Here is a 54,995-nt window from a genome sequence, read left to right as displayed (position 1 = left end):
GGCGGCGGCCACGCCCACGAGGGCGGCGAGCGCACCCGGGAGCAGGTCGTCGGAATGCTTGTGGCCAGGCTTGGCCTCGGGCGACAGGCGGGCTGTACCGTTGCCGGCGGCGTCCTTGCTGCGCTTGAAGAGTTTCACTGAACGTCTCCTAGGCGAATCGTCGTCCTGATTCTGGCCTGTCAGTGGCTGCCGGTGTGACCGAAGCCGCCGGCGCCGCGCTCGCTCTCATGGAATTCGTCGACCAGTTCAAAGTGCGCCTGGACCACGGGCACCAGAACCAGTTGGGCGATACGTTCGCCAATGGCGATGCGGAAGGCGGTCTGGCCGCGGTTCCAGCAGGACACCATCAGCTCGCCCTGGTAGTCGGAGTCGATCAGGCCCACCAGGTTGCCCAGTACCACGCCGTGCTTATGGCCGAGGCCCGAGCGCGGCAGGATCAGCGCGGCCAGTCCCGGGTCGGCGATGTAGATCGACAGGCCGGTGGGGATGAGGATGGTCTGGCCCGGCTCGAGGACGACTTCTTCCTTGAGCATGGCGCGCAGGTCGAGGCCGGCGGAGCCCGGCGTGGCGTATTGCGGCAGGGGGAATTCGCTGCCGATGCGGGAGTCGAGGATCTTGGCTTGCAGTGAGTGCATGGAGTCTCAGGCCTGGTTCAGGCGGTCGGCGATGAAGGCGATCAGCTGGCGGGCGATCTTGCCCTTGCTGGTCTGGGCGAAGTTGCTCTGGCCCAGGTCGCGGTCGATGACGGTGATGGCGTTTTCCTCGCTGTTGAAGCCGATGCTGGGGTTGGCCACGTCATTGGCGACGATCAGGTCGAGGTTCTTGTCCTTGAGCTTGCGCGAGGCGTACTCGAGCAGGTTTTCGGTCTCGGCGGCGAAGCCCACGCTGAAGGGGCGATCGGCACGGCCGGCGAGCGTCGCGAGGATATCGGGGTTGCGTACCAGCTGCAGCAGCAGGCCTTCGCCGCTGGTCGGGTCCTTCTTCATTTTGTGCTGCGCCACCACTTCCGGGCGGTAGTCGGCGACGGCCGCGGCGGCGATCAGCAGGTCGCAGGGCATGGCCGCTTCGCAGGCGGCCAGCATGTCGCGGGCGCTGACCACGTCGATGCGGTTGACGCGGTCCGGGGTGGGCAGGTGGACCGGGCCGGTGATCAGGGTCACCTTGGCGCCGGCTTCAACCGCGGCTTCGGCGAGGGCAAAGCCCATCTTTCCGGAGCTGTGGTTGGTGATGTAGCGCACCGGGTCGATGTTTTCCTGGGTCGGGCCGGCGGTGATCAGCACGTGGCGGCCGGTCAGGGCGCGGTGCTCGAAGCAGTCGGCAGCGAGCTGGGCCAGTTGCTCGGCCTCCAGCATGCGGCCGAGGCCGACGTCGCCGCAGGCCTGGCTGCCGGCCGCCGGGCCGAACAGGCGCAGGCCGCGCTTGGCGAGGAGTTCCAGGTTGGCCTGGGTGGCCGGGTCGCGCCACATGGCCTGGTTCATCGCGGGTGCCAGGGCGACAGGGGCGTCGGTGGCCAGCACCAGGGTGGTCAGCAGGTCGTCCGCCACACCCTGCGCCAGCCGCGCCATCAGGTCGGCGGTCGCCGGAGCGATCAGCACCAGGTCGGCCCAGCGGGCCAGTTCGATATGGCCCATGGCCGCTTCGGCGGCGGGATCGAGCAGGTCGAGGTGGACGGGGTGCCCGGACAGGGCCTGGAGGGTCAGGGGCGTGATGAACTCGCGGCCACCCTGGGTCATTACCACACGGACTTCCGCACCCTGGTCGCGCAGGCGGCGAACCAGTTCAGCGCTCTTGTAGGCGGCAATGCCGCCGCCCACGCCCAGGAGGATGCGTTTCCGATAGAGCCGCTGCATAGGCCTGCCTTTTATGAAGTGGAAGATGCGCTGCGGCGAAGGCGCCTCCCCAGGCCGATCGCCGCGCAAAAAAGGTGGGTTAAGATAGCACAGCGACTGCACTGGAACAGCGGCGCGGCTCAACCATGGAGGTGTCATGAGCATCCGCAATTGGCCTGCGGCGGAACGTCCGCGGGAGAAGCTTCTCGAACAGGGTGCGGCGGCCCTTTCCGACGCCGAACTCCTTGCCATTTTCCTGCGCACCGGGGTAGCTGGCCGCAGCGCCGTCGACCTTGCCCGCCACCTGCTCAACGACTTCGGCAGCCTGCGTGCCTTGCTTGAGGCGGAGTTGCACGACTTCAGTCAGCATCTCGGCCTCGGTCCGGCCAAATTCGCCCAGTTGCAGGCGGTGCTGGAAATGGCCCGTCGTCACCTTGCCGAAGGATTGCGCCGGGACTCCGCGATGGAGAGCCCGCAGGCGGTGCGCGATTTTCTCAAGGCACAACTGCGTCATTCCCATCATGAGCAGTTCGCATGCCTCTTCCTCGATGCCAAGCACCGGGTGCTGGCCTTCGAAGTGCTGTTCCACGGCACCATCGACGGAGCCAGCGTCTACCCGCGCCAGGTGGTCAAGCGCGCCCTGGCGCACAATGCGGCCGCGCTCATCCTCAGCCACAACCACCCGTCAGGCATCGCCGAGCCCAGCGAGGCCGATCGCCAGCTGACCCACCGCCTCAAGGAGGCGCTCGCGCTGATCGACGTGCGCGTGCTGGATCACTTCATCGTCGGCGATGGCGAGCCCTTGTCGATGGCGGAGCGGGGCTGGATCTAATCCAGCCTCACCTTGGAAAAGTCCTGGCGGCCGAAGGGGTTCACCTGGTAACCCTCGACATTGGCGCGGGTCAGGGCGAAGGCGGTGGGATGGGCCAGCGGTAGCCAGAGCGCCTGCTCGCGGATGATCCGCTGGGCCTTTTCATAGAAGCTGGTGCGTTCGGCCAGGTCGGCGTGGGTCTTGCCGTCGGCGATCAGCTTGTCCAGTTCGGCGTTGCAGTAGCGGGCGAAGTTGAGCCCGGACTGGACCGAGGCGCAGGAGAACTGCGGGGTGAGGAAGTTGTCCGGATCGCCATTGTCGCCGGCCCAGCCCATGAACAGCAGGTCGTGCTCGCCGGCCTTGGCACGGCGGATCAGTTCGCCCCACTCGATCACGCGGATTTCGGCCTGGATGCCTACCTTGGCGAGGTCGGCCTGCAGCAGCTGGGCGCCGAGGCTTGGATTGGGGTTGAGCAGGCTGCCGGACGGACGGGTCCAGATGGTGGTCTTGAAGCCGTCCTTCAGGCCGGCCTCGGCAAGCAGGGCTTTCGCCTTTGACAGGTCGTGGGGGTATGCCGGCAGATCCTTGGCATAGCTCCAGGTGTTCGGCGGATAAGGGCCATTGGCCGCGCTGGCGCTGCCTTCGAATACGGCCTTGATATAGCTCGGCTTGTCGAAGGCGAGATTGATCGCCTGGCGCACTTCGGGCTTGTCCAGCGGAGGGTGCTGGCTGTTGATGCCGACGAAGGCCGTCATGAAGGCCGAGGTCTGGACCGTCTTGATGTTCTTGTCGCCGGCAACGGATTGCACATCCAGTGGCTTGGGCGACAGCGCGATCTGGCATTCGCCGCGACGGAGCTTCTGCAGGCGCACGTTCGCATCCGGGGTGATGGCGAAGACCAGGCCGTCGACACCAGGCTTGCCGTCGAAATAGTCCGGGTTGGCGGCGTAACGCACGGCAGCGTCCTTCTGGAAGCGGCGGAAGACGAAGGGGCCGGTGCCGATGGGCTGGGCGTTGAGCATTGAAGGTGTGCCCGCCTTCATCAACTGGTCGGCGTATTCGGCTGAATAGATGGAGGCGAAGCCCATGCTGAGGGTGGCGAGGAAGGTGGCGTCCGGCTTGTTGAGGACGAAGCGCACCTGGTGGTCGTCCACCTTGTCGATGCTCTTGATCAGGCTCGGCAGCTGCATGGACTGTGCGTGGGGGAAACCGCTCTGGGCCACCTTGTGCCAGGGGTTGGCCGGGTCGAGCATGCGCTGGAAGCTGAACAGCACGTCGTCGGCGGTCAGCGGGCGGCTCGGCTTGAAGTAGTCGGTGGTATGGAAGGTCACGCCCTGGCGCAACTGGAAGCTGTAGGTCAGGCCGTCGGCGGAGACGTCCCAGCGCTCGGCCAGGCTTGGGACCAGCTTGCTGTTTTGCGCGTCGAACTCCACCAGGCGGTTCATCAGCACGTCGGCCGAGGCGTTGGTGGTGGTCAGTGAATTGTACTGCACCACGTCGAACCCTTCGGGGCTGGCCTCGGTGCAGACGCTCAAGGTGGCGGCCTGGGTGAGCAGCGGGGCGAACAGCAGCGGGAGGGCGGCGAGGCGCATGGCAAGCTCCTTTGCGGTGGGAAAGGCTCGTTGCGAGCCAAAGGCCTTACCCTAGACCAAGCCCGGCCGGCGGACAATGCGTAGTGGGCGACGAGCGGTCGCGCGGCCCGGATCCCCTTGGCGTGGCGGTGCGGGCATAATTGCGCCTTCCCCGGGCCTGTGGGTAAATCGCTACGTCCCTTGCTGCACTAGGGGCTTTCTGATATAAAGCAGCGCTCTTTTCTGGGGGCCCGGTCTTTCGCAGTCAAATTGCGGCCGGTAAGACCCTGACGAGACGGGCGCTCAAGCGCCCACAAAGTGAGAGTTCAAGCGGCCAACCCATGCCGGGTTGGGCATGTGGTTTAGAGGGCTGAGGCATGTCGAGAGTCTGTCAAGTAACCGGTAAGGGTCCGGCTACTGGGAACAACATTTCCCACGCAAACAACAAAACCCGTCGTCGTTTCCTGCCGAACCTGCAGCACCATCGCTTCTGGGTCGAGTCCGAGAAGCGCTTCGTGCGTCTGCGCGTTTCCGCCAAGGGCATGCGTATCATCGACAAGCGCGGCATTGACGTAGTTCTGTCCGAACTGCGCGCCCGCGGCGAAAAGGTTTAAGGAGTCAATCATGCGTGAACTGATCCGTCTGGTGTCCAGTGCCGGTACCGGCCATTTCTACACCACCGACAAGAACAAGCGCACCACTCCCGACAAGATCGAAATCAAGAAATTCGATCCGGTTGTGCGTAAGCACGTGATCTACAAGGAAGCCAAGATCAAGTAATTGATCCGGCCCTTGTCGAAGAAGCCCGCTCTGTGCGGGCTTTTTCATGCCTGCGATTTGCTGCCGGCCGATGGGGCGGGCGATGGGCTTGGCTTGCCGATTCGTTGTGGGGCGAATTCAGTTGAGCTTGGTAAACCGCGTCCTGGGGGCGTGGTCATGAGTCATCGGCTCTGCCTGTGACGATTCGAATGCTCAGGCTGGCAGGATGAGGCCGATCGGGTAGGGTGCGCCGTGCGCACAGGCGCTTTGGCAAGGTGCCGAAACGGGTCCTGTAGTCGGCGCGTACAGCGCACCCTGCGGTCAAGACGGGCCTAAAGAGGTCGGCGTTGTGCGCGATAGTGGATTCGCCCCCTTCCAGAGGGCTATCGCAAGTCCACGCTCTACGAACGTGGATATTTACTCGCCAAGGGCGACGGCGCCGACCCAGCGAGGGGCGGGAGGGCAGGCCGGTGGCCTGCTCGGCGATTGAAATCGCCCTCACCCGAGAAGACAGCCCTTTGTTCCCGCCCATAAAAAAGCCCGCCAGTGGCGGGCTGAAGGGTGACAAGCATGGGAGAGAACGAGAACGGGCTCAGCGAGCGGCCTGTTCGAAAATCACGTAGACCTTGCGGCACGGCTCCAGCACTTCCCAGGTGCCGGAGAAGCCGGCCGGGATGACGAAGCGGTCGCCCACGCGCACGGTCTTGGCATTGCCGTCGGCGTCGCGGATCACCGACACGCCCTGGAGAATCTCGCAGTACTCGTGCTCGGTGTAGCTCACCGTCCAGTGGCCCACCGCGCCTTCCCAGATGCCCACGTTGAACTGGCCGCAGGGGCTGCCGTAGTGGTTGCGTACGCTCTGCTCGGGATCGCCCTTGAGGATCTTCTCGGGCGCTGGGCGGTAGTGTTCCGGGGTGGTGGTGGCCTGGGCGAAGTCGACGATCTGCTGGATGTTCATGGTGCGGTCCCTGTTCAGGCGGCCTTGCGGATGGAGTCGGCGAGCTTGCCGACGAGAATGTCGATCTGGTCCTTCTCCACGATCAGCGGCGGCGACATGGCGATGGTGTCGCCGGTAACGCGCACCATCACGCCGTCATGGAAGCACTGTTCGAAGACCTGGAAGCCGCGTTTGCCCACGCCTTCGGCGCTTGGTGCAAGCTGTACGCCGCCGACCAGGCCCACTGCGCGGATGTCGATCACGTTAGGCAGGTCCTTCAGGCTGAGCAGGGCATCCTGCCAGTAGCCTTCAAGTTCGATGGTGCGCTCGAACAGTCGCTCGCCCTGGTAGATGTCCAGGGTCGCCAGTGCGGCGGCGCAGGCCACCGGATGGCCTGAATAGGTATAGCCGTGGAAGAACTCGATGGCGCTTTCCGGGCCCTGCATGAAGGCCTGGTAGATCTCTTCGGCGACGAACACCGCGCCCATCGGAATGGCGCCGTTGGTCAAGCCCTTGGCGCAGGTGATGATGTCCGGGGTGACGCCCCAGCGCTGGGCGGCGAAGGCCTGGCCGACGCGGCCGAAGCCGGTGATGACCTCGTCGAAGATCAGCAGGATGCCGTGCTTGCGGGTGATATCGCGCAGGCGCTGCAGGTAGCCCACCGGCGGCAGGATCACGCCCGCCGAGCCGGACATCGGTTCGACGATCACGGCGGCGATGTTCTCGGCGCCGTGCAGGGTCACCAGGCGTTCCAGTTCATCGGCCTTCTCGATGCCGAATTCCGGCAGGCCACGGCTGAACGCGTTGCGCTGGATGTCCAGGGTGTGGGGCAGGTGATCGACGTTCGGCAGCAGGGCAGGGAAGGCCTTGCGATTGTTGACCATGCCGCCTACCGAAATACCGCCGAAGCCTACACCGTGGTAGCCCAGTTCGCGGCCGATCAGGCGGGTGCGGGTGCCCTGGCCGATGGCGCGCTGGTAGGCGAGGGCGATCTTCAGCGCGGTGTCCGCCGACTCTGAACCGGAATTGGTGAAGAACACCTTGTTCAGGCCTTTGGGGGCGATGTCGGCCAGGCGCTCGGCCAGCTCGAAGGGCAGCGGGTGGCCCATCTGGAAGGTCGGTGCGAAATCCAGCTTGGCGATCTGTTTGCTCACAGCCTCGGTGATTTCCCGGCGACCGTGACCGGCGTTGCAGCACCAGAGGCCGGCGGTGCCGTCCAGGACCTGGCGCCCGTCGGCGCTGGTGAAGTACATGCCTTCGGCACTTTCCAGCAGGCGCGGATTGGTCTTGAACTGGCGGTTGGCGGTGAAGGGCATCCAGAAGTCGTCGAGACTGTTGGATATTCTGCCCGGTTTTGGCGCAAAGGCATTTGTCATTGTGAGCACCGGAAAAGGCAAGGTGAGGTGTTGTAGTGATTTTGGCGGAGTCTATGTTTAATATAACGAACATGACAAGGGCGTTTGGCCGGCAACTGTAAAATATATTGAAAAGGCTATCCTCTCTGGTTTAGGGTTGCGAGGATGGCCAAATGTAGGTCGGCCTTGCAGAATTTTTGACAGTGCATGCCTGAGCTGGCGGCACTCTTCTAATAAGAGGAAAGCTCCGATGACCACCCTGACCCGTGCAGACTGGGAACAACGCGCCAAGTCCGTGCAGATCGAGACCCGCGCCTTCATTCATGGCGAATACACCAACGCCGTTTCCGGCGAGACGTTCGATTGCATCAGCCCGGTCGATGGTCGTCTGCTGGGCAAGGTCGCCAGCTGTGACCAGGCCGATGCCGAACTGGCCGTGAAAGATGCCCGCGCTGTGTTCGAGTCTGGTGTGTGGTCGCGCCTGGCGCCGGTCAAGCGCAAGGAAGTGATGATCCGCTTCGCCAACCTGATCGACGCCCATGCCGAGGAACTGGCCCTGCTGGAAACCCTGGACATGGGCAAGCCGATCGGTGACTCCCTCAGTGTCGACGTACCGAGCGCGTCCCGTGCCATCCGCTGGAGCGGCGAGGCGATCGACAAGATCTACGACGAAGTGGCCGCCACCCCGCACAACGAACTGGGCCTGGTGACCCGCGAGCCGGTGGGCGTGGTCGCGGCCATCGTGCCGTGGAACTTCCCGCTGCTGATGACCTGCTGGAAGCTCGGCCCGGCGCTGGCTACCGGTAACTCCATCGTCCTCAAGCCTTCCGAAAAGTCGCCGCTGACCGGTATTCGTATCGCCCAGCTGGCCATCGAGGCCGGCATTCCGGCTGGCGTGTTCAACGTGCTGCCGGGCTTCGGCCACACCGTGGGCAAGGCCCTGGCCCTGCACATGGACGTCGACACCCTGGTGTTCACCGGCTCCACCAAGATCGCCAAGCAACTGATGATCTACGCCGGCGAATCCAACATGAAGCGCGTTTGGCTGGAAGCCGGCGGCAAGAGCCCGAACATCGTCTTCGCCGACGCGCCAGACCTGCAGGCAGCCGCCGAAGCCGCGGCTGGCGCCATCGCCTTCAACCAGGGCGAAGTCTGCACCGCCGGTTCGCGCCTGCTGGTCGAGCGCTCCATCAAGGACAAGTTCGTCCCCATGGTGGTCGAGGCGATCAAGACCTGGAAACCGGGCAACCCGCTGGACCCGGCGACCAACGTCGGCGCCCTGGTGGACACCACCCAGATGAACAACGTGCTGTCCTACATCCAGGCCGGCCATGACGACGGCGCCAAGCTGGTGGCCGGCGGCAAGCGCGTGATGGAAGAAACCGGCGGCACCTACGTCGAGCCGACCATCTTCGACGGCGTGGACAACGCCATGCGCATCGCCAAGGAAGAAATCTTCGGCCCGGTCCTGTCGGTCATCGCCTTCGACAGCGAAGAGGAAGCCATCGCCATCGCCAACGACACCATCTACGGCCTGGCTGCGGCGGTGTGGACCAACAACCTGTCCCGCGCCCACCTGGTCGGCAAGGCCCTGCGCGCCGGCAGCGTCTGGATCAACCAGTACGACGGCGGCGACATGACCGCACCTTTCGGCGGCTTCAAGCAGTCCGGCAACGGCCGCGACAAGTCGCTGCATGCCTTCGACAAGTACACCGAGCTGAAGTCCACCTGGATCAAGCTCTGATACGCCATTGAGGTCCGCCCCTCGCGGTTCGAGGGGCCGGCTCTACGAGCCACGCCTGCGGCCGGGTTTCCAGTGATGGAGCCCGGCCTTTTTTGCTTTGCGCCACATGGAAAGGGAGGACATTGGCAATGCGTTGGGGAACCTACTTCGCGGTTTGCGGCGCGGTCATCAGCATCGGCCTCGCCCTGGGCGTGACTATGCCGCTGGTGTCGCTGCGGCTGGAAAGTTGGGGCCACGGCAGTTTCGCCATCGGCGTGATGGCGGCGACCCCGGCAGTCGGTGTGTTGCTCGGCGCGGTGATTGCCGGGCGACTGGCTGCGCGCTTCGGTACTACCACCCTGATGCAGATGTGCCTGCTGGTGGGGGCCGTGTCGGTGGCATCGCTGGCGCTGGTGCAGTCCTACCCGGTCTGGCTGGTGCTGCGGCTGTTGATCGGCGTCGCCTTGACGGTGGTGTTCATCCTCGGCGAAAGCTGGATCAACCAGCTGGCGGTGGACGAATGGCGCGGACGCCTGGTGGCCCTCTACGGCACCGGCTACGCCCTGAGCCAGTTGTCCGGCCCGCTGCTGCTGACGGCGATCGGCACTGGCAATGACCTCGGTTTCTGGACTGGCACCGGGCTGCTGATCGGCGGTTCGCTGCTGCTGCTCGGCCGCACCGGCGCTCCCAGCGTTGACGCCCACAGCGCCTCGGGGCGTGGGCTCTGGTCATTCTGCGCCCGCTTGCCGACCATCGCCTGGGCGGTGGTACTGTTCGCCGCTTTCGAGGCGATGATGCTGACCCTGCTGCCGATCTACGGTCTGCGTCAGGGCTTCACCCAGGAAGTGGCGCTGCTGATGGCCAGCGTGGTGGTGGTGGGTGATGCCGCCCTGCAACTGCCCATCGGCTGGCTGGCCGACCGCATGTCGCGGCGCACCTTGTTCCGTGCATGCGGCTTGGCGCTGTTGTTGAGCAGCCTGGGCATTCCGCTGCTGCTGCACACGCCGCTGATCTGGCCGGTATGGGTGCTGTTCGGCGCCAGTGCTGGCGGGCTGTTCACCCTGGCGCTGATCCTTATCGGCGAGCGCTATCGGGATGACGAACTGGTGCGGGCCAACGCCCATGTCGCCCAGCTCTGGGGAATCGGCTGCCTGGTGGGGCCGCTGGTGACCGGCGCGGCGAGCCAGTGGATCAGCGGCCACGCCTTGCCGCTGATGATGGCCCTCGGTGCTGCTGGATTCGTCTGGCTGGCCTGGAGTCGAGAGCTGTTCGATGACGGCGTCGAGGTCGTCGCCGACTGAGCAGAATAGGGCCGCCAAGCGGTCCTTTTCGCGATCGGCTCCCCATGTGCGGGATCAGGCGATCCCCACCGCTTCCTTCATCCGGTACCAGAGCATGCCCAGGGCCAGCAGTGGCGAGCGCAGGTGGCGGCCGCCGGGGAATGTGATGTGCGGCACCTTGGAGAAAACGTCGAAGCCGTGGCTCTGCTCGCCACAGATGGCTTCGGCCAGGAGCTTGCCGGCCAGGTGGGTGGCGTTCAGCCCGTGGCCGGAGTAGGCCTGGGCGAAGTAGACGTTGGGCTGGTCCGCCAGCTTGCCGATCTGCGGCAGGCGGTTGGCGCCGATGCCGATCATGCCGCCCCACTGGTAGTCGATGCGCACGTCCTCCAGTTGCGGGAAGACCTTGAGCATCTTCGGCTGCATATAGGCGCCGATATCCGCCGGATCGCGTCCGGAATAGTGGCAAGCGCCGCCGAACAGCAGGCGGTTGTCCGCGGAGAGACGGTAGTAATCCAGGGCGACGCGCTGGTCGCACACCGCCATGTTCTGCGGCAGCAGCTCACGGGCCAGTTCAGCGGGCAGCGGTTCGGTGGCGATGACGTAGCTGCCGGCGGGCAGCACCTTGCCGCCGAGGGTCGTGTTGAGATTGTTCATGTAGGCATTGCAGCCCAGCACCAGGGTCTTGGCGCGGACCACGCCGTTGGCGGTACGCACTTTCACGTCGGCGCCGTACTCGATGCGGGTGACGGCAGAGTGCTCGAACAGGCGTACGCCAAGGGATTGCGCCGCAACGGCTTCGCCCAGGGCGAGGTTGAGCGGATGCAGGTGGCCGGAACCCATGTCGACCAGACCGCCGACGTAGCTATCCGAACCCACCACGCTGCGCATTTCGCCAGGCTGCACCAGGCGCAACTCGTGGCGGTAGCCAAGGCCCTTGAGCTCCTCCATGTCCTTGGCGAAACCAGCGAAATCGCCGGGCTTGTTGGCCAGGTCGCAGTAGCCCCAGGTCAGGTCGCAGTCGATGGCGAACTCTTCCACCCGGCGGCGGACGATCTCCACCGCTTCCAGCCCCATCAGCTTGAGGGAGCGCACGCCTTCGGCGCCGATCACCGGCTCGAACTGCTCGACACCGTGGCCGACGCCGCGAATCAGCTGCCCGCCATTGCGCCCGCTGGCGCCCCAGCCAATCTGCCGGGCCTCCAGCAGCACCACCGAGCGGCCGCGCCGGGCCAGTTCGATCGCCGTGTTCAGCCCGGAGAATCCGCCACCGACAATGCACACGTCGGCCAGCTCCTCTCCCGCCAGGGGCGGGCACTCCACGCGACGGTTGGCGGTCGCAGCGTAATAGGAGGGGGCGTGCTGTTCGGTGTGCACCGGGATGCGAACGCGGGCGTTCATGTGCGAAATCCTGATTTTATTGTTTGGAAAATTTGACGCCCGGGCAGAATAAGGCGAACCCCCCGACCATGCCAAGGGGTTCGGAACGCGCGTAACGAATCATTCGGGAATAGGCAGATTCAGCGATTCCTTCACCTCTTCCATGACGATGTAGGACTTGGATTCACGCACGTGGGGCAGCTTCAGCAGGATGTCGCCGAGCAGCTTGCGATAGGAGGCCATTTCGTTGATCCGTGCCTTCACCAGGTAGTCGAAGTCGCCCGACACCAGGTGGCACTCCAGCACGTGGGGCAGCTTGAGCACGGCGCGGCGGAAGTCTTCGAAGGTGTCGCCGGACTTGTAGTCCAGGCTGATCTCGACGAACACCAGCAGGCTCGCCTTGAGGTGCTGAGGATTCAGCCGTGCGTTGTAGCCGAGGATGATGCCCTCGCGCTCCAGGCGGCGGACCCGCTCGGTGCAGGGCGTGGTGGAAAGTCCTACACGTTCGCCTAGCTCGGTGAAGGAGATGCGGCCGTCTTCCTGCAGGATTCGTAAAATATTCCGGTCTATCTTGTCGAGTTCACGACGGGATTGATGCTGGGTACGCATGGTGGATGCCCCTCCGCTGAAGCGCATTTTGCCGAGAATTATCGCCAAATATAGCTGGCTATATAGTGAATATCACTGGGGTGGCCTCCCTATACTGCGCGCCAATGACGCTCAAAATAACAAACGCAGCGAATCCCCCGCTGCGAATGGAGACAGACATGCGAGTGATGGTCCTTGGCAGTGGTGTGATCGGTACGACTAGCGCCTATTACCTGGCCCAGGCGGGGTTCGAGGTGGTCGTGGTCGACCGCCAGAACGCCGTGGCCATGGAAACCAGCTTCGCCAACGCTGGTCAGGTTTCCCCCGGTTATGCGTCGCCCTGGGCGGCGCCTGGCGTGCCGCTGAAGGCCGTCAAATGGATGCTGCAGCAGCACGCGCCGCTGGCCATCCGCACCACCAGCGACATCGACCAGTACCTGTGGATGACGCAGATGCTGCGCAACTGCACCGCCGCCCGCTATGCGGTGAACAAGGAGCGCATGGTGCGTCTGTCCGAGTACAGTCGCGACTGCCTCGACGAACTCCGCGCTGAAACCGGCATCAGCTATGAAGGCCGTGCGCTCGGTACTACCCAGCTGTTCCGCACCCAGGCCCAGGTAGACGCCGCGGCCAAGGACATCGCCGTGCTCGAAGCGTCCGGCGTGCCCTACGAATTGCTCGACCGCGACGGCATCGCCCGCGTCGAACCCGCCCTGGCCAACGTCAAGCACAAGCTGGCCGGTGCCCTGCGCCTGCCCAACGACCAGACCGGCGACTGCCAGATGTTCACCACCCGCCTCGCCGAGATGGCCGAGAAGCTGGGTGTGGAGTTCCGCTTCGGCCAGAACATCGAGCGCCTGGACTTCGCCGGTGACCGCATCAACGGCGTGTGGATCGACGGCAAGCTGGAAACCGCAGACCGCTATGTGCTGGCGCTGGGCAGCTACACCCCGCAAATGCTCAAGCCTCTCGGCATCAAGGCGCCGGTCTATCCGCTCAAGGGCTATTCGCTGACCGTGCCGATCACCAATCCGGCCATGGCTCCGACCTCGACCATTCTCGACGAGACCTACAAGGTCGCCATCACTCGTTTCGACAAGCGCATCCGCGTGGGCGGCATGGCCGAGATCACCGGCTTCAACCTGGACCTGAATCCGGCTCGCCGCGACACCCTGGAAATGATCACAGCCGACCTCTACCCGGAAGGTGGCGACCTGTCCCAGGCCAGCTTCTGGACCGGCCTGCGCCCGGCGACCCCGGACGGCACCCCGATCGTGGGCGCCACCCCGTTCCGCAACCTGTTCCTCAACACCGGACACGGTACCCTTGGCTGGACCATGGCCTGCGGCTCCGGCCGCCTGCTGGCAGACCTGATGGCGCGCAAGCGTCCGCAGATCAGCGCCGAAGGCCTGGATATCTTCCGTTACGGCAATTCCAAGGAGACCCCGGACAATGTCAATCCAGCGCCTGCGCACTGAAACCCGCTACAGCGAAATCGTCATCCACAACGGCACGGTCTACCTGGCCGGCCAGCTTGATGAGAAGCACAGCGCGGGCGTCGGCCAGCAGACCCGTGAAACCCTGGCCGCCATCGACGCGATGCTGGCCGAGGCGGGCACCGACAAGAGCCGCATCCTGTCGGTGACCATCTACCTGAAGGACATGGAGGCGGACTATGCCGCGATGAACGCGGTGTGGGATGCCTGGGTGCCGAAGGGCGCCGCTCCGGCCCGTGCCTGCGTCGAGGCCAAGCTGTACTCGCCCGATGTGCTGGTGGAGATGACGGTCGTCGCTGCACTTCCGTAGTTTTCTTGCTCAGCCCGGCGTTCGCGCCGGGTTTTTTCCATCCGATCAATTAGAAGAAGCCCTCGCCATGCGTCCCGCCCGTGCCCTGATCGATCTCGAAGCCCTGCGCCACAACTACCGCCTCGCCCGGGAAGTCACGGGCGCCAAGGCTCTCGCCGTGGTCAAGGCCGATGCCTACGGCCATGGCGCGGTGCGCTGCGCCCAGGCGCTGGAGTCCGAGACCAACGGTTTTGCCGTGGCCTGCATCGAGGAAGCCCTGCAGTTGCGCGCGGCGGGTATTCGCAAGCCGATCCTGCTGCTGGAAGGCTTCTTCGAGGCCGACGAACTGGAGCTGATCCAGGAGCACGATTTCTGGACCGTGGTGCATTCCGGCTGGCAGCTGGAGGCCATCGAAACCGCTTCCCTTCGCAAGCCGCTGACCGTCTGGCTCAAGCTGGACTCGGGCATGCACCGCGTTGGCCTGCACCCGGCCGAATACCGGGACGCCTGGCAGTGCCTGCAGGCGAGTGGCAAGGTCGAGAAGATCGTCCTGATGAGCCACTTCGCCCGTGCCGACGAACTGGACTGCGCCAGCAGCGCCGAGCAGGTCGCCGTCTTCGAGCAGGCCCGCGCCGGCCTCGAAGCCGAGATCAGCCTGCGCAACTCGCCGGCGGTGCTGGGCTGGCCGCAGGTGCCGAGCGACTGGGTGCGTCCCGGCATCATGCTCTACGGCGCCACCCCCTTCGAACAGGCGCATTCCCTGGCCGAGAAGCTGAAGCCGGTGATGACGCTGGAATCGAAAATCATCAGTGTGCGCGAACTGCCTGCCGGCCAGCCGGTCGGCTACGGCGCGAAGTTCGTCACCGAGCGCCCGACCCGCGTCGGCGTGGTCGCCATGGGCTACGCCGATGGCTACCCGCGCCATGCTCCCACCGGCACCCCGGTGAGCATCGACGGGCAGCCGAGCCGATTGGTCGGCCGGGTATCGATGGACATGCTCACGGTCGATCTCACTGACCTGCCCAACGCGGGCCTCGGCAGCCGCGTGGAACTGTGGGGCAAGGAGGTCCTCGCCAGTGAGGTGGCGATCCACGCCGGCACCATTCCGTACCAGATCTTCTGCAACCTGCGCCGGGTGCCACTCGTCTACGTCTGATTTCTGAAGAAGGGGTCAAGTGATCATGAAATCGATCATTTGACCGACGTTTGCCGCAAGATTACAGCTTTTCCAAGGCTCGCCTTGGGGTGTGGAAAGTTTGCGCAGTATTGACGGCCCGAGTGTTGTAAATACTGAACGCTGTTGCCATGATACGGCGACCGTGACCACCCCTGATCCCCAAGGAGGATCCCGCCATTGGACGTCGGTGTTCGACTGCAAGCCATCCGTAAGCTGAAAGGCCTGTCCCAGCGTGAGCTCGCCAAGCGCGCGGGTGTCACCAACAGCACGATTTCCATGATCGAGAAGAACAGTGTCAGCCCCTCCATCAGTTCGCTGAAGAAGGTGCTGGGGGGTATTCCCATGTCGCTGGTTGAATTCTTCTCCCTCGATCTTGAGCAGGAAAACCAGGTCCAGGTGGTTTATCGGGCTTCCGAACTCACCGATATCTGCAGCGGCGCCATCACCATGAAGCTGGTGGGCAAGGCCCATCCCAGCCGCGCCCTGGCCTTCCTCGACGAGACCTATCCGCCGGGTTCCGATACCGGTGACGAGATGTACGCACACGACGGCGAAGAGGCCGGCATGCTGGTGGAGGGCCGACTTGAGCTGACCATCGGCAGCGAGGTGTACGTCCTCGAACCGGGTGACAGCTACTACTTCGAAAGCAGCAAGCCGCACCGTTTCCGCAATCCGTTCGACGCCCCGGCTCGCCTGATCAGCGCGACCACTCCGGCGAACTTCTGAATTCCAGGAGCGCCACGCGAATTTCCCTGCGACATGTTGGGTTGTTTCAGCGTGGCGGACTAACCGTATATACTTGCGCCCGCCCGCGAAACCGTGGCCGCGGGCGATACTAGCCACGATGAGGGTGTAAGGGTGAACCTAATCAAGAAGATGCTGGCGGCCCATGCTGCCGTATTGGCCCTGTGGGCTGTTAGCGCCCAGGCCGCGACCGACGACGCCATCGCCGAGCGCATCAAGCCGGTAGGCGAGGTCTGCGTACAGGGTCAGGAATGCAAGGGTGTTGGCGCCGTAGCGGCCGCAGCTGGCGGCGGTGCGCGCACGCCGGACGACATCATCGCCAAGCACTGTGGCGCCTGCCACACCGCTGGCGTGCTGGGTGCGCCGAAGATCGGCGATACCGCTGCCTGGAAAGAGCGTGCTGACCACCAGGGCGGCCTCGACGGCATCCTGGCCAAGGCCATTACCGGCATCAACAGCATGCCGCCGAAGGGCACCTGCGCCGACTGCACCGATGATGAGCTGAAAGCCACCATCAAGAAGATGTCCGGCCTGTAATAGTCCGCCATCTTTGATAAAGCCGCCTTCGGGCGGCTTTTTTGTGTCTGCAGGATGCGACCCGTTGCCGCAGCCCGGGCGCGCTGTGAGCGAATGCATTCGCGATGGAAATCGCCCACAGATAACCAGTTTCCTCGGAGCGGTAGGTCGGGCTGAGCTCGGCGAAGCCAAACGACACCCGTTGGGCATCGTGGGCTCAGCCACAAACCACGGCAGGACTCGCGAGCATCAATCGACGAAGGTGACCTTGCCGTCAGCGAGCGAGGCGACGCGCGCCAGGGACTCGATCCGGTAGCCCTCGCTTTGCAGCAGGGCACGGCCTTCCTGGAAGGACTTCTCGATCACGATGCCGATACCGGCGACGCTGGCGCCGGCTTGCTGGATCAGGTCGATCAGCGCCTTGGCGGCGTGGCCGTTGGCGAGGAAGTCGTCGATCACCAGTACGTTGTCGGCGGCAGTCAGGTGCTTGGCCGAGATGGCGATGGTGCTCTCGGTCTGCTTGGTGAAGGAGAACACCTTGGAGATCAGCAGGTCGTTCTTCAGGGTCAGCGACTGGAACTTGCGGGCGAAGATCACCGGCACGCCCAGTTCCAGGCCGGCCATCACCGCCGGAGCGATGCCCGAGGCCTCGATGGTGACGATCTTGGTGATGCCCTGGCCCTTGAAGCGTTCGGCGAACTCATGGCCCACCTGCTGCATCAGGCGCGGATCGATCTGGTGGTTGAGAAAGGCGTCGACCTTCAGTACCTGCTCGGACAGTACGATGCCTTCTTCACGAATCTTCTGTTTCAGCGCTTCCACGCCTGTACCCTCATGTGTGTATGCCCGGTCTTTCGCCGGGGTGTCTTCTGATTACGATTTCTTCAGCATTGCACGGATGTCCGCCAGGGCAGTGTTGCCGCGCGCGGCCTTCACCTCCACGGGTGCGTCTTCCATGCCTTCCCATTCCAGGTCTTCCTGAGGCAGTTCCTCGAGGAAGCGGCTGGGGGAGCAATCGATGATTTCGCCGTATTGCTTGCGCTTGGCGGCGAAGGTCATGGCCAGGTTCTGCCGCGCGCGGGTGATGCCCACGTAGGCCAGGCGGCGTTCTTCTTCGATGGTGTCGGCTTCGATACTGGAGCGGTGGGGGAGGATGTCCTCCTCGACGCCCATGATGAAGACGTAGGGGAATTCCAGGCCCTTGGAGGCGTGCAGGGTCATCATCTGCACGCCATCGGCGCCTTCCTCTTCTTCCTGCTGGCGTTCGAGCATGTCGCGCAGCACCAGCTTGGCGATGGCTTCCTCGATGGTCATGCCGCCTTCTTCGTCGCGCTCGAGGGTGTTCTTCAGGGCGTCGACGAGGAACCAGACGTTGCCCATGCGGAAGTCCGCGACCTTGTCGCTGGAGGCGTTCTGGCGAATCCAGTTCTCGTAGTCGATGTCCATCACCATGCTGCGCAGCGCGGCGATGGGGTCGTTCTGTGCGCACTGCTGGCGCACGGTGTCCATGAAGCGCTTGAAGCGCTGCAGGCGGTCGGTGAAGCGGCTGTCCAGGTGCTCGGTCAGGCCCATCTCGTCGCAGGCGGCGTACATCGAAATGCCGCGTTCGGTGGCGTAGTTGCCGAGCTTCTCCAGGGTGGTGGAGCCGATTTCCCGGCGCGGCACGTTGATCACGCGAAGGAAGGCGTTGTCGTCGTCCGGGTTCACCAGCAGCCGGAAGTAGGACATCAGGTCCTTCACTTCCTGGCGGCCGAAGAAGCTGGTGCCGCCGGACAGCCGATAAGGAATCTGGTGGTGCTGGAGCTTGAGCTCCATCAGCTTGGCCTGGTGGTTGCCCCGGTAAAGGATGGCGAACTCGCTGTAGGGCCGCTGGGTGCGCAGGTGCAGCGTGAGGATTTCCATGGCGATGCGCTCGGCCTCGGCGTCCTCATTGCGGCAGCGGATCACGCGGATCGGGTCGCCCACGCCCATCTCGCTCCACAGCTGTTTCTCGAACACGTGGGGGTTGTTGGCGATGAGGATGTTCGCGCACTTGAGGATGCGGCTGGTGGAGCGGTAGTTCTGCTCCAGCATCACCACCTTCAGCGAGGGAAAGTCTTCCTTCAGCTGCATCAGGTTTTCCGGCCGCGCGCCGCGCCAGGCGTAGATCGACTGGTCGTCGTCACCCACCACGGTGAATTGCGCGCGGTGCTGCACCAGCAACTTCACCAGCAGGTACTGGCTGGCGTTGGTGTCCTGGTATTCATCCACCAGCATGTAGCGCACACGGTGCTGCCACTTTTCCAGGATGTCCGGGTTGTCCTGGAACAGCTTCACCGGCAGCAGGATCAGGTCGTCGAAGTCCACCGCGTTGTACGCCTTGAGCGTGCGCTGGTAGTGCAGGTAGACGACGGCGGCGGTCTGTTCCTTCGGGTTGCGCGCCTTGGCCAGCGCCTCGTCCGGCAGGATCAGGTCGTTCTTCCAGTTGCCGATGTAGTTCTTGATTTCGTCTACACCATCATCCCCAGCGTATTCCTTCTGCATGATGTCGGTCAGCAGCGCCTTGATGTCCGACTCGTCGAAGATCGAGAACCCGGGCTTGTAGCCCAGGCGCGCGTGTTCCTTGCGGATGATGTTCAGGCCGAGGTTGTGAAAGGTGGAGACGGTCAGGCCCTTGCCCTCACTGCCGCGCAGCAGGGTGCCGACGCGCTCCTTCATCTCGCGCGCCGCCTTGTTGGTGAAGGTCACCGCGACGATGTGCTGCGCGCGGATCCCGCACTGTTGCACCAGGTAGGCGATCTTGCGGGTGATCACACTGGTCTTGCCGGAGCCTGCGCCGGCGAGCACCAATAGCGGACCACCGACGTAGTTCACGGCTTCCTGTTGCCGAGGGTTGAGTCGGGACATGCTGGGGGCTGGATCAAGGCGAATGGCCGCGCATTCTAGCAGGCTGGCCGGGTTGTACCGAAGTACCTCCGGGCAACTGTGATGCAACCTCTATTGCTGGTGGGTTTTCCTTGGAAAATTCCACATAGACAGTACGATGGTGCGGTCTTCGTCGGCGAATTGGCGAAGGCCACGCAGGGAAGTGTGGTAAGAACGACGCCGAAAATGGCGCAGCCTGGCGCGAAAGCGCCGAAGTTTCCGTGACCCGGGGAGGTCATTTGTCCGCGCTCGTCGAGCCAATGCGTATGCTCCTGCTGGCGGAATCGCCGGCCTGGGCGGTATTGCTTCGCGACCTTCTGGCCGCGATGGGCAGCGTATCCCCCCTGATCACCGCCGGCTCCTGGGATGCCGCCAGTGGCCTGATGGACGACCTGGACTGCGCCCTGGTGCTCTGTACCCCCAGTCTGTTGCCCTCCGCCGGGCGCTGCCCGTTGCCGATCATCCTGTTGCTCGAAGAGGAGCCCGCCGAAGCCCCCCAGGGCGTTAGCGACTGGCTGGTGCGCAGGCACCTGGGCGTCGACACCTTGCGCCGTACCCTGCGCCACGTCCGCGAGCGACGGAACCTGCAGAGCACCATGGAGCGCCTGGCCGAGCAGGACCCGCTCACCGGCATCGCCAACCGCCAGGGCTTCCAGACCCTGCTGGCCGCGCGCCTGGTGGAGTACGAAGGGCGCGGCCTGGCCCTCGGCCACCTGGACCTGGACAACTTCCGCCACGCCAACGACGCCCTCGGCTACCAGGCCGGCGACCGCCTGATCCTGCAGGTGGTGGCACGGCTCAAGGCGCAATTGCGTGCCGGCGACCAGGTCGCGCGCCTGGGCAGCGACGAGTTCGCCCTGCTGCTGGACACCCGTCGCGACCCGGGCCGCGCCGAGCGGGTGGCAGAGCGCATCGCCGAAGCCCTGGCCGAGCCCTATCAGGTGGACGGCGAAAGCCTGCTGCTGGGCTGCAGCCTCGGTATCGCCCATTCCCGTACCAGCGAAGGCGCCGATCCGTTGATGTGGCATGCCCACATCGCCATGCAACAGGCCAAGGCCAGCCAGGGTTGCACCTTCCATATCTTCGATGAACGCATCAATCGCAGTGCGCGCAGCCGCGCAGACCTGGAAAGCGAGCTGCGCCGCGCCCTTCGCCGTGACGAGCTGGAGCTGCACTACCAGCCGCGGCTTTGCCTGAAGACCGGCAACATCCTCGGCCTCGAGGCGCTGGTGCGCTGGCGCCACGGCGAGCGAGGCCTGCTCACCCCCAACGAATTCGTGCCGCTGGCCGAGGAAAGCGGCCTGATCGTGCCCCTGGGCTACTGGGTGATCTCCCGTGCCCTGCGCGATATGCAGTGGCTTCGCGGACGCGGCCTGCCGCCGTTGCACATGGCGGTGAACCTGTCGTTCCGCCAGTTCCAGGACAGTCAGCTGCTCTCCACCCTGAGCCGGCTGATCCACGAGCGCGGCGTCGACGCGCGCTGGCTGGAGTTCGAACTGACCGAAACCGCCGTGATGCGCCGCAGCGAGCAGGTGCGTCAGACCATGGAGGCACTGGGCCGGCTGGGCGTGCGCTTTTCCCTGGACGACTTCGGCACCGGTTTCTCCTCCTTCGTTCACCTCAACAGCCTGCCCATTGCCCTGCTGAAGATCGACAAGAGCTTCGTCGGCGGCATGCACGACCGTCCGGAGAATCGCCAACTGGTGAAGGCGATGATCAACCTGGCGCAGAACCTCAACCTGGAAGTGGTGGCAGAGGGCGTGGAGAACGCCGAGCAATTGTCGTTGCTGCGCCAGTTCGGCTGCGACCAGGCCCAGGGCTATTGGATCAGCCGGCCGCTGCCCCTGGCCGAGCTGGCGCGCTTCCTGGTGTTCGGTACCCGCCAGGCGCTGTTCGCCGGCCAGGAACCCTGAGCCTCCCATCTACCCGTGGGCGCGACTTCATTCGCGAAGGGCTGCGCAGCAGCCCCGTAGGGTGCGCCGCGTGTTCAGCCGGGAGACAGGTACGGTGTCTTGATCAGCGAGTCGGTGCACATGGCGCACCCTGTTTCCGTTGGCTCCTGGTGCAGGGGCGATTTCAATCGCCAAGCGGGCCGCAGGTTCGCCGGCAGGTTGTCATGGGGCGGCTTCGCCGCGGTTGGCGAATGAATTCGCCCCTACAGGCTCTGGCCGTAACAGCCGTGCGGTCTTCCACTCGAAGCCCAGGGCCAGCCCCAGCGCCGCGCAGGCGAGGCCCAGAGCCAGGCCCCACCAGACGCCGGTGGCGCCCCAGCCCAGGGGGAAGGCGAGCAGCCAGGCCGCAGGGGCACCCACCAGCCAGTAACAGCCGAGGCCGACCAGGAAGGTGGTCTTGGCGTCCTTCAGGCCACGGATCGCACCCATGGCGATAGTCTGGATGCCGTCGAACAGTTCGAACCAGGCCGCCACCGCCAGCAGGCTCACGGCCAACTGCACGATGTCGTGGAACTCGGCGGCGCGGCGGTCGAGGAACAGCCCCACCACCCGTTCCGGCGCCACCCAGAACAGCACCGCGAAGGCGAGCATGCAGCTGGCGCCGAAGCCGATGCCCAGCCGCCCGGCGCGGCGTGCTTCCTCCAGCCGGCCGGCACCGTAGTGCTGGCCGATACGGAAGGTCACCGCGTAGGAGATACCGACCGGCACCATGAAGGCCACGTAGACCGACTGTATGGCGATCTGGTGTGCCGCCAGCTGGGTACTACCCAGGGCGCCCATGCACAAAGCGGCGAAGGCGAACAGGCCGGATTCCACCGCATAGGTGCCGCCGATGGGCAGGCCCAGGCGCACCAGTTCGGTGAGTGCCTCGCGGGATGGACGTTGCAGCCCCTTGAGCAGCGGGTAGGCCGCGTAGGCCGGGTTGCGCACGATGTGCCAGGCCAGCAGCAGGGCCATTCCGTTCATTACCACGGCGGTGACCAGGCCGATGCCCGCGAGGCCCATCTTCGGCAGGCCGAACATGCCGTGGATCAGCGCGTAGTTCAGCAGGAAGTTGGCCAGGGCACCGCCGATGCTGATGGCCATGACCGGGCCGGGCCGGCCGATGGCGCTGGTGAAGCCGCGCAGGGCCATGAAGCCGAGATAGCCGGGCAGGGCAAAGATCAGGGTGGAGAGGAACTGCATGGCGCCTTTCACGCTCTCCGGTGCCTGGCCAAAGGCGAGCAGCACGGGTTTCAGGTTCCACAACAAGAGGCCCGCGGCAAGCGCCATGCCGAAGGCCAGCCAGAGGCCACTCTGGGTCAGGCGGGTAGCGCCGGCCTTGTCGTCGGCGCCATGGCGGATCGCGACCAGGTTGCCCACGGCGGCGATCACGCCGACGCAGAAGATCGACACGAAGGAATAGCTGGCCGCGCCGAGGCCGCCACCGGCCAGGGCTTCGGGGCCGATGAGGCCCATCATCACGGTGTCGGTGAAGACCATCACCACGTGGGCCAGTTGGGCTGCGATCAGCGGCCCGGCCAGGCGCAGGATGGCCACCAGTTCATTGCGTATGCTCTGCGGCATGAGTAAGGCTCACTATTTCGGAGAGCCGGCCAATCCCCTTGTCCGGCTTTGAATTGAGCAATTCTCTGAGCCTTGATGAATCGGCACAAAAGGAAAAAAATGATGCCATTCATGACTATTACTCATAGGTAGAGGCATATGTCGCGTCGTCTGCCCCCGCTCTACGCCCTGCGTGCCTTCGAGGCCGCCGCCCGCCATGCGTCCTTCACGCGCGCCGCCGAGGAGCTGGCCATCACCCAGAGCGCGGTGAGTCGGCACATCCGCACCCTGGAGGAGCATTTCTCCTGTCGCCTGTTCGAGCGCCAGGGGCGCAACCTGCAGCTCACGGAGCCGGCACGCATGTTGCTGCCCGGTCTGCGCGACGGTTTCGACGCCCTGGAGCGGGCCTGCACCACGCTGCGGGTCGACGACGCCACTGTGCGGCTGAAGGCACCGTCGACCCTGACCATGCGCTGGCTGCTGTCGCGCCTCAGCCGTTTCCGTCATCTCAACACCGATATCGAGGTGCAACTGACCAGCGCCTGGATGGATGTGGACAAGGTCGACTTCCAGCACGAGCCATTCGACTGCGCGGTGCTGCTCAGCGACGGCCAATTCAGCCAGGACTGGGAGGTGACCCTGCTGTTCAGCGAATGGCTGATTCCGGTCTGTGAGCCGTCCCAGGCCGGGGAGCCCTGGAGCCTTTCGCGCCTGCAGGCCACCGAACTGTTGCACCCGACGCCGGACCGCCGCGATTGGCGCCGCTGGTTGCAGCGCATGGACCTCAGCGAGAAGGTTTCGCTCAAGGGCGGCCAGGTGTTCGACACCCTCGAGCTGGGCATAGTCGCTGCCGCGCGGGGGTACGGGGTGTCGATCGGTGATCTGGTGATGGTGACCGAGGACGTCACCCTGGGGCGCATCGGCCTGCCCTGGCCCACGGCGGTGGCCAGCGGCGACAGCTACTACCTGGTCTGGCCCCGCGCCCGCCGTGGCCAGGATCGCCTGCGCCGGCTGCGTGACTTTCTCCAGGCCGAGGTGGCGGCGATGGCGCTGCCGCCAGTGGAATTGCTGGGCTAGGGCAACTGGCGCAGCCCATGTTCGAGGCTGGCGCTGGAAAGTTCGCCCATATGGCTGTGGTTCAGCCTGCCGTTGGCGTCGTAGAAGAGGGTGGTGGGCAGGCCGAACGACCCGGTGGCCTGGCCCAGGCGATTGCCGCTGTCGAGCAGTACGTCCCGGGGAGCCAGGCCCTGTTCGGCGAGATAGCGGGTCACCGCTTCGGCGTGCTCGCCCTGGTTCACCAGCAGGAAGCGCACGTCGGGATTGGCGTTCTGCGCCGCCTCCAGCACCGGCATTTCGCGACGGCACGGCGGGCACCAGGTGGCCCAGAGATTGACCACCAGTGGGCGGCCATCCAGGGCGCGCAGGTCCACCGGATTGCCCTGCAAATCCATCAGGCTCAATTCCGGTAGCTGGCGGCTGCGCTCCAGGGCCGAGACCAGCGCGAGCCCGCTCCCCCAGAGACTGCCGCCGACCAGTACGGCGATGGCCAGTGACCGGCGCAGGGTCGGCTTGCGCCAGGCGAGTCCGGCACCGATCAGGGCGGCGCAGACCAGGCCTGGCCAGAACAGGAACCCGCCGTCGCGGATATCCACAAGGCTCAGGGGGCGTGTCGCGTACTGTTCGGAGTACTGCCCGACGAATGCCAGGCGCGCCGCCAGCAATCCACCGATCAGCATGGCGAACAGCACACCCTCGGGGTTGGCCTTGCGCTTGCGCCCGGCCAGCCAGCCTGCGAACAGCGCCGCGAAGAAGCCGAGGTAGAGCAGCCCATGCTGCATGGGAATGGCGAGGGGGCCGAGGTTGAAGCTGGTCATGCCGGACTCCGTGGGATGAGGCGGCGAGTATCGCAGCCTGGCGCCCATGGGGCAGCGCCGGGCTGTGGATAAATGTTTCGGGACAGGAGCTGCCTCAGCGCACGACGTGGAGGAAGTGCAGGTGCTTCTCGTACTGGTCGAGCAGGTCGCCGATCACCTCGTCGCGGCTCCAGCCCATCACGTCGTAGTCCTGCCCGCCTTCGCGCAGGTAGACCTCGGCGCGGAAGTACTTGCGCGAGTCCTGGCTCTCTTCGCCATCGCGGCTGACGAAGGCCGGTAGTGGCAACGGCCGCGGGCGCACCTCGTAGCTGAAATCCACCTCGGCGCCGTGGCCGACGTTCAGTTTGCAACGGCCATCCTCGCCGTTCTGCACGTCGACCGTGTAGCCCTGCTTGCGCAGTTCCTCGGAGATTTCCAGGCAAGCGGGGCGCACCACTTCATCGATGAAGCGGGTGACATGGCTGCGGCGCGGGAACATCAGGATATTGCGCAGGCGCCGCTGCCAGCCGCCGTGCTGGCGCTGGGCCGGCCGCGAGAGGTTGAGCGCCTGGTAGCGGATGCCGCGCTTGGTGGCGTCCAGGCGCAGGGCCTTGAGCAGTCCCCAGGTGGCAGCGAGCAGGACGATGGCGAAGGGCAGGGCGCTGGCGATGGTCGCGGTCTGCAGCGCCTTGAGGCCGTCGGCCAGCAGCAGCGCCATGGCTACAACGCCCATCAGGATCGACCAGAACAGGCGTTGCCAGAGTGGCGTCACTTCACGGCCACCGGAGGCCAGCATGTCCACCACCAGGGCGCCGGAGTCGGCGGAGGTGACGAAGAACACCACCACCATCAGCACCGCCACCAGCGACAGCAGGGAAGAGAAGGGGAACTGTTCGAGGAAGGCGAAGAGCGCGAGTGAGCTGTCCTGTGCCACGGTGTCGGCCAGGCTGTGGACGCCTTCCTGCAGCACCATGTGGATCGCGGTGTCGCCGAATACGGTCATCCACAGCAGGGTGAAGCCGGCCGGGACGAACAGGACGCCGCAGACGAACTGGCGGATGGTGCGGCCCCGGGAAATGCGCGCGATGAACAGGCCGACGAAGGGCGACCAGGACAGCCACCAGCCCCAGTAGAGCAAGGTCCAGCCGCCGATCCAGTCGCTGGACTCGTAGGCGTAGAGGTTGAACGTCTTGCTGACGATCTCCGAGAGGTAGCCGCCGGTGTTCTGGATGAAGGTCTTGAGCAGGAACACGGTGGGCCCGAGGACCAGCACCACGGCAAGCAGGATCACCGCCAGCAGCAGGTTGAACTCGGAGAGAATGCGGATCCCCCGGTCCAGACCGCTGGCTACCGACAGGGTCGCCAGGGCACAGGTGACGGCGATCAGCACCAGTTGCACGGGCACGCTTACCGGCAGGCCGAACAGGTGATTGAGGCCGCTGTTGATCTGCAGCACGCCATAGCCGAGGGAGGTTGCCACGCCGAACACGGTGCCGAGGATGGCGAAGATATCCACAGCGTGGCCAATGGGGCCATGGATGCGCTCGCCAATCAGCGGGTAGAGCGCCGAGCGCAAGGTGAGCGGCAGGTCGTGGCGGAAGCAGAAGAACGCCAGGATCAGCGCGACGATGGCGTAGATCGCCCAGGCATGCAGGCCCCAGTGGAAGAAGGTCAGCTTCATGGCCTCCTTGGCCGCGGCTACCGTGTTGGCATCGCCCACTGGCGGGTTGGCATAGTGCATCAGGGGCTCGGCAACGCCGAAGAACATCAGGCCGATTCCCATGCCGGCGGAGAACAGCATGGCGAACCAGGTGCCATTGCGGTAATCGGGCCGGCTGTGGTCGGGGCCGAGCTTGATGTCGCCGAAGCGGCTGATCGCGAGGAAGACCACGGTGATGAGGATCAGCGCCACCGTGAGCACGTAGAACCAGCTGGCGTTGACGATGATCCAGTCCTGGATGTGGCCGAACAGTGATTGCGCCTGGTCACGGGCGAGGGTGCTGTAGAGCACCAGGGCGATGATGAGGATTGCGGAGCCGAAAAAGACCGGCGGATTGAGGGTGGATTGCGAAGACGAACGTGCCTCCATTGAGCTAGCTCTCCTTTTGATCGGATGGCCGCCAAGGGCGGAAGGCGCGGCATTCTAACAGGATGAATAGAAAAAGTCTTTTAGGAATATGCAGCTGATAGTTTTCAATTGCTCACGACAAGGGCTCCGGCCGGTACTGGAGCGCCTCTCCCAGGTGATGGCGGGCGATGTCTTCAACCTGCTCCAGATCGGCCAGGGTACGTGCAACCTTGAGGATACGGTGGGCCGCGCGTAGCGACAGGTTCAGGCGCTCGCAGGCCTCTTCCAGCCAGGCGCGGTCGTCGGTGGCGAGGAGGCAGTGCCGGCGCAGCCCCTTCAGGTCGAGGAAGGCATTGGCGCAACCCTGGCGCCGGAGCTGCAGGCGTCGCGCGCGGCTGACTTCGGCGGCGGCCTCCATGCTGCCGGGGCCGACGTGGGTGGGCGGTTGCAGTGTGGTGGCTTCGCGGGCCACGGTCAGGTGCAGGTCGATGCGGTCGAGCAAGGGGCCGGAAAGCTTGCTGCGATAGCGCTGGATCTGCTCGGGGGTACAGCGGCAGCGGCCACCGGGATCACCAAGATATCCACAGGGGCAGGGATTCATGGCCGCCACCAACTGGAAGCGGGCGGGGAATCGCACCTTGTCATGGGCGCGGGCGATGACGATTTCACCGCTCTCCAGCGGCTCGCGCAGGACCTCCAGCACCTTGCGGTCGAACTCGGGGAGTTCGTCGAGGAACAGCACGCCCTGGTGCGCCAGTGTGATTTCGCCGGGCTTGGGGCGGCTGCCACCACCCACGAGGGCTGCGCCGGAGGCGCTGTGATGGGGATGGCGAAAGGGTCGCTGGGGCCAGGCTTGCAGCGGCGCGTGGCTGGCGACCGAATGGATCGCTGCCACTTCCAGGGCTTCCTGTTCTTCCAGTGGCGGCAAGAGGCCGGGCAGGCGACTGGCAAGCAGCGTCTTGCCGGTGCCGGGCGGGCCACAAAACAGCAGGTTGTGGGAGCCGGCGGCAGCCACCAGCAGGGCGCGCTTGGCGGCCACCTGGCCCTGGACTTCGGCGAGGTCGGGGTAGGGCGGACGATCTTTGAGCAGGCCCTGGGCCTGGTAGGGCGCGAGGGGCGTATGGCCGGCGAAGTGCGCGGTCAGCTCCAGCAGGTGTCCGGCCGCCAGGACCTTGAGGCCGCTGGCGAGGCTGGCTTCCTCGGCGTTTTCCCGGGGCACCACCAGGGTGCGGCCGGCGGCACGGGCGGCCAGGGCGGCGGGCAGTACGCCTTGCACGGGGCGCAGGGTGCCGGAAAGCGCCAGTTCGCCCAGGCACTCCACCGAATCCAGGGCGTTGGCCGGCAGTTGGCCGCTGGCGGCGAGTACGCCAAGGGCGATGGCGAGATCGAAGCGGCCACCGTCTTTCGGCAGGTCAGCAGGGGCGAGGTTGAGCGTGATGCGGCGGGGTGGGAAATCGAAGCCGCTATTGAGGATCGCGCTGCGCACGCGGTCCTTGCTTTCCTTTACGGCGGTTTCCGGAAGCCCTACCAGCGCGAGGGAGGGCAGGCCGTTGGCGAGGTGGGCTTCGACGGTCACGGCAGGGGCTTCGACGCCGACCTGTGCGCGACTGTGGACGATGGCCAGGGACATTGATCACTCCTTGATCGGTCCGCCGGGCCGGAGCGGTATCACTCCGCCGGCGGCGGGTTCAGCTTGGCTTCCAGTTCCGCGACCTTGGCCTCCAGTGCTTCCAGGCGTGCGCGGGTACGGCCGAGCACTACCATCTGGCTGTCGAACTCGTCGCGGCTGACCAGGTCGAGCTTGCCGAAGGCACTCTGCAGCAGGACCTTGAACTGGGCCTCGACCTCGGCGCGGGGCAGCGGGCTGTCGCTGCTGAACAGGCGCGAGGCGGTGGAAGCTAGGGTATCGAGCAGGGCTTTGGGCGGCAGCATGGCGGGCATCCGAAAGTGAATGGGCGGGAGTCTACCACGCGGCCCCCGGGCAACGGTCCGGCGAAGGCTGGTGCACAATTTTTGAGCAATGGCCTGGGGCGTGGCGCACTGCTTTGGTGCGATGCGAGTGGCATATCGAAGCCATCTGACTAGCATCCCGCCAGTATCTGCTTGAAAAAAGGCACTTTCCATGGAGCTGGCAAGAATTCTGCTTAGAGCAGAGCGACGCATGCACTGATGCAGTTCCGGTGCACCGGGCGAGGCGGGGGAGTGTTTCGCCAGAAGCGGTTGGTTGGTGTCGGAGTCCCGAGCCAGGGCGGGCCGACGCGTTACAAAAGCCAGACACTGCGCTTAGACTTGACCCGGGTTCGTGTTTTTCCTGGGGCAAGTCAACCAAACACGGGAGAGAGTTTCATGAAGCTAGTCACCGCCATCATCAAGCCTTTCAAGCTCGACGACGTGCGCGAGTCGTTGTCTGAGATCGGCGTGCAGGGCATCACTGTCACCGAGGTCAAGGGCTTCGGACGGCAAAAGGGCCACACCGAGCTGTACCGCGGTGCGGAATACGTTGTCGATTTTCTGCCGAAAGTGAAGATCGACGTGGCCATCGCTGACGACCAGCTGGACCGCGTGATCGAGGCCATCACCAAGGCCGCCAACACCGGCAAGATCGGTGACGGCAAGATTTTCGTCGTCAATCTGGAACAGGCCATCCGTATCCGTACCGGCGAAACCGGCACAGACGCGATCTAAGCCTCCGAACCCCAACGCCCCAGGAGAAAACAACATGACTCTGCGTAAAGCCGCAGGGCTAGGAGCCCTTTTGTCCCTCGTTACCCCCGGCCTGGCCATGGCCGCCGACGAGGTTGTGCTGAACAGTGGTGACACGGCGTGGATGATCGTCGCCACTGCATTGGTGCTGTTCATGACCATTCCCGGCCTGGCGCTGTTCTACGGCGGCATGGTGCGCTCCAAGAACATCCTCTCGGTGATGATGCAGTGCTTCGCCATCACCGGCCTGATCAGCATCCTCTGGGTGGTATACGGCTACAGCCTGGCCTTCGACACCACCGGCATGGAACAGGGGGTGATCAATTTCAATTCCTTCGTGGGCGGCCTGTCCAAGGCATTCCTCAGCGGCCTGAACACCAGCAGCCTGGTCTACGCGATCCCTGAAAGCGTGTTCATCACCTTCCAGATGACCTTCGCCATCATCACCCCGGCACTGATCGTGGGTGCCTTCGCCGAGCGCATGAAATTCTCCGCCATGCTGATCTTCATGGCGGTCTGGTTCACCCTGGTGTATGCGCCGATCGCTCACATGGTGTGGAGCGGCAATGGCGGCCTGATGTGGGACTGGGGCGTGCTGGATTTCGCCGGCGGCACCGTGGTGCACATCAACGCGGGTGTCGCTGGCCTCGTGGCATGCCTGGTGCTGGGCAAGCGCAAGGGCTATCCGACCACCCCGATGGCTCCGCACAACCTGGGCTACACCCTGATGGGTGCCGCCATGCTGTGGATCGGCTGGTTCGGCTTCAACGCCGGTTCCGCCGTGGCCGCCAACGGCACCGCCGGCATGGCCATGCTGGTCACCCAGATCGCCACCGCCGCTGCCGCCCTGGGCTGGATGTTCGCCGAGTGGCTGACCCACGGTAAGCCGAGCGCCCTGGGCATCGCCTCCGGCGTGGTCGCCGGCCTGGTCGCCATCACTCCGGCCGCCGGTACCGTCGGCCCCATGGGTGCCCTGATCATCGGCCTGGTTGCCGGCGTGATCTGCTACTTCTGCGCCACCAGCCTGAAGCGCAAGATGGGCTACGACGACTCCCTGGATGCCTTCGGTGTACACGGTGTCGGCGGCATCATCGGTGCCCTGCTGACTGGCGTGTTCGCAGCGCCTGCCCTGGGTGGCTTCGGCACCGTGGAAGACATCGGCGCCCAGCTGCTCACCCAGTTCGAAGGCGTGGCCTTCACTGTGGTCTACACCGGCATCGTGACCTTCGTGATCCTGAAGGTGCTGGACGTGGTCATGGGCCTGCGCGTCAACGAAGAGGAAGAGACCGTCGGCCTCGACCTGGCGCAGCACAACGAGCGCGGCTACAACCTCTGATGCCGATGATTTCCCCGTTCGGCGGCTGCCGGCGGGGAAGTTGGCAGCACTGCCGAAAAGGGCGCCGAAAGGCGCCCTTTGCTTTTTCATCGACCGCGCTAGAATGCCGCCCGTACGAGCCGAGACAGGTATTTGCGGATGTGGCAGCAGACCCTGATCACCTTGCGCCCGAGGCCACGTGGCTTCCACCTGGTCACTGAGGAAATCCTCGCGTCATTGCCGGAACTGCGCCGCTATCGCGTCGGTCTGTTGCACCTCTGGCTGCAGCACACGTCGGCGTCACTGACGGTGAACGAGAATGCCGACCCCGCGGTACGCCGGGACTTCGAGCGATTCTTCAATCGACTGGTGCCCCAGGGTGAAAGCGGCTATGAACATGACTATGAAGGGCCGGACGATCTGCCCGCGCACTTCAAGGGCAGCCTGCTCGGCTGCCAGCTGAGTCTTCCCGTGCGGGACGGACAACTGGCAATGGGCACCTGGCAGGGTGTCTACCTGGGCGAGCATCGCGATCAGGGCGGTGCACGCCGGGTGTTGGCGACCTTGCAAGGCGAGGCGTCCTGAATTTTTTCCGGCAGCGTTAGAAAGCTGGCGCAGCTGGGCTATAACTAACCTGCTTTGGCAAGGCATGAGGTAGAACATGAGCGACGAAGAACTGGAACAAGACGAGCTGGAAGCGGCCGACGAGGACGACGGCGAGGAGCTGGCTGCAGCCGATGAAGGCGACAGCGACGACGATGGCGAGGCCCCTGCCCCCTCTGGGAAGAAGGCCAAGGCTGCGGTCGAAGTCGAAGAGATGCCCAGCATCGAAGCCAAGCAGAAAGAGCGCGATGCCCTGGCCAAGGCCATGGAAGAATTCCTGGCCCGTGGTGGCAAGGTGCAGGAGGTCGAACCCAACGTGGTTGCCGACCCGCCGAAGAAGCCGGACAGCAAGTACGGCAGCCGCCCCATCTGAGGTCGGCACCCGTCGAAAGGCCCGCCATTGGCGGGCTTTTTCATGGGCGAGGGAAAGCCTGTGGGCATGATGGATTGGTGCGAGGGCGACCCGACGGCCGCTGGGCGGCCTTTCGCGAATTAATTCGCTCCCACGGGGAGCACCCCTATGGCGTCAGTGCCACCTGGCCCAGCGCGCCAGTACCTCGGGCAGCTCCCGCAGGCTGGTGATTTCGGCATCGGGCAGTTTCTCGCCGCTCCATTCCTTGCCCAGCGGGTTGAACCAGATGGCGCGCAGGCCGGCGCGGCGAGCGCCTTCGATGTCATCGGCCGGATGGTCACCGATGTGCACGGCTTCCCCGGCGCTGACACCGCCGCGCTTCAGTGCTTCGAGGAACGGTACCGGGTCGGGTTTGCCGATGCCCAGTTCCTCGGCGCAGAGGGCGAACTTGAAGTAGTCGGCCAGGCCCAGGCGACGCACATCGGCGTTGCCGTTGGTGATCACGCCCAGGCTATAGCGGATGGCGAGGCGCTCGAGGGTGGGCACGGTATCGGGGAAAAAGGTGATGCGGTGGCGTGCCTGGAGCATGGCCTGGAAGGCGCCCTCGGCCAGGTCGACGGCGTCGTCGGCGGAATAGCCGACGCCCTCCAGGGCGCGGCGCAAGGTACGGCGACGCAGCTCGCTGAGACGGTGCTTGAGGCCTGGCTCCGCAGCGAGGATCTCGCCACGAATGGCCCAGAGGTGTTCCACCGGCAGGGTACCAAGCGCCGGGGTGTGTTCCATCAGCCAGTCGCGCATCGCGGTTTCGGCGCCCTCGATCACCGGTCGGTTGTCCCAGAGGGTGTCGTCCAGGTCGAAAGTGATCAGCTGGATACTCATTCGTCTGCTCCCCTTCGCTTCGCCCTTGGGTGGGCCTGGTCGTAGACCGAGGCCAGATGCTGGAAGTCCAGGTGGGTGTAGATCTGGGTGGTGGAAATGTCGGCGTGGCCGAGCAGTTCCTGTACGGCTCGCAGGTCCTGGGATGACTCCAGCATATGGCTGGCGAAGGAATGCCGCAGCATGTGCGGATGCAAATGCTGGCCTAGTTCACGAACGCCGGCTTCGCGTACGCGCAGCTGGACGGCGCGAGGCGTCAGGCGGCGCCCCTGCCGGCTGATGAACACCGCGCCGTCGCCCGGATTGGCCGCCGCGCGCAGGGGCAGCCACTCCTCCATGGCCTCGCGGGCCTTGCTACCCACCGGCAGCTCGCGGGTCTTGTTGCCCTTGCCGCGCACCCGCACGAGGCCCGCGGAGAGGTCCAGCCCGTCGAGATCCAGCCCCACCAACTCGGAAAGGCGCAAGCCGGAGGAATAGAAGAGTTCCAGCATGGCCTGGTCGCGGCGGGCGATGAAATCGTCTTCCACGCCACCGTCCAGCAGCTGCTGGGCGCGGTCGGCGTCGAGGGCGCGTGGCAGGCGGCGGGCGCCCTTGGGCGCGGCCAGGCCATTGGCCGGGTCGTGGCGGCAGCGGCCTTCGCGGATCAGATATTGGTAAAGGCCGCGCACGGCCGACAGCAGGCGCGCGAGGCTGCGGCTGGAGAGGCCGTCCTGGTGCAGCCGGGCGACGAAGCTGCGCAGGCTGCGGACGTCCAGGTCATTCCAGTCGGCGATGCCGTACTTCTCGCAGAGCGCGCGCACCTTGAGCAGGTCGCGATGGTAGGCGTCCAGGGTATGGGCCGACACCTGGCGCTCGCTGCGCAGGTGACTCAGGTAGGCGTCCAGGTCGGCATTCATGGGACTTCCTTGGAATGCGCTGCGGCTTATCTCACCGAACGCAGGGGTGTCGCGAAGCGCGGCAGTACTCGGGCCAGGACTTCGGCGATGTAGCCGAGGAACAGGGTGCCGAGGGAGCTCTTGTAGTGCTGCGGGTCCGGGCTGCCGATGGCGAGCACGCCGTGCAGGCCCTGGTGCGCCAGGCTGACCACGGCCGCGGAGCCGACCTGGTCGCGCTCTTGCGCGCCGAACAGGAACTCCAGCTCATGGCTGCGCAGCACGCCGCAAATGGTCTTGCCGCCGGCCAGCAGGCCGCCGATGCTCTGGTGCGCTTCGGCGGTGGTGACGCTACGACCCACCGGCAGGGTGTTTTCGCTGAACAGGATGAGGCTGACGAAGGGCACCTGGAACTCGTGGCGCAGGCTGTCTTCCACGGCGCCTACCACTTCTTCCAGGCTGGAGGCGTCGAGCAGGTCTAGCACCAGGCGACGGGTCTTGTCGAACAGCCGGTCGTTCTCCCGCGCTACGTCCATCAGCTGCGAAAGGCGATGGCGCATCTCGATGTTGCGCTCGCGGAGCAGCTTCACCTGGCGTTCCACCAGGGACACGGCGTCACCGGGCTGGTGGGGGATGCGCATCTCGGGAATCAGCTCTTCATGCTGGACGAAGAACTCCGGATGGAGGCGCAGGTAAGCGGCCACCGTCTCGGAGTCGAGGTGCTGCGGCGGTTCCTGGTGCTGGTCGGTCATAGGCGAACCTGTCCTTCGAATACGCGGACGGCGGGTCCGGTCATCATAACGGGCTGACCCGGGCCGGCCCACTCGATGGAGAGGCGGCCACCAGGCAGTTCGAGTTGTACCGGCGAGTCCATCCAGCCCTGGCGGATCGCGGCGACTGCCGCGGCGCAGGCGCCGGTGCCGCAGGCCTGGGTTTCCCCGGCGCCACGTTCCCAGACGCGCAGTTTCGCCTGCTTGCGATCGACGATCTGCAGGAAGCCCACGTTGACCCGTTGCGGGAAGCGCGGATGGTGCTCCAGCTTCGGTCCCAAGCTGTGCACCGGGGCACTGGCGACGTCATCGACGCGCAGCACGGCATGGGGGTTGCCCATGGAAATGGCTGCCAGCTCGACGGTCTGGCCGTCCACGTCCACCGGGTAGCTCAGGGCTTCGGCGTCGGCGATGAAGGGAATCTGTTGCGGGACCAGGCGCGGCGGCCCCATGTCCACGGTCACCTGCCCATCCGGGCGGACATCCAGTTCGATGATGCCGCTCTTGGTTTCGACGCGGATGCGCTTTTTCACCGTCAGGCGCTTGTCGATGACGAAACGGGCGAAGCAGCGCGCGCCGTTGCCGCATTGCTCCACTTCCGAACCATCGGAGTTGAAGATGCGGTAGCGGAAGTCGACGTCCGGGTTGGTCGGTGCTTCGACGATCAGTAGCTGGTCGAAACCGATGCCCGTGTGGCGGTCGCCCCACTGCTTGGCGTGCTTGGGCTGGATATGGGCGTGCTGGCTGACCAGGTCGAGGACCATGAAGTCGTTGCCGAGGCCGTGCATCTTGGTGAAGCGCAATAGCATGGATGCGCCCTCACTGCGGCAGCAGGCTTTCGCCGGCGTAAAGGTCTTCGATCGTTTCGCGGCGGCGCACCTCGAAGGCTTGCTCGCCATCCACCAGCACCTCGGCGGCGCGGCCGCGGGTGTTGTAGTTGGAGCTCATCACGAAACCGTAGGCGCCGGCGGAGCGAATCGCCAGCAGATCACCCTCGGCGAGCACCAGATTGCGCTCGCGGGCGAGGAAGTCGCCTGTCTCGCAGATCGGGCCAACCAGGTCATAGGTGCGCTCGGCGCCGCTGTGCGGTTGCACCGGCACCACGTCCATCCAGGCCTCGTAGAGCGCCGGACGGATCAGGTCATTCATGGCCGCGTCGATCACGGCGAAATCCTTTTGTTCTGTGTGCTTGAGGTATTCCACCTGGGTCAGCAGCACGCCGGCATTGGCGACGATCGAGCGGCCGGGCTCGAACAGCAGCTCCAGGTTGCGGCCATCGATGCGCTGGCGCACCGCCTGGATGTACTCGCCGGGCAGCGGCGGCTGCTCGTCGCGGTAGCGCACGCCAAGGCCGCCGCCGAGGTCCAGGTGGCGAATATTGATGCCGCGCTCGTTGAGGCGGTCGATCAGGGCCAGCAGGCGGTCGAGGGCATCGAGGAAGGGCTCCAGGCTGGTGAGCTGGGAGCCGATGTGGCAGTCGACGCCGATCACTTCGAGGTTCGGCAGGCTGGCGGCCTGGGCATAGACGGCTTCGGCTTCGTCGATGGCGATGCCGAACTTGTTCTCCTTCAGGCCGGTGGCGATGTACGGATGGGTGCCGGCATCCACGTCCGGGTTGACCCGCAGGGACACGGGCGCCTTCATCTCCATGGCCGCAGCCACGTTCTGCAGGCGTTCCAGCTCATTGCGCGACTCGACGTTGAAGCAGTGCACGCCGGCTTCCAGGGCACGGCGCATGTCGTCGCGGCTCTTGCCGACGCCGGAGAAGACGATGCGCGAGGCGTCGCCGCCAGCGGCCAGCACGCGCTCCAGTTCACCGCTGGAAACGATGTCGAAACCTGCGCCCAGGCGGGCCAGCAGGTTCAGCACGCCAAGGTTGGAATTGGCCTTGACCGCATAGCAGACCATGCCCGCATTGCCGGCCAGGGCGTCGGCATAAGCCTTGTAGCCGGCCTCGATGGCTGCGCGGGAATAGACATAGGTGGGCGTGCCGAAGCGAGCGGCGATATCGGACAGCGCTACGCCTTCCGCGAACAGCTCCCCGTCGCGGTACGTGAAAGCGTCCATGACTGCTCCCCCGATCAGCGGATGTACACGTCTTTCTGGTGTTCTTTCGCTGCTTTTTCGTCGTCAGGCAAGTAAAGCGGGCCTTTCTGGCCGCAGCCGGCCAGCAGGCAGGCAACGGCGAGCAGGGCGACGAAGGGGGCGTGGAGTCGCTTCATGACGGAATCCTTGCAGAAAACGTGAATTGTTCCGGAGTATACCGACCCCCCGACGCCTTGCCTATTCAGTGAAATTCCCGCCCGGCGTGGCCTGCGGGCCTGTGCGGAGCTAGCATTGGCGGCTTGAAAAGGAGCGCTCATGGACAACGCGGCATCCCTCGCCGGCTCGGTCTCGGTTGCCTATCTGCAAGGCCTGGTGGAGCGCGTCGAACAGTTCGGTGTGGCCCCCGCCGAGCTGCTGGGTCATGTCCAACTGACCCCCGCCATTCTTGCCCAGCGCGACCAGCGCATCGCCGCCAGTGCCTATCTCGAACTGCTCGGCCATGCCGCGCGGCTGTCCGGCAATCCCCACCTCGGCCTGCACCTGGGCGAAGCAGTGCGCCCGGGCCACTACGGCGTGCTGGGTTTCCTGCTGATGAGCTGCGCGACCCTGGCCGACGCCCTGCATCGCCAGGCGCGTTATGCGGCGCTAGTGGGCAACCTGGGCCGCGTCGAACTGGCCGACGAGCCGCCCCGCGACGGCCTGGAGCCCCAGGTAGCGCACAGCTGGGAGTCCATCCTGCCGCAGCAGCGCGCGCTGCTGGCGGAAGAAACCCTTTCCGGTTGGGTGACCTTCGGCCGCTGGATCACCGGGCTGGACATTCCGCCCACCGAGGTGCGCTTCCAGCATCCGGCGCCGGCGGATACCACTGAATACCAGCGGATATTCCGTTGCCCGGTGCTCTTCAGTCAGGCGGACAACGCGCTGGTCTTCCCAAGGCGTCTGCTCGCCACGCCCCTCGGCCAGGCCGATGCCGATGTCCGCCGGCTGTTCGACGACTACGCCGAGCGCCTGCTCGACGAGCTGCGCCAGGGTCACAGCGTGCTGGACCGCGCCCGCGAGCTGCTGGCCGCTCAGCTGTCCGCCGAAGGACCGGACCTGGAGCGCCTGGCCGGGGCCCTGGCGCTGAGTCCGCGTACCTTGCAGCGCCGCCTGCGCGAGGCCGGGTTATCCTTCAGCCAGCTGGTGGACGAGACGCGCCAGCAACTGGTGCTGCACTATTTGCGCGATCCCGCCCTTGAGTTGGCCGATATCGCTTTCCTGGTCGGATTCAGCGAGTCCGGCTCCCTGGGCCGTGCCTTCCGCCGCTGGACCGGCCAGAGCCTGGGTGACTACCGTCGCCCTTCACCCCCATTAATGCCCTGAGGTAGACCCTGATGAGTTTGAGCGAAGCCCAGTTCCACGATCTGGTGGACGAAGTCCAGGAGCGAGTGGAAGACGTGTTCGACGACAGCGACCTGGACCTGGACCTGGAAAACAGCGGCGGCGTCCTGACCGTACGCTTCGAGAATGGCAGCCAGCTGATCTTCAGCCGCCAGGAACCGCTGCGCCAGCTCTGGGTGGCGGCGCGTTCGGGGGGCTTCCATTTCGACTATGACCAGGCCAGCGGCCGCTGGATCTGCGACAGCAGCGAAGAACCCCTGGGCGAGCTGCTCAACCGCGTGACCCGCGAGCAGGCGGGCGAAGACATTGAGTTCGACGAACTCTGACGGCGCGCCCCCGGCGCGCTACCCGTCGCCGTGCATCCGGCGTTGCTGTCTGGACGACACCGACGTCTGTGTCGGTTGTGGTCGCACCCTTGCGGAAATCTGCGAGTGGAACGCGGCCAGCGACCAGCGGCGCCGCGAAATCTGCGCCTCCGCCCAGCAAAGACGGCGGCCCGCGCCGGGCTGACCGGGCGGTCTTGCCAATTGCAGGCGGCCTGACGTACTGTCGGGCTTCCGGGCAAGTTGTCCGGCCAGACAAAATCTGAAACCCCGCCTTCGGGCGGGGTTTTGCTTTTTTCGTAACCTGCAAAGGAGTCGCGCGTTCGCCATGAACACCCACCCGTCCATCACCATTACCCGTCTCGACCTGCAACGCCTGGAGCGCCTGCTCGACAGCCTGGAGGAGTTCGGCCCCGCCGCCGAGGCGCTGGAACGCGAGCTGGCTCGCGCCCAGGTGGTTGGCCACGAGGAGGTTCCGCCGGGCGTCGTCACCATGAATTCCCGTGTGCATTGCCGTGAGGAAAGCAGCGGCAAGGACTATCACCTGACCCTGGTCTACCCGGATGACGTGGGTGGCGAAGGCAAGGTATCCATCCTCGCCCCGGTGGGCAGCGCACTGCTCGGCCTGTCCGTCGGCCAGCACATCGACTGGCCGGTGCCCGGCGGCAAGACCCTCAAGCTGACGCTGCTGGCCGTCGAGTACCAGCCCGAAGCGGCCGGCGAATACGCGCGTTGATTCATCCTCTGCTGCCTTTTCGGGCTGAGTCGTTGTAGGGACGATTTCAATCGGCAAACGGACCGCAGGTTCGCCCTCTGTGGTTCACATGGGGGCAGCGTTGCTGCCCTTGGCGAATGAGCTCGCCCCTACAGCGCAAACCCAACAGCTGAGTCCAACCCGTTGGGCTTCGTGGCCTCAGCCACAACCTAGGGCAGGGCTTCCCCCTGCATCGCGAATGATTTCGCTCCTGCTGATTCAACTGTCGCGCAAGGCGCGGTTCAGCCTTTCTTCCAGTTCAACCTTGTAGCGCAGGTAGTGCACCGTCTGCGCCTGGCCCCGGCCCGGCACCCGCGACAGGTCGAGGTCGGTGATGTAGCAGGGGTAGCGTTCCGGTTCGCGGCGCTGGGCGAGGATGTGCCGGGCCACGGCGGCGAACAGCCCCGCACCGTATTCCAGCTCGGAGAACTCGCGATGGTTGCAATACAGGGTCACGTGCACTTGTCCCTGCTCGGCTGGCTCGACGATGGCCTGCACGTCATAGAAGGGATGGCTGACCGCCGCTGACGGCGCTGCGCGGCGCTCCAGCTGGCGGCCCTGGCGCACCACCTCGTAGTAGAAGATTTCCGGCGTCGGCATGGCCACGGGGTTGTCCAGTGGCAGCAGGGCATTGCGCCGGTAGAGCAGCGACTGCAGGAAGCGCTGCAGCGGTGTCAGCAGGCTCTGCTCATCGCGGAACGGCAGGCGCTGGCGCCACAGGGCGTTGTGTTCGTCCAGCAGGCTGATTTCGGCGGTCTCGCCGATCTGGCGATAGAACACCTGGATGCAGTTCGGCCGGCCCAGGGGGAGGATCACCGCCAGGTCCTGGTCCTCCAGCGCATGCCGGTCCAGCTGCAGCGGGCTGTAGCCCGGCAGGTCTCGGCCAAGGTGTTCCACCAGCGCCGGCAGGTCGGCAAGGCTCGCGTGGCTGACCTGGCCCGGCTCCAGTTGCAGCACATGGAAGCGCTGCTGCACCTGCAGCAGGAAGCGTGGCACTCCGGCAGCGCCGAGCAGCTCCTGGGCGTCCTCGAACAGCTCCTGCACCCGCTGGCCAATGGCCTGGGCGCGATTGCGGCAGAAGCAGCGCACTCGCAGGCCGGGTCGTTCGCCTCTGGCGGGCAGGCTATTGAGGTAGTCGCGCAGGCAGGCGAGCAGGGCATCCGGACCGTCGTAGCGGCTGACCAGCATCTCGTTCCAGCTGTTCAGGATCACCTGGTCGATGGTCACCACCAGGTTCTCGCGCACCCCGGAGTAGCCCAGGGCGTCGGTGCGCTCGGTGGTCATGTGGACGTTCTTCTGGCTGTGCTGTTTCAGCGGGTCGACTCCGACGTTCACCAGCAGCAGCACGTCCGACGGCACCCCCGCGCGCAACAGGGCGCTTTCATCCACCTGGCCCAGTGGCTGGGGGAAGGTCTGTTGCAGGCTGGCCAGCAGGTTGGACAGCTCGTGTTCGGCCAGGTCGCTGGTGCCCGGATGCAGGGACAGGCGGGTGCCGGTATCGATTACGCCATTGCGATGGCACCAGGCGAGCAGGGGAATCAGTTCGCGGCTGCGCTTCAGCGGCGCGAAATCCTGCCATTCCAGGGTGTTCAGGCTGCCGGAGAACAGCGCCCACTGGGTTTCACCCCCGGCCTCCGGGCTGGAGCACTGCACCAGGGTCAGGGTGTCCTCGGCGATGTCCGGGGCGATGCCGGGGTTGATGAACTCGACCTTGCCCGCCTTGCGTTCGAAGGCAGCGTACAGGCGCCGTCCGAGCACGCCCAGATCGCGACTGCTGAGGGTGCCGCTGGCCTGTTCGCTGCGAGCGAACTGGGACAGGAAGCGATAGCTGTAGGTGAGTTCGTTGACCAGTGCGCGACGCTCGGCCAGCACCTGGCGCACTTTCCATTGGCTGCGGCTGTCGAGCATCGCCAATTGCCGGGGCTGCCAGTGCCACTCGGCGGTCAGGCGCTCCAGCAACAGGCGTTGCCAGCTCTTGCTGCGGTTGCGCGGGGGCCGGCTGAGCTTCTTGTTTACCTTGAGGTAGAGGCAGCGGCGAATCAGTTCCAGCCGCTCGGTTTCGTTGCGTTCACGCAGGTACTCCTCCAGGCGGCGGTAAACCACCATGTAGGGGTCCAGCTCATCCAGGTCCAGGCGGTTGGCGTAGACCGCTTCCTTGAAGCGCAACGACAGGCAGGCCACTTTCGGGTGCTCGCTGGCGTAAACCTCCGTGAGCAGCAGCTTGAGTACGGATTTGTAGGGCGACTCGATGCCCTTGTACAGCTGCCACATGCTGGCGCCGATGAACTCGCCAGGGGGAATGTGCGCCAAGTGGCCGAGGTCGAGGACTTCCTCGGCACGGATGAAGCGCTTGGACAGCAGTGTCCTGGTGTACTCGGCGTAGCGCGCTTCCTCGTACACCGGCACCAGCCACCAGAGCGGGGTTCGCCCGGCGAGCCAGATGGCGGTGCGATAGAACTCGTCCAGCAGCAGGTAGTGCTGGGTCGTGCCGCAGTCGTCGGAGGTCAGTCGCGTTTCGCGGTCGCCCTGGGTGAAGCGCACCGGGTCGATCAGGAAGAAGTGCGCTTCGGCGCCCTGGCTGGCCGCCCACTCTTCCAGGGCCGTACATTTGCGCTGCAGCTCGGCGATGGCGGCGGCATCCAGTTCCGGCGCGTGGCAGACCCAGATGTCCATGTCGCTCTGTTCGGCCTGGGCGATGGTGCCCAGGCTGCCCATCAGGAACAGGCCGTGGATGGGCGCCGGCTGCGGACCGCGTCGTGCCTTGTAGGCGAAGGAGCGGGTCAGCCGCTGGGCTTCGGCCAGCAGGTCGTCATCGGGCTCGAAGGCGGAGAGCCCGGCAGGCGTGGTGCCGGATACATAGCCCGGAAGCAGGGGGTGGTTGACGTGAAACAGCAATGGCAACAGCTTCAGGACCAGCTGCTGGCGGGTGGACAGGGCCTGCATGGCACGATCCAGGCGGCCGTCATTGATCTTGAGGAAGCGCGCGCGAAGTTGCGCGAGGACCTTGCGGTCGATGCCGTCGTCGATGTCCGGGCGGATTTCCTGGGTGCGCGTCATGCTCTGTTCATGTCCCGATGCTGGAGGCTCGCCGGCGGCCTTCGCCGCCGGCAGGCATCCGCATTGTATCGCCCGTTATGTTGCCGACTTGAGCGGCGGTGTCAGGCGGGCTGGGGTACGAGGATGGTGCGCAGCGCCTGGACGTGTTCGGCCGCGTCCAGTCCGAGGCTGGTCAGGTAGCCACCGTCGGGCTGGGTGATCAGGCCTTTCTGGTGCAACCGCATGACGGCGGCCTGGACTTTGGGGTTGGCGTTGTTGTGAACCTTCAGGCCTTCCTGGGTGTTGTCCAGGTTGAACAGGGCCAGCAGTTCGAATTCCGCGATGAGTTCGGGGGTGAAGACCATGGTCGCTCCTAGTTCTTGTTGTACTGCAAAGGCCGACGATGGCCGGCCGGAATCTGGAGTCTGTGGAGTGTAGGCGAGGTCAGCCCTGATCTTCGGGCAGGTCCGGCAGTGCCCGCAAGGCCCTTTCGTACCATTCGGTATCGAAGGGGCGGTCCGCCGCGAGCATGGCGTCGATCTCGTGGGCCAGGACCAGGGCCATCAACTGGAGGATTTCCTCGCGCTCGTAACCCACCAGGGTCAGCTTGTTGAGCGTGGCGCGAGCGGCAGGCGGCTCGCCGGCCTCGATCTGGTTCTCGATGGCCTGGGTCAGCGTGGCCTCGGCGAAGGCCTCTTCACCGTCATCAATATCGTCGGTCATGGCGATGTCCTGTCATCGGGGAGGCCGGGCGGCGCGGGGCGCCACCCGGAGAGCGGTCAGCGGGTGGCCAGCAGGTCCTTGCCACGCTGGACGGCGGCGCGGACCTGGTTCGGCGCGGTGCCACCGATGTGGTCACGGGCGTTCACCGAGCCTTCCAGGGTCAGCACGGCGAAGACGTCGTCGCCGATCTGGTCGCTGAACTGGCGCAGTTCGTCCAGGCTCATTTCGGCCAGGTCCTTGCCGGTGTCCACGCCGTACTTCACCGCGTGGCCGACGATCTCGTGGCAGTCACGGAAGGGCAGGCCCTTGCGCACCAGGTAGTCGGCGAGGTCGGTGGCGGTGGAGAAACCGCGGCGGGCGGCTTCGCGCATGATCTCGCGCTTGGGCTTGATGGCCGGAACCATGTCGGCGAAGGCGCGCAGGCTGTCGCGCAGGGTGTCGGCGGCGTCGAACAGCGGCTCCTTGTCTTCCTGGTTGTCCTTGTTGTAAGCCAGCGGCTGGCCCTTCATCAGGGTCAGCAGGCCGGTGAGTGCGCCGAACACCCGGCCGGACTTGCCGCGTACCAGCTCGGGCACGTCGGGGTTCTTCTTCTGCGGCATGATCGAGGAACCGGTGCAGAAGCGGTCGGGCAGGTCGATGAACTGGAACTGGGCGCTGGTCCAGAGCACCAGCTCTTCGGAGAAGCGCGACAGGTGCATCATCGCCAGCGAGGCGGCGGCGCAGAATTCGATGGCGAAGTCACGGTCGGACACGCCGTCCAGGGAGTTGCCGCCAACGGCGTCGAAGCCGAGCAGCTGGCAGGTGATCTCGCGCTGGATCGGGTAGGTGGTGCCGGCCAGGGCGGCCGAACCCAGCGGCATGCGGTTGACCCGCTTGCGGCAGTCCACCAGGCGCTCATGGTCGCGGCTGAGCATTTCGAACCAGGCCAGCAGGTGATGGCCGAAGGTCACCGGCTGGGCGGTCTGCAGGTGGGTGAAGCCGGGCATGATGGTGTCGGCTTCCGCTTCGGCCAGACCCAGCAGGCCCTGCTGCAGGCGGGTGATTTCGCCGAGGATGGTGTCGATTTCGTCGCGCAGCCACAGGCGGATGTCGGTGGCGACCTGGTCGTTGCGCGAACGGCCGGTGTGCAGTTTCTTGCCGGTGACGCCGATGCGGTCGGTCAGGCGCGCTTCGATGTTCATGTGCACGTCTTCCAGGTCCACGCGCCAGTCGAAGCTGCCGGCCTCGATCTCGCCCTGGATCTGCTTCAGGCCGTCGATGATGGCGTCGCGCTCGGCGTCGCTGAGCACGCCGACCTGTGCCAGCATGGTGGCATGGGCGATGGAGCCCATGATGTCATGGCGGTACAGGCGCTTGTCGAAGTCTACGGACGCGGTGAAACGGGCGACGAAGGCGTCGACGGGCTCGCTGAAGCGGCCACCCCAGGACTGGTTGGTCTTGTCGGTGCTCATGGGTTCACTCGGTGCGGAAGGTGAAAGAAAGCCGATGGGCCGGAAAATACCGTCGATAATAACAGTGTTGCCGGAAAAACCGGCGCGGCCTGTCCGGTCGGGGGCTGGGCAGATTGCCGCTGCCTTCACGGAAATGCCCTGGTTTTGATGGTTCAGTACAGGCTTTTGCCCGGCGACCCTGGCTGGTCGCTCGCCGGGCCATTGGGGAAATGTCCGGGATGCCGAAGCGCCTGAAAAAGAAAGCGCGTTCCAACACCGCCAAAGACGACTTCTTCCTGCCGGAATTGTGCCTGCCCGAGGCTTTGCTCGGGCTGGTGCTGCTGGCCGAACTGCTGGTGCTGGTGCTGGTGCTGGCCGAGCCCATGCTGCCCAGTTTCAACTGGGTACGCCTGGCTCTGACCTCACTTTTCGTGCAATGGATCGTCCTGCTCTCTGCGGCGGTGTTGTGTCAGCTCAGACCGTTGTTGGCGCGCATGCGGGCGGCCCTTGCCGGAAGCCTGTGCTGCGCCCTGGTGGTGGGCCTGACCCTGGCCGGTACCGCGGTGGCCGACTACTTCGATCTCGGCGGGCCGCTGCCGCGCAATGGCGAGGTCAACCTGTATCTGCGCCATGGACTGATCAGCCTGATCATGTCCGCGCTGCTGCTGCGTTATTTCTACCTGCAGAGCCAGTGGCGCAAGCAGCAGCAGGCGGAACTCAAGGCGCGCATTGAGTCCCTGCAGGCGCGCATCCGTCCGCACTTCCTGTTCAACAGCCTGAACAGCATCGCCAGCCTGGTGGTGATCGATCCGGACAAGGCCGAGCAGGCCGTACTCGATCTCTCCGACATATTCCGTGCCAGCCTGGCCAAGCCCGGTACCCTGGTCGACTGGGGCGAGGAGGTGGAATTGGCGAAACGATATCTCTCGATCGAGCAATATCGTCTCGGAGACCGGCTACAGTTGGATTGGCAGGTGGATGAAGTACCGGACGATCTGCCCATCCCTCAATTGACGCTGCAGCCGTTGCTGGAGAACGCCCTGATACATGGCATCCAGCCGCGCATCGAGGGGGGGCTGGTAAGAATCGAAGCGGATTATCGCGATGGCATGTTCCGCCTCTGCGTGAGCAATCCTTACGAAGAGGTCCAGGGGCAGTCGCCCTCGCGAGGAACCCAGCAGGCTCTGCGCAATATCGACGCGCGCCTGACGGCACTTTTCGGGCCGCGGGCAAGTCTCAGCGTGGAGCGCCGTGACGGCCGCCACTTCACCTGTCTACGCTATCCTTGTGCGAGACTCACGCAGGAAGCCCGTGCGATATGAATGTCCTGATCGTCGACGATGAACCCCTAGCCCGCGAGCGCCTCAGCCGCCTGGTCGGCGACCTCGAGGGGTACCGAGTACTGGAGCCTGCCGCCAGCAATGGCGAGGAGGCGCTCACCCTGATCGACAGCCTCAAGCCGGATGTCGTTCTGCTCGACATTCGAATGCCCGGCCTGGACGGGTTGCAGGTGGCCGCCAGGCTATGCGAACGCGAGGCGCCGCCGGCGGTGATCTTCTGCACGGCCCACGACGAATTCGCCCTGGAGGCCTTCCAGGTCAGTGCCGTGGGTTACCTGGTCAAACCCGTGCGCTCCGAGTCCCTGGCCGAAGCGCTGAAGAAGGCCGAGCGCCCCAACCGTGTGCAACTCGCTGCGCTGACCCGTCCTGCTGCGGTCAGCGGGAGCGGTCCCCGAAGTCACATCAGCGCCCGAACCCGGAAAGGCATCGAGCTGATCCCCCTGGACCAGGTGATCTTCTTCATCGCCGACCACAAGTACGTGACCTTGCGCCATGAGCATGGCGAGGTGCTGCTGGATGAGCCGCTCAAGGCGCTGGAAGACGAGTTCGGCGACCGTTTCGTACGCATCCACCGTAATGCTCTGGTGGCCCGCGAGCGCATCGAGCGGTTGCAGCGCACCCCGTTGGGCCACTTCCAGCTCTACCTCAAGGGTATGAACGGCGAGGCCCTGACCGTCAGCCGCCGCCACGTGGCCGGTGTGCGGAAGCTGATGAACAATCTGTAGCGGGCCGTCAGTCGGCCCGTTCCGTTTGCGCCGCGTTTCTTCGACAAACCGTGTCGCTGCGCGACATCCGCCTGCGCCCTGGCAGTGCGTGGGCCTGTTATGATTCCGGGCATTACCGTTTCCGGAAGTGATCATGTCCCGCGAGATCCGCATCGCCACCCGCAAGAGTGCCCTGGCCCTGTGGCAGGCCGAATTCGTCAAAGCCCGTCTTGAAGAAGCGCACCCCGGTATCAGGGTCAGCTTGGTGCCGATGGTCAGCAAGGGCGACAAGCTGCTCGACGCGCCGCTGGCGAAGATCGGCGGCAAGGGGCTGTTCGTGAAGGAGCTGGAAACCGCCCTGCTGGAGAACGAGGCCGACATCGCCGTGCACTCCATGAAGGACGTGCCCATGGACTTCCCCGAAGGTCTCGGCCTGTATTGCATCTGCGAGCGTGAAGACCCGCGCGACGCCTTCGTCTCCAATCGTTTCGACAGCCTCGACGCCCTGCCTGCCGGCAGCGTGGTCGGCACCTCCAGCCTTCGTCGCCAGGCCCAGCTCCTGGCTCGTCGGCCGGACCTGAAGATCCAGTTCCTGCGTGGCAACGTGAATACCCGCCTGGCCAAGCTGGATGCCGGTGAGTACGACGCCATCATCCTCGCCGCCGCCGGCCTGATCCGCCTGGGTTTCGAGGGCCGCATCCGTTCCTCCATCAGCGTCGAAGACAGCCTGCCGGCTGGCGGCCAGGGTGCCGTGGGCATCGAGTGCCGCACCGCGGACAGCGAAATCCACGCCCTGCTGGCGCCCCTGCATCACCAGGCGACCGCCCTGCGCGTCATCGCCGAGCGCGCCCTGAACAAGCACCTGAACGGTGGCTGCCAGGTGCCCATCGCCTGCTACGCCATCCTCGAAGGCGAACAGCTTTGGCTGCGTGGCCTGGTCGGTGAGCCCAATGGCGGCAAATTGCTGCGTGCCGAAGGCCGTGCCGCTTCCGCCGACGCCGAAGCACTGGGCGTGAAGGTTGCCGATGAGCTGCTGAAGCAGGGCGCCGGCGACATCCTCAAGGCCGTCTACGGCGAGGCCGGTCACCCGTGACGGCCTGGCGGTTGCTGCTGACGCGCCCCGCCGAGGAGTGCGAAGCCCTGGCCGCGACCCTGGCCGAGCAGCAGGTGTTCTGCAGCAGCCTGCCGCTGCTGGCCATCGAACCCATCGAGGAGACGCCCGAGCAGCGTGGCATCATCCTCGAACTTGATCGCTACTGCGCGGTGGTGGTGGTCAGCAAGCCGGCGGCGCGCCTCGGCCTCGACCTGCTCGATCGCTACTGGCCGCAGCCGCCTGCCGACCAGCGCTGGTTCAGCGTTGGCGCGGCCACCGGTGCCCTGCTCGAAGGGTACGGCCTGCCGACGGCCTGGCCCGCGGAGGGTGACGACAGCGAGGCCTTGCTGGCGCTGCCGCAACTGGCCGAAGCGCTTTCCGTACCCGATCCCAGGCTGCTGATCATGCGTGGCGAAGGTGGCCGAGAATTCCTCGCCGAGCGCTTGCGCGGCCAAGGCGTCGCGGTCGACTATCTGGAACTCTATCGGCGCTGTCAGCCGGACTACCCGGCGGGCACCCTGGCGCGCCGCGTCGAGTCGGAACGCCTGAATGGTCTGGTGGTCAGCAGTGGCCAGGGCCTGGAGAACCTCCAGCGCCTGGCGGGCGACGCCTGGCCCGAGTTGGCCCGCCTGACCCTGTTCGTACCCAGCCCGCGGGTGGCCGAGCAGGCCGCGGAGGCGGGCGTGAAGAATGTTGTGGATTGTCGTGGCGCCAGTGCCGCGGCCTTGCTGGCGGCGCTCAGGCAGTATCCGGCGCCGGCCCACTGATGCGAAGGATGGATACGTGAGCGAAGCAGAAGCCCCGAAACAAGAGCAACACACTCTAGCCGCCGAACCCGTGACCCCCGCCAGCGCCACGCCTGCTCCAAGGGGCAACGGCCTGGCGCTGTTCGCCCTGCTGCTGGGCGCCGCCGGCATCGCCGTGGGTAGCTGGGGCCTCTGGCAGGTGCGCACGCTGGAAAGCCGCGACCAGCAGCAACTGAGCATGGTCGAGGATGCCCGTGGCCAGACCCGCGCCCTGGCTCAGCGTGAACAACAACTCACCCAGCGCCTGGAAGCACTGCCCAGCGCCGCCGAACTGGACGAGCGCCGCCGTCTGCTGGTGGACCTGCAGGGCGATCAGCAACAGCTGCGCCAGCGCCTGGAGACCATCCTCGGCGCCAGCCGCAAGGACTGGCGCCTGGCCGAGGCGGAGCACCTGTTGCGCCTGGCCAGCCTGCGCCTCTCCGCGCTGCAGGATATCCACAGTGCGAGCGCCCTGGTACAGGCCGCCGACGACATCCTTCGCGAGCAGGACGATCCCGGCGCCTATGCCGCCCGCGAGCAACTGGCGAAGAGCCTTGCCGCCCTGCGCAGCACCGAGCAGCCGGATCGCACCGGCCTGTTCCTCCAGCTCGGCGCGCTGCGCGAGCAGGCAGCCCAGCTCAACCCGCTGGTGCCGGCCTTCGAGGACAAGGGTGGCGTGCTGATGGACATGGCCGCCGAAGGCGACGGTGGCAGCGCCTGGGCCGAGTGGCTGGAGAAGCTCTCGCACTACTTCCGCATCCAGCTGGACGCCAGCCAGGACATCAAGCCGCTGCTGGCCGGGCAGAGTCTTTCCCAGGTCCGCCTTGCCCTGTCGCTGGCCCTGGAGCAGGCGCAATGGGGCGCGCTGCATGGGCAGACCCAGGTCTACCAACAGTCCCTGCGCCAGGCCCGTGAAGTGCTGAACGGCCACTTCAACCAAGAGAATCCGGACAGCCGCGCGCTGCTCGCCCGTCTCGACGAACTCGCCGGTCAGCCGGTGGAAGTCCAGGCGCCTGATCTCACACCGGCGCTGAGCGCCCTGCAGGCCTACCTGCGGCGCACTCCGGGCGCGGCCGCGGCGGAATCCGAGGCGCCGGTCGCCGCCGAGCCGGCCAAGGAGGCCGGCCAATGAAACGCCTGCTCAAGGTCCTGCTGATCCTCGCGGTAATCGGTACCGCCGCCACCCTCATCGGCTTGGCTGTCGCCCAGCACAAGGGCTACGTGCTGGTGGCCTACAAGGGCTTCCGCTACGAGTCCACGCTCTGGGCGACCCTGGCGCTGCTGGCGTTCCTCTGGCTGCTGTTCGTGGTCCTGCGCTACCTGCTGCGGCTGGTGGCGGTGTCCGGCGGCGTGGTCAATCCCTGGTCGCGGCGCAATGCCCGGCGCCGCGCGCGGCTGGCCTCCGAGCAGGGGCTGCTGGATCTCGCCGAAGGCCGCTGGGCCCGCGCGCTGCGCCATCTCAAGCGCGCTGCCGAAGGTGATCCGCAGCCGCTGATCTATTACCTGGGTGCGGCCCGCGCTGCGCAGAAGATCGGCCAGACCGAAGAAGCCGAGCAACTGCTGGAGCGTGCGCTGGAACGCCAGCCCCAGGCCGAGCTGGCCATCGCCCTGGCCCATGCCGAGCTGCAATTGGATCGTGGCGACTCGGCCGCCGCGCTGGAAACCCTCAAGGCCGTGCACGAGCGCCATCCGCGTCACCATCAGGTGCTGCGTCAGTTGCTCCACGTGCATGAAGTGCGGGGAGACTGGGCAGCACTGGTCGGCCTGCTGCCGACTCTGCGCAAGGAGAAGGCCCTGCCCGAAGGCCGGCTGGCCGAACTCGAGTTGCGCGTCTGGAGCGCCCGTCTGCACCAGGCAGGCGAAGAAGGACTGAACGAGGGCGAAACCGCACTGCAGCCCCTGACCCGCGCCTGGCAGCAACTCTCGTCCGCCCAGCGCAACGAGCCTCGCCTGGTGCTGGCCTTTGCCGAACAACTGCATCGCCTGGGTGCCGAGGAAGAAGCCGAGGAGTCCGTACGTGGCGCCATCAAGCGCGGCTACGACGAGGCCCTGGTGCGTTTCTACGGCCTGCTGCGTGGCCGCGACCCGGCTCGCCAGCTGCAGACGGCTGAGGGCTGGCTGAAGGAGCATGCCAGTGACGCTGCGCTGTTGCTCACCCTTGGCCGCCTGTGCCTGCGCAACCGTCTCTGGGGCAAGGCGCGGGAGTACTTCGAGAGCAGCCTGAGCTTCCGGCGTGACCCTGAAACCTGTGCCGAACTCGCTCGCCTGCTGGCGCAGATGGGCGAAGTGGAGCGCAGCAACCAGCTGTTCCAGGAAGGCCTCGGCCTGCTCGACCAGCGTCTGCCGGCCTTGCCCCTGCCGGCCGAGAAGATCGCCTGATGCAGAAAGGCCCGGGAAGTCCCGGGCCTTTTTCATTGCCGCGTTGCGGGGTCACTTGCCCACGTAGTCGATGCGGTAGATGGCTCCGGCATAGTCATCGCTCACCAGCAGGGCGCCGTCCGGCGTCACCAGCACATCCGCCGGACGTCCCCAGACATCGCCGTCTTCCAGCCAGCCCTCGGCGAACACGCGCTGGCGTTTCAGGCTGCCGTCGGGGTTGAGCTCGACCCGCTTGATCCGGTAACCGATCTTCTCGCTGCGGTTCCACGAGCCGTGCTCGGCAATGAACAGGTTGTTGCGGTATTCGGCGGGGAACTGCTCACCGGTGTAGAAGCGCACTCCGAGCGGTGCCACGTGCGGACCCAGCTTCGCCACGGGGGCGACGAATTCGCTGCAGGGTCGCTGGGAGAATTTCGGGTCGGCCACGTCGCCGGCATGGCAGTAGGGAAAGCCGAAATGCTGACCGACCTTCTCCAGGCGATTCAGCTCGCAGTCGGGCACGTCGTCGCCCATCAGGTCGCGACCGTTGTCGGTGAACCAGAGTTCGCCGGTTTGCGGGTGCCAGTCGAATCCCACCGTATTGCGCACTCCGCGCGCGACCAGCTCCATGCCACTGCCATCGGCGTTCATGCGGTGTATGGCGGCATAGAGGTCGGGGTCTTCAGCGCAGACATTGCAGGGCGCTCCGATCGGCACGTAGAGCTTGCCGTCGGGACCGAAGGCGATGAACTTCCAGCCGTGATGGGTTTCCCGTGGCAGACCGGCAAGCACCACTTCAGGCCTGGGTGGTGAATCCAGTCGCGACTCTATGTCGCGCAGGCGCAGGACCCGGCTGACTGCGGAGACGTAAAGGTCACCTCCCTTGTAGGCCACGCCAACTGGAAGCTGTAGGCCGCTGGCGATGGTGCGGACCTTGCCGCTGACCGGGTCGAGCGCATAGACCGCGCCCGCCGCGTTGCTGCCGACGAAGAGCGTGCCGCGCTCACCCCAGGTCATTTCCCGGGCATCGGGCACCTGGTCGCTCAACAGCGTGATGCGAAACCCCTCGGGCAACCGGATACGCTCCAGGGGCAACGCGGCGTTGGCCACTCCGGATAGCAGGAGCAGGGCAAGCATGAGTAGCCGACACATGGCGGTGTTCTCCGGATAGGCAACCTCATCCAGCCTAGTCGGTCGCCTTGAAAGCCCAAGGCGCTTTCCACTACCGTAACGCCCTTCCTGATAACCCAACGGAGCCGCCATGTCCCTGGCAAGCCCGCGTTCACTCTTCCTGTTCGCCTTCCTCGGTTGCGTTGCCGTCATGGGCGGCGCGCTATACCTCGAACACGCCCTGGGTCTCGAACCCTGCCCGCTGTGCATCGTGCAGCGCGTCTTCATCATCGCCTTCGGCATCGTCTGCCTGATCGCCGCGATCCATGGTCCCGAGCGGACCGGGCGACGCATCTACGCTGTGCTGGCCTTGCTCTTCTCTGCAGGTGGCGCGGGTTTCGCCGGTCGCCAGATCTGGTTGCAGAGCGTGCCGGCGGACCAGTTGCCCGCCTGCCTGCCGAGTTTCGATTACATGATCGAGGCGTGGCCCTTCCTGCAGATCGTCAAGACCATGCTCCATGGCACCGCCGACTGCGCGGCTGTGACCTGGACTCTCTTCGGCATGAGCATTCCCGAATGGAGCCTGCTGGCCTTCGCCGGCTGCATCCTGTTCTCGCTCTATCAGCTGCTGCGTCGCGCTTGAAACCCCCAGGGCGCATGGCCTGCCATGCGCCCTATCGTTGAGCTTTCCCGCCTTTTTCCTGCCCTTCGTTCACTGCGCCAATTCGCCGCGTCGGCCAGACGACTCCGGCCAGACGGGCCGCGGCCTGTCGATTAAACGCTCGTATGAATTTTTTCCTGCAAGCGCCTTGATGGCACTGCCCGGCGGGCATAATCTGGCCCGCACGCGCCGCCGGAATATTGCCGTTTTGGTGGTGTCTTCCCAAGATCTTGCACCGGTCGACAAAAAACCGTCTCGGAGCGGACGTATAACGGCATTACCGAATTAGGGAAGTGAGGTCGTCACCATGCTCGAAAGTTGCCAGAACGCTCAGGAACGTTGGGGTGGCGTGCACCAGCTGATCGACCGCTGGCTGCAGGAGCGCCATGAGCTGGTCCGCGTATACAGCTCGCTGAGCGACAAACCACAAGCCCCCAGCGCCAACGCAGAAGGGCTGCAAAGGTTCTGTGAGGTCCTGCTGGACTATGTTTCCGCAGGGCACTTCGAGGTCTACGAGCAATTGCTCAATGAGGCGAAAGCGTTTGGCGACCAACGCGGCCTCGACCTCGCCAAGCAAATCTATCCACGTATCGAAGCCATCACCGAAGTTGCCCTGGCGTTCAACGACCGCTGCGACAACGGCGATTGCCGTGACCTCTGCCTGACTAGCGAATTGAAGAATCTCGGGCAACTGCTTCACGAACGCTTCGAGCTGGAAGACTGCCTGATCGAAGTGCTGCACAACGCCCATCAGGGCCAGGCCTCGCAACCGGCCTGATCGCTGTCCTGACGGCGCTGGAATCAGGGTGTTGAGACTCGCTGGGAACCTGATTCCAGAGCTATTGCGGCAATGTGCGGCTGTCGGTGCAAAGAGGGTTTCCCGACCTCGCAGGTCCAGGTCTGGATCGCACTCTTGAGACCTTGCACCGGCGATCAGTCGCAAGGCCCTGGCGGGCGGAATTGCGCGGCCTCTGGCGACTCGCGAAACAGGCGACTAGTATGGGCCAAATAACGCCCGCCAGGAGGCATACCATGTCGGCCAAGAAGAAGCCCGTAAGCACCCCGCTGCACCTGTTGCATCAGCTTTCCCACAGCCTGCTCGAACACCTCGAAAAAGCCTGCGCCCAAGCTTCGGTCGACGCTGAAAAGCTGCTGACCAAACTGGAGAAGCAGCGTGGCAAGAGCCAGGAAAAACTGCACGCCGCGCGCACCAAGCTGCAGGATGCCGCCAAGGCTGGCAAAGCCAAGGCGCAAGCCAAGGCCAAGGCCAGCATCGGTGAACTCGAAGCGCTGCTCGAGACCCTGAAGAATCGTCAGGCCGAGACCCGCACCTACATCGCCCAGCTCAAGCGTGACTCCCAGGAGAGCCTGAAGCTCGCCCAGGGCGTAGGCAAAGTGCGTGAGGCCGCCAGCAAGGCCCTGACCTCCCGCGAAGCCAAACCCGCCGTGGCCAAGCCTGCCGCTAAGCCTGCTGCGAAACCTGCGGCAAAACCGACTGCCAGGGCCGCGGCCAAGCCCGCCGCGAAACCGGCGGCCAAGCCTGTTGCCAAGGTCGCCGCAGCCAAGCCTGCCGCGAAGCCCGCTGCCAAGGTCGCCGCCAAGCCTGCTGCCAAAGTCGCAACCAAGCCCGCGGCGAAGCCTGCCGCTAAATCGGTTGCCGCCAAGCCGGCTGCGAAACCGACTGCCGCGAAGCCAGCCGCTGCTGCCAAACCCGCTGCCAAGGTTGCCGCGAAACCTGCTGCGAAGCCCGCTGCCAAGCCGGCCGCCAAGGCCGCCGCGAAGCCGGCTGCTAAATCCGCGGCAGCCAAACCTGCTGCGAAATCGGCCGCCGCGAAACCTGCCGCTGCCGCCAAGGCTGCTGCGAAGCCAGCCTCGAAACCGGCTGCGAAACCCGCTGCCAAGGTCGCCGCGAAGCCTGCTGCCAAACCTGCAGCCAAGCCAGCAGCCGCTGTGAAGCCCGTTGCCGCAGCCAAGCCTGCCGCGACTGCCGCCAAGCCTGCAGCTGCCGCCAAGCCCGCTGCGAAGAAACCGGCCGCCAAGCCGGCAGTGAAGAAGGCCGCTCCGGCCAAGCCCGCTGCCGCGAAGCCCGCAGCTCCGGCACCAGTCCCGGCCGCCAAGCCTGCCGCCGCGACCCCGGCTGCCGCTGTTGCTCCGGCCGTTCCGGCCACCGCACCGGTCGCCAGCGTGGCTCCGGCCAGCAGCAATGGTGCCGCTCCGACCTCGCCGTCGAACTAAAGCGCCAGGGCCGCGGCGCGCAACAGATCGAGCGCGTCGCGGTCCGCTGCTTCCCGCGCTGGGCAGCAGCCCAGCAGCCAGTTCTCCACCTGCTCCACCCCACCTTCCGCCCAGCCATCCGCGGTGCTCTCCAGACGCGCCAGCAGCTTGCGTTCGGCTTCCAGTTCCAGCGCCTTGATCTGCTCCCGCAAGCCGGCCAGCGCCGGGTCGTCCTGAGCTTGGGCGCGCCAGTTCTGGCGCAGTGTGCGCAACGGCTTCACCACTTCTTCCTGCCACGGCTCGCAAACGCGCAGCAGGTTGTCCAGGCGGGAAGCGTCGAAGGCGGCGCCGCGCCGCCCCAGCCAGCAGGCCGTGAGCAACAGGCAGACATCGCCACCGCCCTCCTGAAGATGCAGGCAGGCCTGTTCGACACCGGGTTCGGTATACAGGCGCAGGGCGAAAGTCCACAGGTCTGAAGGCATGGTGCTCCTCGGGCGACAGGGCGACGAAGCTGATAAACTCCGCCGCCATCATGATCCGACTGCAAAATCTCACTCTACAGCGTGGTCCGCAGCGCCTGCTAGAAGGCGCTGAACTGACCCTGCACGCCGGCCAGAAGGTCGGTCTCATCGGCGCCAACGGTGCCGGCAAATCCAGTCTGTTCGCCCTGCTGCGCGGCGAGCTCGGGCCCGATGCCGGCGACTGTCTGCTGCCCGCCGATTGGCGCATCGCCCACATGCGCCAGGAAGTGGACAACCTGGAACGCCTGGCCG

General features: G+C 65.4%; 56 protein-coding genes (1 of these 56 only partly in view). 30 read left to right on the top strand and 26 right to left on the bottom strand.

Annotated elements, in window-relative coordinates; translation table 11 throughout:
* Positions 1-179 precede the first annotated feature (179 nt).
* The gene (dut, locus tag FXN65_RS27160) at positions 180-635 is read right to left on the bottom strand and encodes a dUTP diphosphatase (protein ID WP_151138393.1); all 456 of its coding nucleotides are present in this window, start codon (positions 633-635) and stop codon (positions 180-182) included.
* 6 nt (positions 636-641) lie between these two features.
* Positions 642-1,850, bottom strand: coding sequence for a bifunctional phosphopantothenoylcysteine decarboxylase/phosphopantothenate--cysteine ligase CoaBC (coaBC, locus tag FXN65_RS27155; RefSeq protein WP_151138391.1), 1,209 nt, complete (start codon positions 1,848-1,850; stop codon positions 642-644).
* Positions 1,851-1,986: 136 nt separating this feature from the next.
* On the opposite strand from coaBC, the gene radC reads away from it, so the two are divergent.
* Positions 1,987-2,661, top strand: coding sequence for a RadC family protein (radC, locus tag FXN65_RS27150; RefSeq protein ID WP_151138389.1), 675 nt, complete (start codon positions 1,987-1,989; stop codon positions 2,659-2,661).
* Here the strand turns inward: radC and FXN65_RS27145 are convergent.
* Positions 2,658-4,232, bottom strand: a complete 1,575-nt coding sequence (locus FXN65_RS27145) for an ABC transporter substrate-binding protein (protein WP_151138387.1) — start codon at positions 4,230-4,232, stop codon at positions 2,658-2,660. The two genes, radC and FXN65_RS27145, sit on opposite strands and share 4 nt — an antisense overlap.
* Before the next feature lie 356 nt (positions 4,233-4,588).
* Between FXN65_RS27145 and rpmB the strand changes: the two genes are divergently transcribed.
* Entirely contained in the window at positions 4,589-4,825 is a 237-nt protein-coding gene (rpmB, locus tag FXN65_RS27140; protein WP_044400708.1) for a 50S ribosomal protein L28, read from the top strand.
* Between the two features lie 10 nt (positions 4,826-4,835).
* Positions 4,836-4,991 carry a 50S ribosomal protein L33 gene (gene rpmG / locus FXN65_RS27135; protein ID WP_003457707.1) on the top strand — a complete coding sequence of 52 codons (156 nt, stop codon included), beginning with the start codon at positions 4,836-4,838 and terminating at the stop codon, positions 4,989-4,991.
* Between the two features lie 571 nt (positions 4,992-5,562).
* On the opposite strand, the gene FXN65_RS27130 is transcribed toward rpmG, so the two are convergent.
* Positions 5,563-5,928, bottom strand: coding sequence for a cupin domain-containing protein (locus FXN65_RS27130; protein ID WP_151138385.1), 366 nt, complete (start codon positions 5,926-5,928; stop codon positions 5,563-5,565).
* Between the two features lie 14 nt (positions 5,929-5,942).
* Positions 5,943-7,283, bottom strand: a complete 1,341-nt coding sequence (locus FXN65_RS27125) for an aspartate aminotransferase family protein (RefSeq protein WP_151138383.1) — start codon at positions 7,281-7,283, stop codon at positions 5,943-5,945.
* A 229-nt stretch (positions 7,284-7,512) separates the two neighbouring features.
* Here FXN65_RS27125 and FXN65_RS27120 point away from each other — a divergent pair, with 229 nt between their 5' ends.
* Both FXN65_RS27120 and FXN65_RS27115 read left to right on the top strand, forming a co-directional pair.
* Positions 7,513-9,006 (top strand): aldehyde dehydrogenase, encoded by a 1,494-nt coding sequence (locus FXN65_RS27120; protein WP_151138381.1) that lies wholly within the window; start codon positions 7,513-7,515, stop codon positions 9,004-9,006.
* Positions 9,007-9,134: 128 nt separating this feature from the next.
* A complete protein-coding gene (locus FXN65_RS27115) occupies positions 9,135-10,286 on the top strand; it encodes an MFS transporter (protein WP_151138379.1) in 1,152 nt (383 codons plus the stop codon).
* A 54-nt stretch (positions 10,287-10,340) separates the two neighbouring features.
* Here the strand turns inward: FXN65_RS27115 and FXN65_RS27110 are convergent, their stop codons facing one another.
* Both FXN65_RS27110 and FXN65_RS27105 read right to left on the bottom strand, forming a co-directional pair.
* The gene (locus FXN65_RS27110; RefSeq protein WP_151138377.1) at positions 10,341-11,663 is read right to left on the bottom strand and encodes an NAD(P)/FAD-dependent oxidoreductase; all 1,323 of its coding nucleotides are present in this window, start codon (positions 11,661-11,663) and stop codon (positions 10,341-10,343) included.
* 99 nt (positions 11,664-11,762) lie between these two features.
* Positions 11,763-12,251 carry an Lrp/AsnC ligand binding domain-containing protein gene (locus FXN65_RS27105; RefSeq protein ID WP_151138375.1) on the bottom strand — a complete coding sequence of 163 codons (489 nt, stop codon included), beginning with the start codon at positions 12,249-12,251 and terminating at the stop codon, positions 11,763-11,765.
* Between the two features lie 158 nt (positions 12,252-12,409).
* Here FXN65_RS27105 and dadA point away from each other — a divergent pair, with 158 nt between their 5' ends.
* The 5 genes from dadA (at position 12,410) to FXN65_RS27080 (ending at position 16,473) form a co-directional block, all read left to right on the top strand.
* On the top strand, positions 12,410-13,708 hold the full coding sequence (gene dadA, locus FXN65_RS27100; protein WP_151138372.1) for a D-amino acid dehydrogenase: 1,299 nt from the start codon (positions 12,410-12,412) through the stop codon (positions 13,706-13,708).
* Positions 13,683-14,036 (top strand): RidA family protein, encoded by a 354-nt coding sequence (locus FXN65_RS27095; protein ID WP_103103100.1) that lies wholly within the window; start codon positions 13,683-13,685, stop codon positions 14,034-14,036. The genes dadA and FXN65_RS27095 overlap by 26 nt, the downstream gene beginning before the upstream one ends.
* A 67-nt stretch (positions 14,037-14,103) precedes the next feature.
* On the top strand, positions 14,104-15,171 hold the full coding sequence (gene alr / locus FXN65_RS27090) for an alanine racemase (RefSeq protein WP_151138370.1): 1,068 nt from the start codon (positions 14,104-14,106) through the stop codon (positions 15,169-15,171).
* A 198-nt stretch (positions 15,172-15,369) separates the two neighbouring features.
* The gene (locus FXN65_RS27085) at positions 15,370-15,918 is read left to right on the top strand and encodes a cupin domain-containing protein (protein ID WP_077525549.1); all 549 of its coding nucleotides are present in this window, start codon (positions 15,370-15,372) and stop codon (positions 15,916-15,918) included.
* 132 nt (positions 15,919-16,050) lie between these two features.
* Positions 16,051-16,473, top strand: a complete 423-nt coding sequence (locus FXN65_RS27080) for a c-type cytochrome (protein ID WP_151138368.1) — start codon at positions 16,051-16,053, stop codon at positions 16,471-16,473.
* A gap of 228 nt (positions 16,474-16,701) precedes the next feature.
* Here the strand turns inward: FXN65_RS27080 and FXN65_RS27075 are convergent, their stop codons facing one another.
* Together FXN65_RS27075 and rep are read right to left on the bottom strand one after the other, a co-directional pair.
* Positions 16,702-17,274: a xanthine phosphoribosyltransferase gene (locus FXN65_RS27075; protein WP_151138365.1), complete on the bottom strand. Its 573-nt coding sequence runs from the start codon at positions 17,272-17,274 to the stop codon at positions 16,702-16,704.
* A 51-nt stretch (positions 17,275-17,325) separates the two neighbouring features.
* On the bottom strand, positions 17,326-19,338 hold the full coding sequence (gene rep, locus FXN65_RS27070) for a DNA helicase Rep (RefSeq protein WP_151138363.1): 2,013 nt from the start codon (positions 19,336-19,338) through the stop codon (positions 17,326-17,328).
* A gap of 257 nt (positions 19,339-19,595) precedes the next feature.
* Here rep and FXN65_RS27065 point away from each other — a divergent pair, with 257 nt between their 5' ends.
* A complete protein-coding gene (locus tag FXN65_RS27065; protein ID WP_151138360.1) occupies positions 19,596-21,269 on the top strand; it encodes a putative bifunctional diguanylate cyclase/phosphodiesterase in 1,674 nt (557 codons plus the stop codon).
* Positions 21,270-21,470: 201 nt separating this feature from the next.
* On the opposite strand, the gene FXN65_RS27060 is transcribed toward FXN65_RS27065, so the two are convergent.
* Entirely contained in the window at positions 21,471-22,874 is a 1,404-nt protein-coding gene (locus tag FXN65_RS27060) for a NorM family multidrug efflux MATE transporter (protein WP_151138358.1), read from the bottom strand.
* 138 nt (positions 22,875-23,012) lie between these two features.
* Here FXN65_RS27060 and FXN65_RS27055 point away from each other — a divergent pair, with 138 nt between their 5' ends.
* Positions 23,013-23,930 (top strand): LysR substrate-binding domain-containing protein, encoded by a 918-nt coding sequence (locus tag FXN65_RS27055; RefSeq protein ID WP_151138355.1) that lies wholly within the window; start codon positions 23,013-23,015, stop codon positions 23,928-23,930.
* Here the strand turns inward: FXN65_RS27055 and FXN65_RS27050 are convergent.
* From FXN65_RS27050 to FXN65_RS27035, 4 genes are all read right to left on the bottom strand, one after another.
* A complete protein-coding gene (locus FXN65_RS27050) occupies positions 23,927-24,727 on the bottom strand; it encodes a TlpA disulfide reductase family protein (protein ID WP_151138353.1) in 801 nt (266 codons plus the stop codon). The two genes, FXN65_RS27055 and FXN65_RS27050, sit on opposite strands and share 4 nt — an antisense overlap.
* A 94-nt stretch (positions 24,728-24,821) precedes the next feature.
* On the bottom strand, positions 24,822-26,795 hold the full coding sequence (locus FXN65_RS27045; protein ID WP_151138350.1) for a BCCT family transporter: 1,974 nt from the start codon (positions 26,793-26,795) through the stop codon (positions 24,822-24,824).
* A 112-nt stretch (positions 26,796-26,907) separates the two neighbouring features.
* Positions 26,908-28,404, bottom strand: coding sequence for a YifB family Mg chelatase-like AAA ATPase (locus FXN65_RS27040; protein ID WP_151138347.1), 1,497 nt, complete (start codon positions 28,402-28,404; stop codon positions 26,908-26,910).
* Between the two features lie 38 nt (positions 28,405-28,442).
* On the bottom strand, positions 28,443-28,706 hold the full coding sequence (locus tag FXN65_RS27035; protein WP_151138346.1) for an accessory factor UbiK family protein: 264 nt from the start codon (positions 28,704-28,706) through the stop codon (positions 28,443-28,445).
* 414 nt (positions 28,707-29,120) lie between these two features.
* Here FXN65_RS27035 and glnK point away from each other — a divergent pair, with 414 nt between their 5' ends.
* The 4 genes from glnK (at position 29,121) to sutA (ending at position 31,768) form a co-directional block, all read left to right on the top strand.
* Positions 29,121-29,459 (top strand): P-II family nitrogen regulator, encoded by a 339-nt coding sequence (gene glnK, locus FXN65_RS27030; protein WP_003457590.1) that lies wholly within the window; start codon positions 29,121-29,123, stop codon positions 29,457-29,459.
* A gap of 34 nt (positions 29,460-29,493) precedes the next feature.
* Positions 29,494-30,813, top strand: a complete 1,320-nt coding sequence (locus FXN65_RS27025) for an ammonium transporter (protein WP_151138343.1) — start codon at positions 29,494-29,496, stop codon at positions 30,811-30,813.
* A gap of 138 nt (positions 30,814-30,951) precedes the next feature.
* Positions 30,952-31,377, top strand: a complete 426-nt coding sequence (locus FXN65_RS27020; RefSeq protein WP_151138341.1) for a secondary thiamine-phosphate synthase enzyme YjbQ — start codon at positions 30,952-30,954, stop codon at positions 31,375-31,377.
* Positions 31,378-31,453: 76 nt separating this feature from the next.
* Positions 31,454-31,768 (top strand): transcriptional regulator SutA, encoded by a 315-nt coding sequence (gene sutA, locus FXN65_RS27015; protein ID WP_151138339.1) that lies wholly within the window; start codon positions 31,454-31,456, stop codon positions 31,766-31,768.
* Positions 31,769-31,921: 153 nt separating this feature from the next.
* On the opposite strand, the gene FXN65_RS27010 is transcribed toward sutA, so the two are convergent.
* From FXN65_RS27010 to lptM, 6 genes are read right to left on the bottom strand one after another with little or no spacing between them, the layout of a single operon-like run.
* Positions 31,922-32,626, bottom strand: coding sequence for an HAD family hydrolase (locus tag FXN65_RS27010; protein WP_151138336.1), 705 nt, complete (start codon positions 32,624-32,626; stop codon positions 31,922-31,924).
* Positions 32,623-33,519: a tyrosine recombinase XerC gene (xerC, locus tag FXN65_RS27005; protein WP_151138334.1), complete on the bottom strand. Its 897-nt coding sequence runs from the start codon at positions 33,517-33,519 to the stop codon at positions 32,623-32,625. The genes FXN65_RS27010 and xerC overlap by 4 nt, the downstream gene beginning before the upstream one ends.
* Positions 33,520-33,545: 26 nt before the next feature.
* Complete coding sequence (locus FXN65_RS27000; protein WP_151138331.1) at positions 33,546-34,247, bottom strand: DUF484 family protein; 702 nt, start codon at positions 34,245-34,247, stop codon at positions 33,546-33,548.
* Positions 34,244-35,074, bottom strand: a complete 831-nt coding sequence (gene dapF, locus FXN65_RS26995) for a diaminopimelate epimerase (RefSeq protein WP_151138329.1) — start codon at positions 35,072-35,074, stop codon at positions 34,244-34,246. Before dapF ends, FXN65_RS27000 begins: the two co-directional genes overlap by 4 nt.
* Before the next feature lie 10 nt (positions 35,075-35,084).
* Entirely contained in the window at positions 35,085-36,332 is a 1,248-nt protein-coding gene (gene lysA, locus FXN65_RS26990) for a diaminopimelate decarboxylase (RefSeq protein ID WP_151138327.1), read from the bottom strand.
* Between the two features lie 14 nt (positions 36,333-36,346).
* On the bottom strand, positions 36,347-36,487 hold the full coding sequence (lptM, locus tag FXN65_RS26985) for an LPS translocon maturation chaperone LptM (RefSeq protein ID WP_151138324.1): 141 nt from the start codon (positions 36,485-36,487) through the stop codon (positions 36,347-36,349).
* A gap of 139 nt (positions 36,488-36,626) precedes the next feature.
* Here lptM and FXN65_RS26980 point away from each other — a divergent pair, with 139 nt between their 5' ends.
* From FXN65_RS26980 to rnk, 4 genes are all read left to right on the top strand, one after another.
* Positions 36,627-37,673, top strand: a complete 1,047-nt coding sequence (locus tag FXN65_RS26980) for an AraC family transcriptional regulator (protein WP_151138322.1) — start codon at positions 36,627-36,629, stop codon at positions 37,671-37,673.
* Positions 37,674-37,684: 11 nt separating this feature from the next.
* Entirely contained in the window at positions 37,685-38,017 is a 333-nt protein-coding gene (cyaY, locus tag FXN65_RS26975) for an iron donor protein CyaY (RefSeq protein ID WP_151138319.1), read from the top strand.
* The gene (locus FXN65_RS26970) at positions 37,998-38,201 is read left to right on the top strand and encodes a DUF1289 domain-containing protein (protein ID WP_151138317.1); all 204 of its coding nucleotides are present in this window, start codon (positions 37,998-38,000) and stop codon (positions 38,199-38,201) included. Before cyaY ends, FXN65_RS26970 begins: the two co-directional genes overlap by 20 nt.
* Before the next feature lie 141 nt (positions 38,202-38,342).
* Positions 38,343-38,750, top strand: a complete 408-nt coding sequence (gene rnk, locus FXN65_RS26965; protein WP_151138316.1) for a nucleoside diphosphate kinase regulator — start codon at positions 38,343-38,345, stop codon at positions 38,748-38,750.
* A 237-nt stretch (positions 38,751-38,987) separates the two neighbouring features.
* Here the strand turns inward: rnk and FXN65_RS26960 are convergent, their stop codons facing one another.
* The 4 genes from FXN65_RS26960 to argH all read right to left on the bottom strand — a co-directional run bounded on the left by FXN65_RS26960 (position 38,988) and on the right by argH (position 43,978).
* On the bottom strand, positions 38,988-41,825 hold the full coding sequence (locus FXN65_RS26960) for a class I adenylate cyclase (RefSeq protein ID WP_151138314.1): 2,838 nt from the start codon (positions 41,823-41,825) through the stop codon (positions 38,988-38,990).
* A 101-nt stretch (positions 41,826-41,926) separates the two neighbouring features.
* Positions 41,927-42,169, bottom strand: coding sequence for a TIGR02647 family protein (locus FXN65_RS26955; protein ID WP_151138313.1), 243 nt, complete (start codon positions 42,167-42,169; stop codon positions 41,927-41,929).
* Between the two features lie 79 nt (positions 42,170-42,248).
* The gene (locus FXN65_RS26950; protein ID WP_151138310.1) at positions 42,249-42,527 is read right to left on the bottom strand and encodes a hypothetical protein; all 279 of its coding nucleotides are present in this window, start codon (positions 42,525-42,527) and stop codon (positions 42,249-42,251) included.
* 56 nt (positions 42,528-42,583) lie between these two features.
* Entirely contained in the window at positions 42,584-43,978 is a 1,395-nt protein-coding gene (gene argH / locus FXN65_RS26945) for an argininosuccinate lyase (RefSeq protein WP_151138308.1), read from the bottom strand.
* Between the two features lie 218 nt (positions 43,979-44,196).
* Between argH and FXN65_RS26940 the strand changes: the two genes are divergently transcribed.
* The 6 genes from FXN65_RS26940 to FXN65_RS26915 all read left to right on the top strand — a co-directional run bounded on the left by FXN65_RS26940 (position 44,197) and on the right by FXN65_RS26915 (position 50,258).
* Positions 44,197-45,279, top strand: coding sequence for a sensor histidine kinase (locus FXN65_RS26940; RefSeq protein ID WP_151138306.1), 1,083 nt, complete (start codon positions 44,197-44,199; stop codon positions 45,277-45,279).
* On the top strand, positions 45,276-46,022 hold the full coding sequence (locus FXN65_RS26935; protein ID WP_151138304.1) for a LytR/AlgR family response regulator transcription factor: 747 nt from the start codon (positions 45,276-45,278) through the stop codon (positions 46,020-46,022). Before FXN65_RS26940 ends, FXN65_RS26935 begins: the two co-directional genes overlap by 4 nt.
* Before the next feature lie 130 nt (positions 46,023-46,152).
* Positions 46,153-47,094 carry a hydroxymethylbilane synthase gene (hemC, locus tag FXN65_RS26930; RefSeq protein WP_178119452.1) on the top strand — a complete coding sequence of 314 codons (942 nt, stop codon included), beginning with the start codon at positions 46,153-46,155 and terminating at the stop codon, positions 47,092-47,094.
* Positions 47,091-47,861, top strand: a complete 771-nt coding sequence (locus tag FXN65_RS26925; RefSeq protein ID WP_151138300.1) for a uroporphyrinogen-III synthase — start codon at positions 47,091-47,093, stop codon at positions 47,859-47,861. Before hemC ends, FXN65_RS26925 begins: the two co-directional genes overlap by 4 nt.
* Positions 47,862-47,877: 16 nt before the next feature.
* Positions 47,878-49,011: a uroporphyrinogen-III C-methyltransferase gene (locus FXN65_RS26920; RefSeq protein WP_151138297.1), complete on the top strand. Its 1,134-nt coding sequence runs from the start codon at positions 47,878-47,880 to the stop codon at positions 49,009-49,011.
* Positions 49,008-50,258, top strand: a complete 1,251-nt coding sequence (locus tag FXN65_RS26915) for a heme biosynthesis HemY N-terminal domain-containing protein (RefSeq protein ID WP_151138295.1) — start codon at positions 49,008-49,010, stop codon at positions 50,256-50,258. The genes FXN65_RS26920 and FXN65_RS26915 overlap by 4 nt, the downstream gene beginning before the upstream one ends.
* A 51-nt stretch (positions 50,259-50,309) precedes the next feature.
* Here FXN65_RS26915 and FXN65_RS26910 read toward each other — a convergent pair whose 3' ends face one another.
* Positions 50,310-51,389 (bottom strand): PQQ-dependent sugar dehydrogenase, encoded by a 1,080-nt coding sequence (locus FXN65_RS26910; protein WP_151138293.1) that lies wholly within the window; start codon positions 51,387-51,389, stop codon positions 50,310-50,312.
* Positions 51,390-51,498: 109 nt separating this feature from the next.
* Between FXN65_RS26910 and FXN65_RS26905 the strand changes: the two genes are divergently transcribed.
* The 3 genes from FXN65_RS26905 to FXN65_RS26895 all read left to right on the top strand — a co-directional run bounded on the left by FXN65_RS26905 (position 51,499) and on the right by FXN65_RS26895 (position 54,243).
* Entirely contained in the window at positions 51,499-51,990 is a 492-nt protein-coding gene (locus FXN65_RS26905) for a disulfide bond formation protein B (protein ID WP_151138290.1), read from the top strand.
* A gap of 325 nt (positions 51,991-52,315) precedes the next feature.
* Positions 52,316-52,786 (top strand): sigma D regulator, encoded by a 471-nt coding sequence (gene rsd, locus FXN65_RS26900; RefSeq protein WP_151138288.1) that lies wholly within the window; start codon positions 52,316-52,318, stop codon positions 52,784-52,786.
* A gap of 254 nt (positions 52,787-53,040) precedes the next feature.
* Positions 53,041-54,243, top strand: coding sequence for an AlgP family protein (locus FXN65_RS26895; protein ID WP_151138987.1), 1,203 nt, complete (start codon positions 53,041-53,043; stop codon positions 54,241-54,243).
* Here the strand turns inward: FXN65_RS26895 and FXN65_RS26890 are convergent.
* On the bottom strand, positions 54,240-54,704 hold the full coding sequence (locus FXN65_RS26890; protein WP_151138286.1) for a TIGR02444 family protein: 465 nt from the start codon (positions 54,702-54,704) through the stop codon (positions 54,240-54,242). The two genes, FXN65_RS26895 and FXN65_RS26890, sit on opposite strands and share 4 nt — an antisense overlap.
* Positions 54,705-54,754: 50 nt before the next feature.
* Here FXN65_RS26890 and FXN65_RS26885 point away from each other — a divergent pair, with 50 nt between their 5' ends.
* On the top strand, positions 54,755-54,995 hold the start of the coding sequence (locus FXN65_RS26885; protein WP_151138283.1) for an ATP-binding cassette domain-containing protein. 1,670 nt of this gene lie beyond the right edge of the window; 241 of the gene's 1,911 nt are visible here — the first part of the coding sequence; it begins with the start codon at positions 54,755-54,757; its stop codon lies beyond the right edge, outside the window.

It is taken from the genome of Pseudomonas lalkuanensis (assembly GCF_008807375.1).
In the GTDB taxonomy this organism is placed as follows: domain Bacteria; phylum Pseudomonadota; class Gammaproteobacteria; order Pseudomonadales; family Pseudomonadaceae; genus Metapseudomonas; species Metapseudomonas lalkuanensis.
This window is presented reverse-complemented; position numbering and strand designations above follow the sequence as displayed.

Coding starts and splice junctions, on each gene's coding strand:
- dut (WP_151138393.1), bottom strand. CDS start 635: ATGCACTCACTGCAAGCCAAGATCCTCGACTCCCGCATCGGCAGCGAA.
- coaBC (WP_151138391.1), bottom strand. CDS start 1,850: ATGCAGCGGCTCTATCGGAAACGCATCCTCCTGGGCGTGGGCGGCGGC.
- radC (WP_151138389.1), top strand. CDS start 1,987: ATGAGCATCCGCAATTGGCCTGCGGCGGAACGTCCGCGGGAGAAGCTT.
- FXN65_RS27145 (WP_151138387.1), bottom strand. CDS start 4,232: ATGCGCCTCGCCGCCCTCCCGCTGCTGTTCGCCCCGCTGCTCACCCAG.
- rpmB (WP_044400708.1), top strand. CDS start 4,589: ATGTCGAGAGTCTGTCAAGTAACCGGTAAGGGTCCGGCTACTGGGAAC.
- rpmG (WP_003457707.1), top strand. CDS start 4,836: ATGCGTGAACTGATCCGTCTGGTGTCCAGTGCCGGTACCGGCCATTTC.
- FXN65_RS27130 (WP_151138385.1), bottom strand. CDS start 5,928: ATGAACATCCAGCAGATCGTCGACTTCGCCCAGGCCACCACCACCCCG.
- FXN65_RS27125 (WP_151138383.1), bottom strand. CDS start 7,283: ATGACAAATGCCTTTGCGCCAAAACCGGGCAGAATATCCAACAGTCTC.
- FXN65_RS27120 (WP_151138381.1), top strand. CDS start 7,513: ATGACCACCCTGACCCGTGCAGACTGGGAACAACGCGCCAAGTCCGTG.
- FXN65_RS27115 (WP_151138379.1), top strand. CDS start 9,135: ATGCGTTGGGGAACCTACTTCGCGGTTTGCGGCGCGGTCATCAGCATC.
- FXN65_RS27110 (WP_151138377.1), bottom strand. CDS start 11,663: ATGAACGCCCGCGTTCGCATCCCGGTGCACACCGAACAGCACGCCCCC.
- FXN65_RS27105 (WP_151138375.1), bottom strand. CDS start 12,251: ATGCGTACCCAGCATCAATCCCGTCGTGAACTCGACAAGATAGACCGG.
- dadA (WP_151138372.1), top strand. CDS start 12,410: ATGCGAGTGATGGTCCTTGGCAGTGGTGTGATCGGTACGACTAGCGCC.
- FXN65_RS27095 (WP_103103100.1), top strand. CDS start 13,683: ATGTCAATCCAGCGCCTGCGCACTGAAACCCGCTACAGCGAAATCGTC.
- alr (WP_151138370.1), top strand. CDS start 14,104: ATGCGTCCCGCCCGTGCCCTGATCGATCTCGAAGCCCTGCGCCACAAC.
- rep (WP_151138363.1), bottom strand. CDS start 19,338: ATGTCCCGACTCAACCCTCGGCAACAGGAAGCCGTGAACTACGTCGGT.
- FXN65_RS27060 (WP_151138358.1), bottom strand. CDS start 22,874: ATGCCGCAGAGCATACGCAATGAACTGGTGGCCATCCTGCGCCTGGCC.
- FXN65_RS27055 (WP_151138355.1), top strand. CDS start 23,013: ATGTCGCGTCGTCTGCCCCCGCTCTACGCCCTGCGTGCCTTCGAGGCC.
- FXN65_RS27050 (WP_151138353.1), bottom strand. CDS start 24,727: ATGACCAGCTTCAACCTCGGCCCCCTCGCCATTCCCATGCAGCATGGG.
- FXN65_RS27045 (WP_151138350.1), bottom strand. CDS start 26,795: ATGGAGGCACGTTCGTCTTCGCAATCCACCCTCAATCCGCCGGTCTTT.
- FXN65_RS27040 (WP_151138347.1), bottom strand. CDS start 28,404: ATGTCCCTGGCCATCGTCCACAGTCGCGCACAGGTCGGCGTCGAAGCC.
- FXN65_RS27035 (WP_151138346.1), bottom strand. CDS start 28,706: ATGCTGCCGCCCAAAGCCCTGCTCGATACCCTAGCTTCCACCGCCTCG.
- glnK (WP_003457590.1), top strand. CDS start 29,121: ATGAAGCTAGTCACCGCCATCATCAAGCCTTTCAAGCTCGACGACGTG.
- FXN65_RS27025 (WP_151138343.1), top strand. CDS start 29,494: ATGACTCTGCGTAAAGCCGCAGGGCTAGGAGCCCTTTTGTCCCTCGTT.
- FXN65_RS27020 (WP_151138341.1), top strand. CDS start 30,952: ATGTGGCAGCAGACCCTGATCACCTTGCGCCCGAGGCCACGTGGCTTC.
- sutA (WP_151138339.1), top strand. CDS start 31,454: ATGAGCGACGAAGAACTGGAACAAGACGAGCTGGAAGCGGCCGACGAG.
- FXN65_RS27010 (WP_151138336.1), bottom strand. CDS start 32,626: ATGAGTATCCAGCTGATCACTTTCGACCTGGACGACACCCTCTGGGAC.
- xerC (WP_151138334.1), bottom strand. CDS start 33,519: ATGAATGCCGACCTGGACGCCTACCTGAGTCACCTGCGCAGCGAGCGC.
- FXN65_RS27000 (WP_151138331.1), bottom strand. CDS start 34,247: ATGACCGACCAGCACCAGGAACCGCCGCAGCACCTCGACTCCGAGACG.
- dapF (WP_151138329.1), bottom strand. CDS start 35,074: ATGCTATTGCGCTTCACCAAGATGCACGGCCTCGGCAACGACTTCATG.
- lysA (WP_151138327.1), bottom strand. CDS start 36,332: ATGGACGCTTTCACGTACCGCGACGGGGAGCTGTTCGCGGAAGGCGTA.
- lptM (WP_151138324.1), bottom strand. CDS start 36,487: ATGAAGCGACTCCACGCCCCCTTCGTCGCCCTGCTCGCCGTTGCCTGC.
- FXN65_RS26980 (WP_151138322.1), top strand. CDS start 36,627: ATGGACAACGCGGCATCCCTCGCCGGCTCGGTCTCGGTTGCCTATCTG.
- cyaY (WP_151138319.1), top strand. CDS start 37,685: ATGAGTTTGAGCGAAGCCCAGTTCCACGATCTGGTGGACGAAGTCCAG.
- rnk (WP_151138316.1), top strand. CDS start 38,343: ATGAACACCCACCCGTCCATCACCATTACCCGTCTCGACCTGCAACGC.
- FXN65_RS26960 (WP_151138314.1), bottom strand. CDS start 41,825: ATGACGCGCACCCAGGAAATCCGCCCGGACATCGACGACGGCATCGAC.
- FXN65_RS26955 (WP_151138313.1), bottom strand. CDS start 42,169: ATGGTCTTCACCCCCGAACTCATCGCGGAATTCGAACTGCTGGCCCTG.
- FXN65_RS26950 (WP_151138310.1), bottom strand. CDS start 42,527: ATGACCGACGATATTGATGACGGTGAAGAGGCCTTCGCCGAGGCCACG.
- argH (WP_151138308.1), bottom strand. CDS start 43,978: ATGAGCACCGACAAGACCAACCAGTCCTGGGGTGGCCGCTTCAGCGAG.
- FXN65_RS26940 (WP_151138306.1), top strand. CDS start 44,197: ATGCCGAAGCGCCTGAAAAAGAAAGCGCGTTCCAACACCGCCAAAGAC.
- FXN65_RS26935 (WP_151138304.1), top strand. CDS start 45,276: ATGAATGTCCTGATCGTCGACGATGAACCCCTAGCCCGCGAGCGCCTC.
- FXN65_RS26915 (WP_151138295.1), top strand. CDS start 49,008: ATGAAACGCCTGCTCAAGGTCCTGCTGATCCTCGCGGTAATCGGTACC.
- FXN65_RS26910 (WP_151138293.1), bottom strand. CDS start 51,389: ATGTGTCGGCTACTCATGCTTGCCCTGCTCCTGCTATCCGGAGTGGCC.
- FXN65_RS26905 (WP_151138290.1), top strand. CDS start 51,499: ATGTCCCTGGCAAGCCCGCGTTCACTCTTCCTGTTCGCCTTCCTCGGT.
- rsd (WP_151138288.1), top strand. CDS start 52,316: ATGCTCGAAAGTTGCCAGAACGCTCAGGAACGTTGGGGTGGCGTGCAC.
- FXN65_RS26895 (WP_151138987.1), top strand. CDS start 53,041: ATGTCGGCCAAGAAGAAGCCCGTAAGCACCCCGCTGCACCTGTTGCAT.
- FXN65_RS26890 (WP_151138286.1), bottom strand. CDS start 54,704: ATGCCTTCAGACCTGTGGACTTTCGCCCTGCGCCTGTATACCGAACCC.